Source organism: uncultured Granulicatella sp. (assembly GCF_938030755.1).
Lineage (GTDB): Bacteria > Bacillota > Bacilli > Lactobacillales > Aerococcaceae > Granulicatella.
This window is the reverse complement of sequence record NZ_CALHIF010000017.1, coordinates 1-44014: the sequence shown is the minus strand read 5'-3', so window position 1 is coordinate 44014 and position 44014 is coordinate 1. Positions and strand designations below refer to the sequence as shown.

Annotated in this window: 47 protein-coding genes; 38 read left to right on the top strand and 9 right to left on the bottom strand. The window is 37.0% G+C overall.

Annotation, left to right across the window (positions count from 1 at the left end):
• Window positions 1–260: 260 nt before the first annotated feature.
• Together Q0594_RS01840 and Q0594_RS01835 are read left to right on the top strand one after the other, a co-directional pair.
• A complete protein-coding gene (locus tag Q0594_RS01840) occupies window positions 261–500 on the top strand; it encodes a GlsB/YeaQ/YmgE family stress response membrane protein (RefSeq protein WP_111675221.1) in 240 nt (79 codons plus the stop codon).
• 294 nt (window positions 501–794) lie between these two features.
• Window positions 795–998 carry a CsbD family protein gene (locus Q0594_RS01835; RefSeq protein WP_298729338.1) on the top strand — a complete coding sequence of 68 codons (204 nt, stop codon included), beginning with the start codon at window positions 795–797 and terminating at the stop codon, window positions 996–998.
• A 240-nt stretch (window positions 999–1238) separates the two neighbouring features.
• On the opposite strand, the gene Q0594_RS01830 is transcribed toward Q0594_RS01835, so the two are convergent.
• From Q0594_RS01830 to Q0594_RS01820, 3 genes are read right to left on the bottom strand one after another with little or no spacing between them, the layout of a single operon-like run.
• Window positions 1239–1640 carry a GNAT family N-acetyltransferase gene (locus tag Q0594_RS01830; protein WP_298729337.1) on the bottom strand — a complete coding sequence of 134 codons (402 nt, stop codon included), beginning with the start codon at window positions 1638–1640 and terminating at the stop codon, window positions 1239–1241.
• A gap of 42 nt (window positions 1641–1682) precedes the next feature.
• A complete protein-coding gene (locus tag Q0594_RS01825; RefSeq protein ID WP_298729336.1) occupies window positions 1683–2291 on the bottom strand; it encodes a hypothetical protein in 609 nt (202 codons plus the stop codon).
• Window positions 2292–2312: 21 nt separating this feature from the next.
• Window positions 2313–2459, bottom strand: coding sequence for a hypothetical protein (locus Q0594_RS01820; RefSeq protein WP_298729335.1), 147 nt, complete (start codon window positions 2457–2459; stop codon window positions 2313–2315).
• Between the two features lie 169 nt (window positions 2460–2628).
• Between Q0594_RS01820 and Q0594_RS01815 the strand changes: the two genes are divergently transcribed.
• From Q0594_RS01815 to Q0594_RS01785, 7 genes are all read left to right on the top strand, one after another.
• On the top strand, window positions 2629–3720 hold the full coding sequence (locus Q0594_RS01815; protein ID WP_298729334.1) for an ABC transporter permease: 1092 nt from the start codon (window positions 2629–2631) through the stop codon (window positions 3718–3720).
• A 1-nt stretch (window position 3721) separates the two neighbouring features.
• Window positions 3722–4399: an ABC transporter ATP-binding protein gene (locus Q0594_RS01810; protein WP_298729339.1), complete on the top strand. Its 678-nt coding sequence runs from the start codon at window positions 3722–3724 to the stop codon at window positions 4397–4399.
• A gap of 38 nt (window positions 4400–4437) precedes the next feature.
• Window positions 4438–5121 (top strand): response regulator transcription factor, encoded by a 684-nt coding sequence (locus tag Q0594_RS01805; RefSeq protein WP_298729333.1) that lies wholly within the window; start codon window positions 4438–4440, stop codon window positions 5119–5121.
• Between the two features lie 148 nt (window positions 5122–5269).
• Window positions 5270–6166, top strand: a complete 897-nt coding sequence (locus tag Q0594_RS01800) for a HAMP domain-containing sensor histidine kinase (RefSeq protein WP_366518781.1) — start codon at window positions 5270–5272, stop codon at window positions 6164–6166.
• A 299-nt stretch (window positions 6167–6465) separates the two neighbouring features.
• Complete coding sequence (locus Q0594_RS01795) at window positions 6466–6738, top strand: GNAT family N-acetyltransferase (protein WP_298729331.1); 273 nt, start codon at window positions 6466–6468, stop codon at window positions 6736–6738.
• A 249-nt stretch (window positions 6739–6987) separates the two neighbouring features.
• Window positions 6988–7608, top strand: a complete 621-nt coding sequence (locus tag Q0594_RS01790; RefSeq protein ID WP_298729330.1) for a class I SAM-dependent methyltransferase — start codon at window positions 6988–6990, stop codon at window positions 7606–7608.
• Between the two features lie 3 nt (window positions 7609–7611).
• Window positions 7612–8379, top strand: coding sequence for a class A sortase (locus tag Q0594_RS01785; RefSeq protein ID WP_298729329.1), 768 nt, complete (start codon window positions 7612–7614; stop codon window positions 8377–8379).
• 39 nt (window positions 8380–8418) lie between these two features.
• Here the strand turns inward: Q0594_RS01785 and Q0594_RS01780 are convergent, their stop codons facing one another.
• Entirely contained in the window at window positions 8419–9306 is an 888-nt protein-coding gene (locus Q0594_RS01780) for a cation diffusion facilitator family transporter (protein ID WP_298729328.1), read from the bottom strand.
• Window positions 9307–9801: 495 nt separating this feature from the next.
• On the opposite strand from Q0594_RS01780, the gene Q0594_RS01775 reads away from it, so the two are divergent.
• On the top strand, window positions 9802–10248 hold the full coding sequence (locus tag Q0594_RS01775) for a flavodoxin (protein ID WP_039849122.1): 447 nt from the start codon (window positions 9802–9804) through the stop codon (window positions 10246–10248).
• A gap of 61 nt (window positions 10249–10309) precedes the next feature.
• Entirely contained in the window at window positions 10310–10540 is a 231-nt protein-coding gene (locus tag Q0594_RS01770; RefSeq protein WP_298729327.1) for a hypothetical protein, read from the top strand.
• Between the two features lie 77 nt (window positions 10541–10617).
• Here Q0594_RS01770 and Q0594_RS01765 read toward each other — a convergent pair whose 3' ends face one another.
• Window positions 10618–12129 carry a flavocytochrome c gene (locus Q0594_RS01765; protein WP_298729326.1) on the bottom strand — a complete coding sequence of 504 codons (1512 nt, stop codon included), beginning with the start codon at window positions 12127–12129 and terminating at the stop codon, window positions 10618–10620.
• Between the two features lie 494 nt (window positions 12130–12623).
• On the opposite strand from Q0594_RS01765, the gene trpX reads away from it, so the two are divergent.
• The 5 genes from trpX to Q0594_RS01740 all read left to right on the top strand — a co-directional run bounded on the left by trpX (window position 12624) and on the right by Q0594_RS01740 (window position 17400).
• Window positions 12624–13658 carry a tryptophan ABC transporter substrate-binding protein gene (gene trpX / locus Q0594_RS01760; RefSeq protein ID WP_298729325.1) on the top strand — a complete coding sequence of 345 codons (1035 nt, stop codon included), beginning with the start codon at window positions 12624–12626 and terminating at the stop codon, window positions 13656–13658.
• A gap of 106 nt (window positions 13659–13764) precedes the next feature.
• The gene (locus Q0594_RS01755; RefSeq protein ID WP_298729324.1) at window positions 13765–14661 is read left to right on the top strand and encodes an ABC transporter permease; all 897 of its coding nucleotides are present in this window, start codon (window positions 13765–13767) and stop codon (window positions 14659–14661) included.
• A complete protein-coding gene (locus Q0594_RS01750; protein ID WP_298729323.1) occupies window positions 14662–15444 on the top strand; it encodes an ATP-binding cassette domain-containing protein in 783 nt (260 codons plus the stop codon).
• A 95-nt stretch (window positions 15445–15539) separates the two neighbouring features.
• Complete coding sequence (locus Q0594_RS01745; RefSeq protein ID WP_298729322.1) at window positions 15540–17087, top strand: ClC family H(+)/Cl(-) exchange transporter; 1548 nt, start codon at window positions 15540–15542, stop codon at window positions 17085–17087.
• 52 nt (window positions 17088–17139) lie between these two features.
• A complete protein-coding gene (locus tag Q0594_RS01740) occupies window positions 17140–17400 on the top strand; it encodes a hypothetical protein (protein WP_005606913.1) in 261 nt (86 codons plus the stop codon).
• A 33-nt stretch (window positions 17401–17433) separates the two neighbouring features.
• Here Q0594_RS01740 and Q0594_RS01735 read toward each other — a convergent pair whose 3' ends face one another.
• On the bottom strand, window positions 17434–18159 hold the full coding sequence (locus Q0594_RS01735) for an N-formylglutamate amidohydrolase (protein WP_298729321.1): 726 nt from the start codon (window positions 18157–18159) through the stop codon (window positions 17434–17436).
• A gap of 94 nt (window positions 18160–18253) precedes the next feature.
• On the opposite strand from Q0594_RS01735, the gene pepF reads away from it, so the two are divergent.
• A complete protein-coding gene (gene pepF / locus Q0594_RS01730) occupies window positions 18254–20062 on the top strand; it encodes an oligoendopeptidase F (protein ID WP_298729320.1) in 1809 nt (602 codons plus the stop codon).
• A 137-nt stretch (window positions 20063–20199) separates the two neighbouring features.
• Here pepF and Q0594_RS01725 read toward each other — a convergent pair whose 3' ends face one another.
• Entirely contained in the window at window positions 20200–20952 is a 753-nt protein-coding gene (locus Q0594_RS01725) for a DeoR/GlpR family DNA-binding transcription regulator (RefSeq protein ID WP_298729319.1), read from the bottom strand.
• Window positions 20953–21092: 140 nt separating this feature from the next.
• Here Q0594_RS01725 and Q0594_RS01720 point away from each other — a divergent pair, with 140 nt between their 5' ends.
• The 12 genes from Q0594_RS01720 to Q0594_RS01665 all read left to right on the top strand — a co-directional run bounded on the left by Q0594_RS01720 (window position 21093) and on the right by Q0594_RS01665 (window position 31824).
• Window positions 21093–21815: a class II aldolase/adducin family protein gene (locus Q0594_RS01720; protein WP_298729318.1), complete on the top strand. Its 723-nt coding sequence runs from the start codon at window positions 21093–21095 to the stop codon at window positions 21813–21815.
• Between the two features lie 19 nt (window positions 21816–21834).
• Window positions 21835–23601: an L-fucose isomerase gene (locus Q0594_RS01715; protein WP_298729317.1), complete on the top strand. Its 1767-nt coding sequence runs from the start codon at window positions 21835–21837 to the stop codon at window positions 23599–23601.
• Window positions 23602–23619: 18 nt separating this feature from the next.
• Window positions 23620–23916, top strand: coding sequence for a PTS sugar transporter subunit IIB (locus Q0594_RS01710; protein WP_298729316.1), 297 nt, complete (start codon window positions 23620–23622; stop codon window positions 23914–23916).
• Between the two features lie 4 nt (window positions 23917–23920).
• Complete coding sequence (locus Q0594_RS01705) at window positions 23921–24292, top strand: PTS lactose/cellobiose transporter subunit IIA (RefSeq protein ID WP_298729315.1); 372 nt, start codon at window positions 23921–23923, stop codon at window positions 24290–24292.
• Window positions 24285–25781 (top strand): sugar ABC transporter ATP-binding protein, encoded by a 1497-nt coding sequence (locus tag Q0594_RS01700; protein WP_298729314.1) that lies wholly within the window; start codon window positions 24285–24287, stop codon window positions 25779–25781. The genes Q0594_RS01705 and Q0594_RS01700 overlap by 8 nt, the downstream gene beginning before the upstream one ends.
• Before the next feature lie 18 nt (window positions 25782–25799).
• On the top strand, window positions 25800–26783 hold the full coding sequence (locus tag Q0594_RS01695; RefSeq protein ID WP_298729313.1) for an ABC transporter permease: 984 nt from the start codon (window positions 25800–25802) through the stop codon (window positions 26781–26783).
• A 77-nt stretch (window positions 26784–26860) separates the two neighbouring features.
• Complete coding sequence (locus Q0594_RS01690) at window positions 26861–27943, top strand: ABC transporter substrate-binding protein (protein WP_298729312.1); 1083 nt, start codon at window positions 26861–26863, stop codon at window positions 27941–27943.
• A 30-nt stretch (window positions 27944–27973) separates the two neighbouring features.
• A complete protein-coding gene (locus tag Q0594_RS01685; RefSeq protein WP_298729311.1) occupies window positions 27974–29458 on the top strand; it encodes a rhamnulokinase family protein in 1485 nt (494 codons plus the stop codon).
• Window positions 29458–29880 (top strand): RbsD/FucU domain-containing protein, encoded by a 423-nt coding sequence (locus Q0594_RS01680; protein WP_048712408.1) that lies wholly within the window; start codon window positions 29458–29460, stop codon window positions 29878–29880. Before Q0594_RS01685 ends, Q0594_RS01680 begins: the two co-directional genes overlap by 1 nt.
• Window positions 29881–29905: 25 nt before the next feature.
• Window positions 29906–31057 carry an iron-containing alcohol dehydrogenase gene (locus Q0594_RS01675; protein ID WP_298729308.1) on the top strand — a complete coding sequence of 384 codons (1152 nt, stop codon included), beginning with the start codon at window positions 29906–29908 and terminating at the stop codon, window positions 31055–31057.
• 178 nt (window positions 31058–31235) lie between these two features.
• On the top strand, window positions 31236–31676 hold the full coding sequence (gene agaF, locus Q0594_RS01670) for a PTS galactosamine/N-acetylgalactosamine transporter subunit IIA (RefSeq protein ID WP_298729306.1): 441 nt from the start codon (window positions 31236–31238) through the stop codon (window positions 31674–31676).
• Complete coding sequence (locus tag Q0594_RS01665; protein ID WP_298729304.1) at window positions 31666–31824, top strand: hypothetical protein; 159 nt, start codon at window positions 31666–31668, stop codon at window positions 31822–31824. The genes agaF and Q0594_RS01665 overlap by 11 nt, the downstream gene beginning before the upstream one ends.
• A gap of 77 nt (window positions 31825–31901) precedes the next feature.
• Here Q0594_RS01665 and Q0594_RS01660 read toward each other — a convergent pair whose 3' ends face one another.
• A complete protein-coding gene (locus Q0594_RS01660) occupies window positions 31902–32429 on the bottom strand; it encodes a biotin transporter BioY (RefSeq protein WP_298729299.1) in 528 nt (175 codons plus the stop codon).
• A gap of 20 nt (window positions 32430–32449) precedes the next feature.
• Window positions 32450–33442, bottom strand: a complete 993-nt coding sequence (locus Q0594_RS01655; protein ID WP_298729297.1) for a biotin--[acetyl-CoA-carboxylase] ligase — start codon at window positions 33440–33442, stop codon at window positions 32450–32452.
• A 169-nt stretch (window positions 33443–33611) separates the two neighbouring features.
• Here Q0594_RS01655 and Q0594_RS01650 point away from each other — a divergent pair, with 169 nt between their 5' ends.
• From Q0594_RS01650 to Q0594_RS01610, 9 genes are all read left to right on the top strand, one after another.
• Window positions 33612–34871, top strand: coding sequence for a UDP-N-acetylglucosamine 1-carboxyvinyltransferase (locus Q0594_RS01650; protein ID WP_298729295.1), 1260 nt, complete (start codon window positions 33612–33614; stop codon window positions 34869–34871).
• An 11-nt stretch (window positions 34872–34882) separates the two neighbouring features.
• Window positions 34883–36151: a transcription termination factor Rho gene (rho, locus tag Q0594_RS01645; RefSeq protein ID WP_005606878.1), complete on the top strand. Its 1269-nt coding sequence runs from the start codon at window positions 34883–34885 to the stop codon at window positions 36149–36151.
• A gap of 105 nt (window positions 36152–36256) precedes the next feature.
• On the top strand, window positions 36257–36760 hold the full coding sequence (gene ybaK / locus Q0594_RS01640; protein ID WP_298729290.1) for a Cys-tRNA(Pro) deacylase: 504 nt from the start codon (window positions 36257–36259) through the stop codon (window positions 36758–36760).
• Window positions 36753–38111, top strand: coding sequence for a metallophosphoesterase (locus Q0594_RS01635; protein ID WP_298729288.1), 1359 nt, complete (start codon window positions 36753–36755; stop codon window positions 38109–38111). Before ybaK ends, Q0594_RS01635 begins: the two co-directional genes overlap by 8 nt.
• Complete coding sequence (locus Q0594_RS01630) at window positions 38104–38922, top strand: YutD-like domain-containing protein (protein ID WP_298729285.1); 819 nt, start codon at window positions 38104–38106, stop codon at window positions 38920–38922. Before Q0594_RS01635 ends, Q0594_RS01630 begins: the two co-directional genes overlap by 8 nt.
• Complete coding sequence (locus Q0594_RS01625) at window positions 38923–39705, top strand: TIGR01457 family HAD-type hydrolase (RefSeq protein ID WP_298729283.1); 783 nt, start codon at window positions 38923–38925, stop codon at window positions 39703–39705.
• On the top strand, window positions 39693–40337 hold the full coding sequence (locus Q0594_RS01620; RefSeq protein ID WP_298729281.1) for a TIGR01906 family membrane protein: 645 nt from the start codon (window positions 39693–39695) through the stop codon (window positions 40335–40337). The genes Q0594_RS01625 and Q0594_RS01620 overlap by 13 nt, the downstream gene beginning before the upstream one ends.
• Window positions 40338–40474: 137 nt before the next feature.
• The gene (locus tag Q0594_RS01615; protein ID WP_298729277.1) at window positions 40475–41425 is read left to right on the top strand and encodes a glycosyltransferase family 2 protein; all 951 of its coding nucleotides are present in this window, start codon (window positions 40475–40477) and stop codon (window positions 41423–41425) included.
• Window positions 41415–44014: YfhO family protein (locus Q0594_RS01610; protein WP_298729276.1), on the top strand; the 2600-nt coding region annotated here is incomplete at its 3' end. The genes Q0594_RS01615 and Q0594_RS01610, both read left to right, overlap by 11 nt.

Here is a 44014-nt window from a genome sequence, read left to right as displayed (position 1 = left end):
AGCAATTGATGACTTTTGATTTTTTCTCGATCTTGTCCAACTTTAAACCAAACGTCGGCTCGAAAGCTAGAGCCCTATGAATAAGCGCGTACTTAAACATAGGACGTAAAATTTCTTTTATCGTTTTATTGTATGTAAAGTACATAAAAACGGCGGGAAAATTAAGCTGATTTATTATGTTTCCAAGTTGGCAAATTATATAATCACATTAATCAAAAGATTTGAATTTTGATTTAGTAAATTTAGAAAGGAGAATCGATATGCTTTGGTCTATTATTGTCGGAGGTGTAATTGGTCTTATTGCTGGATCAATCACTAAAAAAGGCGGCTCAATGGGTGTTATTGCAAACGTTGTTGCAGGTTTAGTTGGTTCTGCTGTCGGTCAGTCACTTTTGGGAACTTGGGGTCCTAGTTTGGCTGGTATGGCCTTGCTTCCTTCTATCATTGGTGCAGTTATTGTAGTAGCTGTTGTATCATTTATTTTGGGTAAAAAGGCATAAATTGTCTTTTGACTTTTAAAATACAATTTAAAATTTAATGATGTGAGGATTTAATATTTCAAAATAAAAAAAATACTTTTCTTATACTAAGTATTTTAATCTTGACAATTTTGCTTCCCGTTTTACTAGATTTTCATAACGTTAGCGGTATGTGGCCTCAGATATTTACAAGGAAGCAATGTCTAAAGAAAAAGATCGCATTTATTAATACTTTAATTACGAAAAGAGATTCTTATTGTATTTCTTTTCTATAAATACATGAAACACTTAAAACTTATAATGGAGGTAAAGACTATGTCTATAGAAGAAAAATTCAATCAAGCTAAAGGTTCTGTCAAAGAAGGGCTTGGAAAATTAACTGGTGATAAAAAAACAGAAAAAGAAGGGGTTGCTGAAAAAGTAGTTTCCAAAGTTAAAGAAGTAGCTGAAGACGCAAAAGATGCGGTCGAAGGAGCAATCGAAGGCGTTAAAAATATGATTAATAAAGATGACAAATAAAGCTAAAAGTTAATTTATCTTGCAAAACATCTTTGTAACTTTTAATTTAAAAAAAGAGAACATTTAATGTTCTCTTTTTTATATTTCATAAACAAACAGTGATTTGATTACTTGTTTTTAATCTCTGTTTCATTCTTTTCCTTATCAATCTTTTGAAAAACAAGGTCTTTCTTGTAGGTTGCAATTAAATGGTTCATGGAGTTTAAAGATAGCGATTCTATACCAAAGATGATAAGTCTTTTATTTTTCTCGAATCATTCCCACTCGATTTTCGTCAAGATAGCAAAAATGATGCTTACGATAGAGCTTGTCTGCAGGGACTTTGGCTAGCAAAGTGATAAAACTACTCTCATGTGTATTTTCGTCAAACCACTGATCAATCATTTCCATGATTTTATTGGCAATTCCACGTCTTTGGAACTTTTTGTCTACCATAATATCGGATACGACAAAAGTGACCCCGCCATCTCCAACAATTCTTCCTAAGCCAATGAGTTCATCATCTTCATAAACAGAAACTAAAAAAAGAGTTCCTTCAAGAGCCTTTTTAACTTCAGAATGAGGTTTAGTGCTATTCATTCCAGCGTTCACTCTTAATTGATTATAAGCTTCTACGCTGGGGATTTTGTGTGTAAATTCCATAAAACGATTCCTCCAATAATTTCTTTTATGAATTTGTTGCTATCATAGCTCTTCGTAATCAGGATGCTCTTTGATATAGATTGCAGCGTAAATGGCATCTACTAATACTGCTGGGAAAGCGAAGGTCATTAAAGTTCCAAAGAAAAAGCCGAAAATCATCTGTATGTAGTCTGTAATTATAGCGATGATGAACAGTATAATTCCCAAGACTTTAACAATATTGAATAGGAATTTTTTCTTCTTACTATTAATCTCATAGGTTTCCCATTGGTTAATTTTCCATATTTTCCCTTGATTTTGAGGAAGGTAATACCATGCGTAAATTCCAGTCATCACCACAAATAGAAGAATCAATGGAATAACATAAAATAGCGTCAACTTGGACTCGTAGAGCTTTAACGCGCTGAAGGGTGTTTTATCATCAGTAGCCATCAGTAGGAAGATAAAGGTAAAGGTGAGTATGACGGTCCAAACCACTAAGGCTACTAGAATATAAGTGAAAGACTTAAACCGATTGACAAGAGGTGTAAAAAGCCCAAAGAGAGCACTGACGATATTGATCACCGTCGCACTCAGGAATAAAGCCTTAATAATCCCAACAGGATCATTGTAACCTGCAGCAAAATATAGAAACGCAGTAAATGGAAGCATAAGCCAAGGGAAGAATTTAATCTACCCAAGACTGACTTCATTCGTAATTAACGGACCATGGTAACGGTCGACCGTTTGATTCGTTCTCTGTTTTTCTGATTTCTTTTGTTTTCCTGAACCAGGAGCTGGTTCTGGAGGTTCTTTCTTTTTCAGTGAAAACTTTAGCATTCTTTTTCCTTTCAAATAACTTGAATAGTCGTATTTCTAATATACCACAAACCAGGGGGAACCGTATCCAGTAAGCTCTTCGATTTCATCCATTATATTAAAATGTCATATTCAGGTCATAAAACTCACGTATATTAGAGCTAAGATTATATAAAGAGGAGAAATTACATTGAAAATAGCATGGAATGAAATTAAATACCAACCGAGAAAATTTATATTAATTGAGATACTTATTGTTATCATGATGTTTATGGTTATTTTCCTGTCCGGTTTAACGAACGGCTTAGGGCGAATTATTATGGCACAAATTGATACGTTTGGGGACGTTCATTATATTCTTTCGAAGGATTCAGAAGGAGTCATTCCTTACTCAATGCTTACAAGTTCAGAGTTAACAGAAATTGAAGACCTCCATTTAGAAGAACAAACAGGACTCGTGATTCAACGGTCGACGTTTATGAAAGAGGACGAGGAAGGTTCGCAAGATGTGACATTCTTTGCGATGGATACCTACAAACATTTAACGATTAAGACAGAAGATAGTTATGCAGCGGCGGACTTATCCGAAAACGAAGTGATTTTAGATGAATCCTATAAAGCAAAAGGAATTCACATTGGGGATACCATTAAAGATAAGACTTCTGATATTTTACTGAAAGTCGTTGCTTTTGCAAAAGACGCAAAATATGGGCATAGTACAGTAGCCTTCATTAGTTCTAAGACATTAGAAGAGATGCGTCAGAAGAAGAATCCAAACTATACTTGGCAGCCACAAGCCATCATCACAAGCCAAGAAGTGACTGCCGACGATTTGTCAGAGCAGTTGATGGTATCGAATAAGCAACAAATTATTAATAAAATTCCGGGATACACTGCGACGAATATGATATTAAAAACAATGACGTGGGTATTACTAATCGCCTCAGCCGCAATTCTAGGAGTATTTTTCTACATCTTAGCCTTACAAAAATTAAAACAATTTGGTGTGTTAAAAGCCATCGGAATGTCGATGGGGCAAATCACAAGAATCCAATTATCGCAAGTTGGGATTCTTTCCGTTATTGGGATTAGTATCGGACTAGGTCTTGCTATGGCGTTAATGCCATTCTTACCTGTAAGCATGCCATTTTATATGCGAGCAGAAGATAATGCGGTGATTTCTGTAAGCTTTATCGTCATCTCGATTATTTGTGGCGCGTTATCTCTATTAAAAATTAAGAAAGTAGATCCAATCGAAGTGATTGGTGGAAATGGTGAATAAGATGTCAGTGATTGGATTACAACAGATTAAAAAATCATACGCAGACGGCAATCAAATGAGAGATGTTATTTGCGATTTGAATTTAACCGTTGAGCCACAAGAATTTGTGGCCATCCTAGGTCCTTCTGGATCAGGAAAATCAACGCTTTTATCGATTGCAGGATTACTCTTATCTGCAGATAGCGGTGAGATTATTATCGGTGGACAAAACTTAACGAATGTAAAACAAAGTGAATGGACGAAGAAGAGATTGGAGTTACTTGGGTTTATTTTCCAAGACCATCAATTACTTCCATACATGAAAATCGGGGATCAATTAGAAATGGTCGCTAAATTAAAAGGGGAAAAAGACGCTTCAAAACGGAAAGAAGAAGTCAAAGGATTATTGGCAGAGTTAGGGATAGAAAATTGCTACGGTCAGTATCCAAATCAAATGTCAGGCGGTCAAAAGCAGCGTGCTGCGATTGCGCGTGCATTTATTGGAAACCCTCAACTGATTTTAGCAGATGAACCTACCGCAAGTCTTGATCCTGAGAGAGGACAAGAAATTGCACAATTAATTCAACGGGAAGTGAAATCGAAACACAAGAGTGCCATCATGGTCACACATGATCGTTCTGTGCTTGAGTATGTAGATACGGTTTACGAGATGAAAAAAGGGAAGTTAGTTCGTCTGTAAGCATTTATGCTATAATGTTCCAGAAAGAAGGTGGAGCTATGTTTAGTATATTAGTTGCTGAAGATGATCATGCGATTCGCACATTGATTACGACTAAATTAAAACAAGAAAACTACACGATTTACGTTGCTGAAAACGGAGAGGAAGCTCTCTCGCTGATGGAGAAGCATCAAGTCGATTTATTAATTTCTGACATTATGATGCCCGTGATGGATGGATACGCTCTTGTAAAAGCTTTACGAGAAACGAAGTATACTTTGCCCATTTTAATGATTACGGCAAAATCTCAGTTAGAATCTCTTGAAGAAGCTTTTAAGTTAGGGGTCGATGACTACATGGTGAAACCGATTCGTTTAGCTGAACTTGTTCTACGAGTACAAGCCTTACTTAGAAGGGCTCAATTAGAAACAGAGAAAGTACTGCATTTTGAACATACAAGACTTGATTACAATGCACTAACTTTAACGGATTTAGAGAGTGAAGAAGTTTATCAAATTCCTCGAAAAGAATTCTATTTACTCTATAAATTACTCAGTAATCCTGAAAAAATATTTACTCGTTTAGATTTATTGGATGATATTTGGGGGATGGAAGAGGATTTTGATGAAAGATTAGTAGATGCATGCATTAAAAGGATCCGACAAAAATTTAAAGAGAATAAAGATTTTGAAATTGTAACGATACGAGGATTAGGATATAAAGGGACGATTAAAAATGGATAAGCAAAAGGAAATACAATTCCCTCTCAGAAACTATTTCGTCTTCATGTTTTGTAGTGTTTTAGTGAGCACAAGTGTTATTGGTTTAATAACGGTTTTTGTGCTAAAACACTGGTTTATGGTGGAGGTTAGTTTCCAAACGTGGTTAATTATGTTTAGTTTAGTGATTATTCTCGTAGGGAGTCTTGCCATGTGGTATGGGTCCGTTCATTTAACGAGACCTATTTCAGAATTGAATGAATCTGTTAAGGCCATTTCAAGAGGAGATTTTAGCCGTAAGATTCCTCTTAAGCATTATCCTAAAGACACTGCTAAATATCACAATGAATTGGCTCAGCTTTCTCAGCATGTGAATCAGATGGCCGAAGACTTGAAACGTAGTGACGAGCATCGATCAGCTTTTATTGCTAATCTTTCTCATGAACTGAAAACGCCAATCGCTTCTCTTGTCGGAGTGAGTGACTTATTAGCCGATGAAAAGCTTGATGAATCTACTAGAAAAGATTTGACAGGTATTTTGCGTTCAGAGAGCCTTCGTCTAAGTCGTTTATGTGATGGAATCGTCACATTGACAAAGATGGAACGTGATTTTGAACCAAAGAAAAAACCACTTCAACTGGATGAACAAATTCGGCATGCTGTGATTTTGATTACGGAAAAGTGGAAGCAAAAAGAGATTGACTTGCAGTTTACGAGTCAGCCCGTTCATTGTGTGACGGATCCAGATTTAAGCATGCAAGTGTGGACGAATCTGCTCGATAATGCGGTGAAGTATTCTGCGGATAGCGTGCATTTAACGATTGATATCCAAGAAGAGAATGATACTGCTAGAGTCACGATTGCAGATAATGGAATCGGAATGAGCGAGGAAGATCAACGACATATTTTTGAACAATTTTATCAAGTGGAACATTCTCATGTGCAAGAAGGAAATGGCTTAGGATTAGCGATTGTAAAAACAATTGTAGATCAACTGGGTGGAAGTATATCAGTTGAAAGCGAGATTGGAAAAGGGAGTACGTTTCAAGTAATACTGCCAAAACAATAAATTATTGAAGTTAAAATTAATCCAATATATAAATCCTGAAATTCACTTTGAACTGCACCGTGTCAAATAGGCAGGAAAATAATTAAATTGTATGACGAGTTCTTATAGAATCGTCTGCTTGAGTTGCGACGATTGGCTGAATCCGAAACAGCAGCAACTGCTAAAACTGCAGAAGTTTATGACCTTAGATAATTATAGGGTATATGGTTAACAAATGATACCATTTTTGAATCACATTCTTCGATTTCTATCTCATTGAGTCGTATACTAAAGATAGAACTATTAAGGGGGACTCATTAATGGAATTTGTTCAAGAAAATCAAGCGTTTAGACATTATAATGCTGCAGGGGAAGTGGATGCTGAAATCACGTATACTCCAGAAGAAGAGGGAGTGATTGCTGCGGATCACACTTTTGTAGATCCTAGTCTTCGTGGACAAGGAGTAGCACGTCAATTAGTAGAACGATTAGCGGTGTATGCAAGAGAGGAAAACTTAAAAGTTCGCCCAATTTGTTCGTACGTAGTAGAATTATTCAAAAAATGTACTGACTACGACGATATCAAAATATAAAAAAAGTTTCATTTTAAAAAAATTCAAAGTAAAATTCACAAAAAAATCAAAACTAACCTCTATAATCTATTCATACCCAATAAAACACCTAAGGTTTACTTCTCCCAAATAAAAAAATGAACTCCCAACATTTTTTTATTAGTAAACCCTCCTAACCTTTTCCCGCTGTTCCCAAACAGCGGGTTTTTTGTTTTGGAAAAAAGGTGATTTATGCTAGTATGAAGAAAGATACAAAGAAAGGAGATACTCATGAATCAAAATCACTATTATACACATCAACCAAATAGTAAGAGTCAAGAGAAACAGTTTAGTTATGTTTTAAAAGGATTTTCTTTTCAGTTTGTTAGTGACAATGGAGTGTTTTCAAAAAATACGATTGATTTTGGAAGCCAGTTACTGATTGAGTCTTATGAAGTTCCTTCTTCTTTTCAGGAAGGAAAACTGTTAGATGTTGGTTGTGGTTATGGTCCGATGGGTTTGTCTTTTGCAAAGGCCTATCCGAAGATGCATGTTGAGATGGTAGACGTCAATGAACGTGCGTTAGAATTAGCCTACCGAAATGCTAAGACGAATGGGATTGAAAATGTATCGATTCACGAAAGTTATATTTATGATGAAGTAAATGCGAATGACTATTCTGTCATTATTAGTAACCCGCCGATTCGTGCAGGAAAAGAAGTGGTTCATCGTATTTTAGAAGAGGCTTATGACCATTTAGAGAATGGTGGGCAACTTGTCATCGTAATTCAGAAGAAACAAGGTGCTCCAAGTGCGCAAAAGAAAATGCAAGAAGTCTTTGGCAATGTAGAGCGCATTGCTTTAGATAAGGGATATTGGATTCTTGTGAGCATAAAAGAGAAAGAGGATTGATGTATGGAAAAAATAGAAGGAAGAAGAAATAGTCGAAACCAACAGAAGAATCATAAGCCAAAGAAAAAATTCAGCTGGAGAATTTTTTTGGCGTCAATTTTATTTGTGATTGCTGCCATCTTGTTAGCTGCGGATCCGATTCGTACATTCTTATTATCTAGACTACAAGCAGAACAGTCTCGAATTAATTCTTCGTTAACATTGTCAGCGGTTAAAGCCAATGAATTGCAAGAAGCGGAATTTGACTTTTCTAAAGTAGAACCGATTGATTTAAATCAAGTCTTAAAAGCCAATATGAAAAAGGGGACATTCTTAACACTGGGACAAATCGCAGTTCCAAGTGTGAAGTTGAATTTACCCATTTATAAAGGATTGGCGAATGAAGTCCTTCTCTCAGGTGCGGGAACAATGAAACCAACACAGAAAATGGGGCAAGGGAATTACGCATTGGCCAGCCATAATTATTTCGGAGATATGACTTTATTATTCTCTCCACTTGTCAATTTGAAGGTCGGAGATAAGATTTATACAACAGATTTAGAGTATGTGTATGAATATGAAACAACGTCCGTAGAATTAATCGAACCAACACGAGTGGAAGTCATTAATGATCAACCTGGTGTTACAGAAATTACTTTAATTACGTGTGATGATTACAATGCAACAAAACGTTATTGTTTTAAAGGGAAATACGTTTCCAAAACTCCTGTTAGCGAAGTAAGTGATTCTGTAAAACAGGCGTTCAACTTAAACTTTAATACGATTCAATAGTAAAAAATCCCAATCTCTTCAAAAAGAGATTGGGATTTTTTAGTCATAAGGATAAGGTTCAACGTGAATATCGATAAATGATATAGCAAATTCATCGTAAAGCTCTTTTTCAATAAATTCCGTTATTTGATGACTTTTGAAAACAGTTAAGTCTTCGTCCATACACACCGTTAAGTCGATATAAGTATTTGACCCATAACGACGGGCTTTGATTTCACGAATATCTTTCACTTCGGGATGACGTAGGATAACTGGAATATATTTATCTAGTTCAGTTTGGTCGAAGCCATCTGTTAATTGGAAGGCACTTTCAGTAAATACTTCGTAAGCAGTGCGGACAATGAGAAGACCGACGACGAAAGCCATGATATTATCGAGCCAGTGTAAGCCAAGAGAAGCAAATAACACCGCTAAGGCCGTCAAGAAACTAGTCATCGCATCGCTTAAGTTATCTTTAGCGGTTGCTTTAAGTCCTAGCGACTGAATGCGCGCAGCAAGATTCTTGTTGTAGAAGTATACACCAATCATCACAATGCCTGAGAAGAATCCAACGATGGAAGAAATGAGCGAAGGAGCCTCCGTTACTGGGGTAAGGAATGCTTGAAAGGCATTTCTGACGACTTCAATCCCAATAAAGAACATGATAAATGAAGTCGCAAGGCTGGCAATCGTTTCGAATTTCCAGTGGCCGTATAGATGGTTTTCATCGCTTGGTTTTTGAGATAAGCGTAACCCAACGAATACAAGTACTGATGAGATCACGTCTGTAAAGTTGTTCCAACCATCGGCGAACAGAGCTTCGGAGTTGAAGAGTTTTCCAACGAACAGTTTTGCTGCGGATAAAAAGATATATGTACCGATACTTAAAAGGGCTCCACGTTTGGCTTGTTTGAGGCGATCCGTTGCTGATAATGGCAAAATTGTCATCTCCTAAAAATTAATTTCTTTACTATACTAAAGCTTTTTAAAATGGGGCGCAATTGATAAAGTATACCTAAAAAGCCTCAAAAAATTTTCGGTGAATAATTTTGTAAATCAATTCTTGGGTATCCTTACGGATACTTTTTATCATTACCATAATAGGATACCGGTGCAAGCCTGGGTCTTGCACCTTTCAAGCCTCAAAGTGGGAGTAGGAAGCAAGCTTTCACTCCCACTAATTCCCATTGAATATCATTCCCTATTATGGTGATGATAAAATCCGTAAGGTCCAAGAATTGATTTAAACCAGATTTACCTCAGAAAAATGGAGCTGTGCAGAGAGTTTATGTGTGCTTCCCGCCTTTTTTAATATCTTTTGTTGCTTTGGGAGAATAGTAAGCATAGGTGAGGGAGTTCCTGTAGGAGTTTAGTCAGAAAGAATAGACGAGGGGTAGTGGATTTGTTATAATCGTTGTATTGAATGAGAAAGAGAGTGGTATCATGGCAACAGCATTGATTGTATATGCAAGTTTAACAGGTAATACAGAAGAGATTGCAGATATTTTAGCGGAAGCATTAGAAGAACGTGGAGTAGAAGTAGATGTGAAAGAATGTACTTCAGCACAAGCAAGCGAATTCCATAATTATGATATTAATGTTGTCGCAACATATACTTACGGAACAGATGGCGACTTACCTGATGAAATCGTTGACTTCTATGAAGAATTAGAGGAAGAAGATTTAACAGGGAAAGTATACGGAGCGCTTGGCTCAGGGGATACTTTCTACGATAAGTTCTGCCAATCAGTATTAGATTTTGATGCTCAATTTGCAAAAACAGGTGCCAAAAAGGGTGCTGAAAATGTCTTAGTAGACTTAAACGCAGAAGCAGAAGATATCGAACATATCCAAGCTTTCGCACAAAGCCTCGTTGAAGCTTTAGCATAATTGAAAATGCAGACTACCTTAGATCATTCGTTTAGGGTAGTTTTTTTATTGGAGGAAAAGGATGTATTATACTATGCAACAAACCGCAGAGAATTTGGAAATCGATTTAGGATATCTCATGCATTTAATCCAAACAAAGCAAGTGAAGACGGTAGAAGTGGAAGGAGAGGTACTTTTAAACTCCTCTCAGTTCGATTTCTTCTTAAAACAACGTGAGAGACTTTTGGAAGAATATCAAAAATACTTGGATGAACCTATTCCAGAAGATATTGATATTAAAGATGAGGATTAGTCTTTTATAACTTATTTCATAAAAAAACTCTGAAGCACAGCTTCAGAGTTTTTCGTTTTTGTATATTTGGAAATTAATTAGTTTTCTTTTGCATAAGCAGCAGATTGGGCACCTGCCTGACGACCAAAGATGATGATATCTGCAACAGCGTTACCACCGATACGGTTTTCACCGTGAACGCCACCTGTTACTTCACCAGCCGCATAGAGACCTTGAATCACAGAACCGTCTTCTTTAAGAACTTGAGCTTTTGTATTAATCTTCAATCCTCCCATTGTATGGTGGATACCAGGAGCGATTTGGATTGCGTAGTAAGGACCTTTAGATAAGTCATGATCCATTGCAGTTTTACGGCCAAATTCAGAGTCGTTTTTATCAGCAACAGCTTTATTCCAAGTCTCTAATGTTGCTTTTAAAGCATCAGCAGGAACATTAATTTCTTTTGCTAGGGCTTCAATCGTGTCAGCTTTTTTCACTAGTCCACGTTTTTCGTAGAACTTAACAGCTTTTGCACGTTCAGTTAAAGCTGAGTCGAAGATTAAGTAAGCATATTTTTCTTTTAATCCAATGATTTGTTGTGATACTTTATCACGAGTCTCCATTTCATTGTAGAAACGTTTCCCTTCTTGGTTCACAAGAATAGCACCTTCACCACGAACAGATTCAGAAATCAATGTTGAAGTGGATTGTTCTACTGTTGGGTGAATTTGAATATCTTTCATATCTACAGTAGCAGCGCCTAATTCTTTTGCTAAAACAATTCCGTCACCGGTAGATCCTTTTTGGTTTGTTGTTACAAAACCTTTTAATTCTGGTTTGTATTCAGTAACCATTTCCATGTTTGCACCAAATCCACCAGTCGTTAGAACAACCGCTTTTGCAGAGATTGTTTTTTCTTTACCGTCAATGGTTACATTTACTCCAGTTACTTTACCGTCTTTTTCATTCACTTTTGTCACTACTGCATTGACGAATAATGGAATTTCTCTTTCAGAAACATTACGTAATAATCCATTTACTAAATATTCACCAACAGCTGAACCATCGGCAGGGCGGTGAGTACGTTTTTGACTCATTCCACCAGTAGTTGTTAAATTACTTAGTGTAATTCCCATTGAATCTAACCAATCAATGGCGCTTGCTGAATTATCTACTAAGTAACGAAGTAGTTCAGGATTGTTAGTTCCATGTCCACCTTTTAGTGATTCTTCATAGAATTTATCGTTAGAATCTTGAATTCCTTCTTTTTCTTGGAATTTTGTTTGAGAAGCATTCATACCAGCTGAAGATTTTGTAGTATTTCCTCCCGCAGTTGGCATTTTTTCCAAGATGACTGGATTTAAACCAGCTTCTTTAGCTTGGATGGCAGCTGAAAGACCAGCACCCCCTGAACCAACGATGATAACATCGTAGCTTTCTTTTAATGTTGAAGGGTCTGCATATTTTTGAGCAGAAGCACTTGCAACAGCTTCAGCAGTTGTAGTAGTTGTTTCTTTAGCTGAAGACGAAGATTGTGAACTATTATTTCCGCATGCTGCTAGTAATAGTACGGAAGATAAAGCTAAACTAGCTATAATTCCTTTTCTCATTTTTATTCTCCTTTGTGAAAAAATATTTTATTAATTTCCTTTGATATAATAGCACAGATTTAAGAAAACCTCAATAAAAAATAAAGAATTGTTTAAGAAATAACAATGTGTTTATAGAAATAGATAAAAATAAAAAATCATCTTTTTGAAAAAATAGTTGACACCGAGGACATTTGCGTTCATAATGAACACATCACTAGAAAAGGAGTTAAGAACATGGCAAACATTTGTATCGTATTAAAATTAAATACGCGTTGGCAAAGCCACTAGATACAGGTTGTTCTTAACGTACATTTGTACATGTAGATACAACCTTCATTGACGTGAACTTGTATCTATGTGGAATTTATCTTTTAAAGCAAACTCGACCACGTAGATCTATAGACTAGAGCTGACGTGGTCTTTCTATTTGTATGAGAGACTCGTAGTGAAATACGTAGTCTCTTTTTTTAATAGAGTTTGCAATATCATATTCAATTTTGGAGGAATTCAACATGAAAAAGAACAAAGGCATTTATTTATTTGGAGTATTATTAGTATTAGTAGTGATAGGAGCACTATTCTTCAATCAATCAGGAGACAAAAATAAAGAAACAAATACAACTAACACAGCATCCACACAAACAGAAAATGTTAAAGTTGGGGTATTACAATTACTTAGCCACCCAGCGTTAGATGCCATTTATAAAGGTTTACAAGACGAATTAAAAAATGAAGGATACGAAGTTGGTAAAAACTTAGAAATCGACCTTCAGAACGCACAAGGAGATCAAAGTAACTTAGCAAGCATGTCTGAAAAATTAGTTTCAGGCGGAAACAACATCTTAGTAGGGATTACAACTCCTGCAACATTAGCGTTAGCGAACAATACAAAAGAAACACCAATTATCATGGGTGGGATTACTTATCCAGTTGAAGCAGGCCTAATCGCAAGCGAATCAAAACCAGGAAACAATATCACAGGGGTGAGTGACCGTACACCCATCAAACAACAATTAGAAATCATGAAACAAGTTCTTCCTAACATGAAGAAAGTGGGAATCCTATACACTTCAAGTGAAGATAACTCCGTGAAACAAGCCGAAGAAGCTCAAAAAGCAGCGAAAGAATTAGGACTAGAAGTTAAAGTGTCAACGATTGCGAATACAAATGATATTCAACAAGTAACTGAAAGTTTAGCAAGCCAAGTAGATGCTATCTTTGTTCCAATCGATAACACAATTGCAAGTGCAATGGCAACAGTGGTTCAAGTAACAGATGCAGTTAAAATTCCAGTATTCCCATCAGCGGATACAATGGTTGCTGACGGTGGAGTATTAGGAGTAGGGGTTGACCAATACCAAATCGGTGTAGAAACAGCTAAAGTAGTGGTAAAAGTCTTAAAAGGTGCAAAACCAGCCGATACACCAATCACATTAGCAAACAAAGGTGTTGTCTATGTCAACGAAGAAAAAGCGAAAAAATTAGGCATTACAATTCCAGACAGTATCTTAAAAGATGCACAAAAAGTAACACCAACAAATAAATAAGATAGTTTAGAAACGTTGATATGATAACGACTATATGAGGTGGAGATTCATACACAATATGATGTAAAAGTCATATTGATCGTTTCAGAGGAGGATTTTTTTCGAAATGGATTTAGTAATTTCTTCGATTTCTCAAGGGATATTATGGGGTGTATTATCTCTAGGATTATTCATTAGTTTTCGAATTTTAAATATTGCAGATATGACGACTGAGGGGAGCTTTCCTCTTGGTGCTGCCACTTGTGTGATTTTGATTCAACAAGGGGTGAACCCGTTTTTAGCAACGCTTGTAGCCATGATTGCTGGAGCGCTTGCTGGTGGTGTGACGGCGTTCCTTATGACGGTTTGTAAAATCCCAAGTTTATTAGCAGGGATTTTAACAATGACGTCTCTCCTATCGATTAACTTACGAGTGATGGGAAAAGCGAATATTACACTACTTGGGCAAGATACCATTTTTAGTGCACTTTCAAAACTAGGCTTACCAAAGTATTTTGACATCATCATTATGGGGCTTATCATTATTGGATTTTTAATCTTCTTGATGTACTGCTTCTTCAAAACAGAATTTGGACAAGCGCTCATTGCAACAGGGGACAACGAAAAGATGGCATGTGCACTTGGAATTAACACGCGTAAGATGACAGTATTTGGTTTGATGTTATCAAACGCTCTGATTGCTTTAGCGGGTGCGATTTTAGCACAAAATAATGGATATGCAGACGTGAACTCAGGTCTTGGAACCATTGTTATTGCATTAGCTGCAATTATTATCGGTGAAGTCATTTTCGCCGACGAATCATTCGTTGGACGTCTTGTCTGCATTCTATACGGATCGATTATTTACCGTTTACTATTAATGCTTGTATTATTACTCAATGTCTTCCAAGCAAACGACTTTAAACTCATCTCAGCAGCACTCATTGCATTCTGTTTAACAGTGCCGCAAATGAAAAGTTGGATTCAGGAAAAGAGCACACGTCATAGAAAGGGGGAAAATTAAATGAGTATCGAAATTCAGCATTTATCAAAAACATTTTTCCCTGGAACATCTCGTGAGCATAAGGCATTAAAACTCGTCAGCTTATCGATTCAAGAAGGAGACTTCATCACGATTGTTGGAGGAAATGGTGCCGGGAAATCGACTTTCCTAAACGCGATTGCTGGTAATTTTTCTTTAGACGAAGGAACGATTTCATTTGGAGGTCATCAAATTGAGCGTACTGCGGATTTTGAACGCGCAGCCTACATTAGCCGTGTCTTCCAAGACCCAATGCAAGGAACAGCTCCTCGGATGACAGTGGCTGAAAACTTAGCCTTAGCAAACCGCCGAGGTCAAAAACGTAGCATCTTTAAAATGTCTTCTAAAGAAGAGTTGCAACAATTCGAAGCCTTACTAGCCCCTCTAGGACTTGGATTAGAAGATCGTCTTCATACGGAAATCGGACTCTTATCAGGAGGGCAGCGTCAAGCCATCTCACTCCTCATGGCAACGATGAACGCTCCAAAACTATTACTATTAGACGAACATACAGCGGCGCTTGACCCGAAAACACAGCGCAAGATTATGCAGAAAACACAAGAAACCATCGAAGAAAAAAACTTAACCGCTCTTATGATTACACACAATCTATCTGACGCGATTCATTTTGGAAACAGACTTATTGTCATGCATCGTGGAGAAATCGTACGCGATTTTGTTAAAGAGGAAAAAGCAGCATTAACAGAGGAAGAACTATTCCGTTTAATGAATGCTCTTGATGAAGCGGACTTACAAGGTGAATAAAAAAAGGAAGAAGTGAAAGAATTTTCATTTCTTCCTTTTTTTATGGACGGACTTTGATATAATGAAAGAGAATAAATTGTAAAGGATGAGTGCAAGTGGAGTTTTGGAGTCATTTGAACCCTAGGAGATACCGCAAATCAGGGTATATTACTATTGGCGCATTAATCGGTGTACTAGCAGGTAGTGCGGTTAGTTTATTTAGATATATGATTGGTTTTATTTTAGAACAAGTAGTAAACGTCTATTTATTTTTGAGAGAACAACCGCAATGGATTCCTGTATGGATTCTGTTTAGCCTTGCAATGGGGATTATTTTAGGGCAGATTGTAAAGAGTGATCCTGATATTAAAGGGAGTGGGATTCCACAAGTAGAATTACAACTTCAAGGAAAGATGGATATGAATTGGTGGTCTGTCTGCTGGAAGAAATTTGTAGGTGGAGCGATTTCGATTGGGTCAGGACTCTTGCTTGGACGTGAAGGGCCTTCGATTCAATTAGGAGCATCGGTTGGTCAAGGAGTAGCAGAGACATTTAAGGCAAATCGGGTACAGAAGAATGTGTTTATTTCCAGTGGAGCTGGTGCCGGCCTTGCTGCAGCGTTTAATGCTCCGATTGCTGGACTTATGTTTGTATTAGAAGAAGTTCATCATACCTTCAGTCCACTTGTAGCCGTGACAACTCTAACAGCAGCAATCGTGGCTAACTTTATTTCATTAAATGTCTTTGGGACACATCCATCTCTTAACCTTGGGAATGACCAACGTTTTCCGATGGAATATTATGGGTATGTTGTCCTTCTTGGCATTGTCCTTGCAATTTTTGGATTAGCGTACCATCGTCTCACGTTAGCTTTGCCAAAGATTTACAAGACACTTTTTCCAAAAGTGGTACCATATAATTACTGTCTCATTGCCTTTATGTTGATTATTCCTCTTGGCATGTGGAATCCTCATGTTTTAGGCGGTGGTGGTGAGTTAGTATTAGCACTCGTTAAAGAAAATCATACTGTTCAATTTTTAGTGGGGCTATTTGTGATTCGTTTTGTCTACTCAATGATTTCATACGGAACAGGACTTCCTGGGGGGATTTTTTTACCGATTCTTTCACTCGGAGCTCTTCTTGGATTGGCATATGCTGAATTCCTCATTGAATTTTTAGGGGTAGACCCAAGTGTACGCGTTAGCTTTGTGTTCTTTGCGATGGCAGGGTATTTTGCGGCGATTGGGAAAGCACCTCTAACAGCTTTACTGCTTGTAACAGAAATGGTGGGAGGATTGAACCAATTAATGCCGCTTGGAATTTGTACTTTAGTGGCGTATATTGTGGCTGACTTCTTGAAAATGGATCCAATTTATGAAGTGTTGGCAGAACGTTTAGATAAAGAACATTCTACAACTACCAAAGGAGAACGAACGACTTTTGAAATTCCAATTATGGTGGATAGCCCTCTGGTAGAAAAAGAAATCCGAGAAGTGGAGTGGCCAAAAGAGATTATTATTGCAACCATAAGACGTGGTGCTAAAGAAATAGTGGCAAAAGGAGATACGATTCTTCTGTCTGGTGACATCTTAATTGTTGTGTGTGATGAAGGTATAGTGGGTGCAATGACCGAACAAATGACTAAAATTGCAAGTGCCATCTAGAGATATTTCAAAATAAATGGTATACTGTTGAAAAGTCAAGAGGTGAAGATGAATGAGTAACTCAGGGAAAAATTTTCAAAGAACATTTAACCAATATGTCAGAAGAAACCAAGGTTGGGTATTTATTATTCTAACGCTTGTAATATTATTTTTATCAGTATTTATCTTCCGAAGTTTCTCGAAAACAACATCAACTCCATTAGAGAACTATCAAGATCAAATGACGAAAATGCAAGAACAAATTAATTCTCAAGCGGAGAAGATTCAACTCCTCGAAGAGCAAATAAAAAAATTACAGGAAAACACAAATTAGAATAAACACCTAGATGCGATCGTATGAAAGTATCTAGGTGTTTTCGTTATTGAGTTGATCAAAAATATGATGTAGTTTTTCCTGTAATTGATAAAACTTTATTTTATCTGGTTTGCCTTCCTTTAAATAGAAAGAGTAAGGAATTTCTATTTGTAGAGCTTCAACGCGTTCTTGCTTTCCAAATGTGGCAACAATACTTCCTCCTGAAAAAGGAATATCTAAACGAGTAGGTAGGTCTTGTTCTTGAAATAGATCTTCGATTCTTTTAAGAGAATTCTTACTGATAGAAGTCTGTTTCCGGCTCCCGAGTATCATTTCATGAGAAGGAAAAAAGGAGTCGTCATAACTGTGTAAATCTAAAAGAAAAACCTGTTGGTGAATGCTTAATTTTTGAGTTAATATCTCTTCAATTTTACGATAGTAAGGCTCGTAATAATTTTGAATCCACTGTCTTTGTTTTTGTTTTGAAGGGAAGTTTTTAAATAGAGGTGTCCCTTCTTCATCGGTTCGAGGAATAATCGGTTGAATGGAGTGTTTCTGTGTCGGCTTAAATCGATTCACATCAACAATGTATCTGGACACAGTAGCTTGGATGATTGTATAAGAATTAGCATCGGCTAATTCAGGAAGGAACCAATCTGTATGATTTCGTTTGGCAAGTGGATTACAAAGAATTTCTATTTCATCTGGAATATGGAGCCCACTATGAGGAATAGACAGTAAAAGAGCGCTATTAGAAAGTTCGTTTTGAATATACAAAGACTCACCTACTTTCGATTTTCTAATAGTCCTAGTATAGCAAACGATAGGAAGATTGTGTATAATTGGATTTATCTGAAAAGGAGTGACGATTATGGCTGAAATTAAATTAGTACCAAGAAGTGAAGTAGATCCTTCTATTACATGGGACATGACTTTACTTTATCCAAACGACGAAGCGTTTTACGCAGAGTTGGACAAACTAAAGAAAGAAATGAAAGATTTCAAAGAAAAATATGAAAACAAATTAGGGGATTTAGAAGTATTAGATGAAGCGATTCGCCAATATGAAGCGATTGAATTAGCAGTATACCGTGCTTCTCATTATGCGGAATTACCAATGACCGTAGACCGCTTGAATCCGAAAGTGGTTGAAAATGCGACAGCATTTGAAGCAGTCAGCGTTTCCTATGCGGAAAACATGAGCTTTGTAATGACAGAACTCATTTCATTAGACGAAGACTTCTTAAACAAGTTCGTAACCCAGAAGAGATCAGATTTAGCATACTTTGTAGAGAAAGTGATTCGTCAAAAGAAACATACGCTTTCTAAAGATGCAGAACAAGTGCTATCAAACTTAAGCAGCTTACCAAGTTTCTATCAATTATATGAAGTAACAAAACACGAAGATATGCAATTCGAGTCATTTGAAGCAAATGGAAAGACACTTGAAAATAGCTTCGTATTATACGAAAACTTACATGAAATGGACGCGGACAAAGAAGTTCGTCGTGCTGCGGCGAAGAGCTTCTACAAAACATTGAATGCCTATAAAAATACCGTTGCTAATGAATACATTTCTAAATTGAAGAAAGAAAAAATGATGGCAACCATGCGTGGGTATGACAGTGTCATTGACTACTTATTAGACGAACAAGATGGAGACCGTGAATTATATGACCGTCAAATTCGTATGTTGATGACAGACCTAGCGCCTCATATGCAACGCTATATTAAATTATTAGCAAAAGAGCATGGCATTTCTGATATGCAATTTATGGATGCAAAAATCAACTTGGATCCAGAATTCGAAGTGGATATGACGATTGAAGAATCTCGCGAGTACTTGAAGAAAGCTTTAGGCATTCTTGGCGAAGACTATAAAGCGATGATTGACGAAAGTTATGACAAACGCTGGACAGACTTCCCGCAAAACATCGGTAAGAGCACGGGTGGTTTCTGTGCAACTGTTCCAAACGTTGCTGGATTTATTCTATTATCATGGACTGGTAAAATGAACGAAGTATTCGTGTTAGCGCACGAATTAGGACATGCATACCACTTCATGTCAACAGGAAAACATCAATCTATTTTAAACAATGAATGTTCATTATACTTCGTTGAAGCTCCTTCAACATGTAATGAAGTTATTGTTTCAAATTACTTACTTAAAACAAGTACAGACGCTAGATTTAAACGTTGGGTCATCAGCAATATGATTAGCCGCACGTACTTCCACAACATGGTAACGCACTATATGGAAGCTGTGTACCAAGATCGTATTTATAAGATGATTGATAATAACGAAATGTTGAATGCGGATGTATTGTCAAACGTGAAAAAAGAAGTGATGCAAGAATTCTTTGGAGATAGCCTTGTTGTAAACGATGGGGCAGAGCTAACATGGATGCGTCAACCTCACTACTACATGGGATTATATCCATATACGTATTCAGCAGGTCTCACAATCGGTACTGCAATTGCCAACCAAATCGAAGAGAACCCTGAACATGCTAAAGTATGGTTAGATACATTATCCAAAGGTGGAAGCATGTCTGCCAAAAACTTAGCGATTCATGCTGGTTGCGATGTTTCAACAGATGAACCATTGAAACAGGCAATTGCTTACGTTGGACATTTAGTAGACCAATTAGAAAGCTTAACAGAAGAATTAAAAGCATAATCATAGTAAAAAAACGCGCTACAATCGTAGCGCGTTTTTCTATTTTAAGTGATAAATATATATATTAACTTGAGATAAAGATAATTCTCTTTCAAAATGTTCAAATAAATTCATGTATTTTTCTTTGTTGTCTAATTTTACCAAAGAATTTCACATTGAGCACCTACCGTATCTTGAAAGGATTCGACAGGAGCTTGATTGGTTACAATATAGTCAATGGCATTGTAATTAGATAACTTGAAGTAATGACTCGTATTGAATTTTGAGTGGTCAGCAAGTAGTACAGCAACGTCAGAATTTGCAATCATCTGTTGTTTAAAAAGTGCTTGACTATGATTAGCCTCATAAGCAGCGAAACGATCAAGCCCTCGACAGCTCATAAAGCAAATATCTGCATGGAAATTATTGATAAAACCCGTCGCAAAATCTCCCAAAGCCGAGTTTGTTCCATAGCCGATATGTCCCCCGCAAAAGAACAAGGTTATATTTTCATAATTGTTCAACTTACGCGCAATTTCAATCCCGTTTGTAATGACACGTAAATTTTGAAGAGTTCCTAAGTGAGGAGCGAGTGTGGCGCACGTGGATGAACTATCGATAAAAATCGATTGGTTATCTGTTAAAAAAGTGGAGGCCGTTTCGGCAATTTGTTGTTTTTCCTGAGTTTCTTCATGAGTTCTGCTATCGTAAGCGTATTCAATATTGTTTGTAGTAACAAGTCGAACTTCGCCATGAGAACGTATGATTTTACCTTCTTTTTCCAATTTAATCAGGTCACGCCTCAATGTAGAGGTGGAGCAATACATCAACGCTTCCAATTGGAAGGTTGAGATGATTTTCCTTTTCGTGAGAATATCCATAATACGGGACATTCGCTCGAAAGATACCATAATAAAACCCCCTAGTTGAACGTTTTTGAACATTTATGAACAAATTATAGCACAATACTTGAAGGATGTTCAATAGTTCATCCACGTATTGTATCCGCTTTCTTATGTTGCTAATATATTAATCAGAAAGGGATGATACTATGAATTTTGATGAACAAGTAGTACGCGAACAAATTTGTGATGTGTGTCATAAAATGTGGCAACTAGGATGGGTAGCTGCAAATGACGGAAATGTCTCAGTTCGTATTGATGAGGATACCATCATCGCAACACCAACAGGTATCAGTAAGAGTTTTATCACTCCTGAAAAACTCGTTAAATTAAATATGAAAGGGGAAGTAATTGAAGCCAACGAAGGCTATCGTCCTTCAAGCGAAATTAAAATGCATATTCGTTGCTATGAAGAACGCGACGATGTGAAATCTGTTGTTCACGCACATCCGCCAATTGCAACCGGATTTACATTAGCGCATATTCCATTAGATACTTATTCACTAATTGAAAGTGCAATTGTTATCGGTTCAATTCCAATTACACCATTCGGGGTTCCTTCAACAATGGAAGTTCCAGATGCGATTACACCATACTTACAAGAACACGACGTGATGTTACTTGAAAACCATGGTGCTTTAACAGTGGGTAGTGATGTAATTACAGCATACTACAGAATGGAAACATTAGAACTTGTGGCTAAATCAACTTTCCACGCAAGAATGTTATTACTAACAAAAGGCATTGAAGAAAAAGAAATCTCAAGAGAAAAATTAGAGCAAATGTTCAAGATGCGCGAAAACTACAAAGTAACAGGACGTCACCCAGGATATAAGAAATATAATCCTGACGGAACTGTTCGTGAAGTGTAGAAGAATAGGAGGAACAAAAATGATTCAACATCCACGTATTGGGATTCGCCCAACTATTGACGGTCGTCGCCAAGGAGTTCGCGAATCGTTAGAAGTTCAAACAATGAATATGGCGAAGAGTGTCGCTGCTTTAATCGAGTCTACATTGAAATACCCTGATGGACAACCAGTTGAGTGTGTAATCTCACCTTCAACAATTGGTCGTGTACCAGAAGCAGCAGCATCTCACGAACTATTCAAAAAATCAAACGTGTGTGCAACCATCACAGTAACACCTTGCTGGTGCTACGGTAGTGAAACAATGGATATGTCTCCTGATATTCCTCATGCTATTTGGGGGTTCAATGGAACAGAAAGACCAGGGGCTGTATATTTAGCAGCGGTTCTTGCTTCTCACGCTCAAAAAGGAATTCCAGCTTTCGGGATTTACGGTAAAGATGTTAAAGAAGCATCTGATACAGAAATTCCTGAAGACGTTAAAGAAAAAATCTTACGTTATGCTAGAGCAGCTCTAGCTACAGGATTAATGAGAGATACAGCTTACTTATCAATGGGTAGTGTATCAATGGGTATCGGTGGTTCCATCGTAGATCCAAACTTCTTCCAAGAATACTTAGGAATGCGTAACGAATCAGTAGATATGACTGAATTCACTCGTCGTATTGACCGCGGCATTTACGATCATGAAGAATTCGAACGTGCACTTAAATGGGTGAAAGAAAACGTTAAAGAAGGATTCGATCGCAACCGTGAAGACCTAGTGTTAAGCCGTGAAGAAAAAGATAAACAATGGGAATTCGTGATTAAGATGTTCATGATTGGACGTGACTTAATGATTGGTAACCCAAGACTTGCTGAACTAGGCTTCGAAGAAGAAGCAGTTGGTCATTATGCTCTTGTTGGTGGATTCCAAGGTCAACGTCAATGGACAGACCACTTCCCTAACGGAGACTTCATGGAAACATTCCTAAACACTCAATTTGACTGGAACGGAATTCGCAGACCATACATCTTCGCAACTGAAAATGATGCGTTAAACGGTGTATCAATGCTATTCAACTACTTATTAACAAACACTCCACAAATCTTTGCGGATGTTCGTACTTACTGGAGTCCAGAAGCTGTTGAACGTGTAACAGGTCATAAACTTGAAGGCCATGCTGAAAATGGATTCTTACACTTAATCAACTCTGGTTCTTGTACATTAGATGGTACTGGTCAAGCTACAAGAAACGGTGAACCAGTGATGAAACCATTCTGGGAATTAAATCAAAGTGAAGTAGATGCAATGCTTGCAAATACTGACTTCCCAGCAGCAAACCGCGAATACTTCCGCGGGGGCGGTTACTCAACTCGCTTCTTATCTAAGGGAAATATGCCTGTAACAATGGTTCGCTTGAACTTATTGAAAGGTGTTGGACCTGTATTACAAATCGCAGAAGGATACACACTTGAATTACCTGAAGATGTACACCATACATTGGATAACCGTACAGATCCAGGTTGGCCAACAACTTGGTTTGCTCCTCGCTTAACAGGTAAAGGTGCATTCAAGTCAGTATATGATGTAATGAATAACTGGGGTGCAAACCACGGTGCAATCTCTTATGGACATATTGGAGCTGACCTTATCACTCTTGCTTCAATGTTACGTATTCCTGTAAATATGCATAACGTTTCAGAAGAAGATATCTTCAGACCTAAGAACTGGTCATTATTCGGAACAGAAGATTTAGAATCAGCTGACTACCGTGCATGCCAATTATTAGGACCTATTCATAAGTAATAGAAAGGAGAGACTAAAATGACAAAAACAATTATTTTAGCCTGTGTCGGTGGATTGACAACAAGTATGCTCGTTGAACGCATTCAAGAAGTAATTTACCGTGATAAATTAGATTACTCATTCTACTCAGTAGGGATTACTGGGATTGATACTCTAAAAAATATTGATGTCTTATTATTAGGACCTCAATTAGCTTATTTAGAAGAAAAAGCAAAAGCTTCATTAAACGTTCCAGTTGCTGTAATTTCAGACGATGACTTTGAAAACATGCGCGGAGAAGAAGTTCTAAAACAAGCGATTGAATTATTAGGTTAAGCCAATGAGCGAAACAAAAAAAGCAGATACGCAACGATTGATGCAACTGATTGTCAAAAGTAGCAAAGTAACGACTTTAGCAATGCAATCCGTTAAGAGTGCTCTTGCAGGTGATATTTCATCTGCAAGAAGCCTCCTTGATGAAGCAAGAGTTAAAGGAGTTGAAGCGCATAATGTTCAAACAGAAATGATTCAGCAAGAAATTAGAGGCGAGGGCGGTAGCCCAACACTTCTTTCTGTTCATGCACAAGATCATTTTATGAACAGCCATTTGTTGCTAGAAGTTGTGAACATCATCGTTGGGCAACAAGAACAAATAGAAGCGCTGAAAGAGCGTATTACAAAACTGGAACAGGTAGGTGAAATGCATGAGTAATCCAGTTATTCTTGAAATGAAGGGGATTGTAAAGTCGTTTGGGCCTGTTAAAGCCCTAAAAGGTGTAGATTTCGACTTAAGAACAGGTGAAGTACACGCACTAATGGGTGAAAACGGTGCTGGTAAATCAACTTTAATGAAAGTGTTGACCGGTATTTATGGAGCAAACGAAGGAACAATTCACTATAACGGAAAACAAGTAGAATATTCGAAACCAAAAGAGGCTATGGACGATGGGATTGTAATCGTGCACCAAGAGTTGAATATGATGAACCACTTATCAGTGGCTCAAAATATCTTCATCGGTCGTGAAGAAATCAATAAAGGATTCTTCATTGATGATAATGCCGGAAACAAAAAGGCAAAAGAATTATTCAAATTGTTGAAACTGGATATTAATCCACAAGAAAAAGTGGGAAACTTAACAGTTGGTAAACAACAAATGGTTGAAATTGCGAAAGCGTTGTCAATGGACGCGAAGATTATTGTTTTCGACGAACCAACAGCAGCGTTAACAGAATCAGAAATTAATGAGTTGTTCGCAATTATTGATGACTTACGTGCTAAAGGTGTAGGTATCATTTATATTTCTCACCGTATGGATGAAATTGCCCGTATTACGGACCGTGTAACGGTTATGAGGGACGGGGAATATGTTGGAACTGTAAATACAAAAGAAACGACGAAGGATGAAATCATCGCAATGATGGTTGGTCGTACTATTTATGAAGATCCGAAAGCGGTTTCTGCAGTGCCAGAAGGTGCACCAGTTGTATTAGAAGTGGAACATTTAAACTCAGGAAGCCACGTAAAAGATGTAAGCTTTGTGCTTCATAAAGGTGAAATCTTAGGGTTCTCTGGATTAATGGGAGCGGGTCGTACAGAAGTAGCTCGTTTACTATTTGGAGCGGATAAGAAAGATAGTGGAACTATTAAAATTAATGGTAAAGAGGTTGATATTAAAAATCCTCAAGATGCTATTAAAGAAGGTATCGGATATCTTTCAGAAGACCGTAAACGTTATGGATGTATCGTGGATATGACTATTGCCAATAACACAGTAATGACGAATTTAGATAAGTACATCAAAGGTGGTTTAATTGATGACGGTGAAATTGTGAAAGTCAGCGATGAATTCGTTAAACAATTAAGAACGAAAACACCATCATCAAAACAACTAGTTCGTAACTTATCAGGTGGTAACCAACAAAAAGTTGTTATTGCGAAATGGCTAGAACAAAATAGCGATATTCTAATTTTTGACGAACCAACTCGAGGAATTGACGTTGGTGCGAAAAGTGAAATTTACTCATTAATGAATGAACTGGTTGCTCAAGGAAAATCAATCATTATGATTTCATCTGAGCTGACAGAAATTTTACGTATGAGCGATCGGATTGTTGTCATGTGTGAAGGTCGTAAGACAGGGGAACTTGATATCAGTCAAGCAACTCAAGAACGCATCTTAGCATTAGCAACAGATCGATAAACGAGGAGAGGTATAGATATGGAAGAGAAAAAGTCTCTATGGACGAAACTGGTAAAATCAGTTGGTTTACAAAAGTTAATTGCATTAATCGCGTTGATCGTGATTTTCACATTCTTTGCAGTCTCAAGTGAATCGTTCCGTTCGTTTGATACAGCGGTCAGCATTTTAGACGCATCTTATTATATTGGGTTCTTAGCAATTGGGGTAACATTCGTTATTATCACCGGTGGTATTGACTTATCAATCGGTACAGTAATGATGTGTTCTGCCATCATCGGTGGAGTGCTCCATACAAAAATGGGTTGGCCTTTATGGCTAGCATTGTTGGCAATATTAGTGATTGGAGGTGTATTTGGATTATTCAACGGAATTTTAATTGCAAAATTTGGATTACCACCATTCATCGCAACGCTTGGTACAATGATGATTTCACGTGGTTTAAGTTCAATCATGTCTAACGTACAAAGTGTGACATTCCCATTACGTGGAACAGGAGAAGGTTGGTATAAAGACTTATTCCGAACGCAAGATAATTTTCCGACCGGATTGATCGTTTTGATTGTCGTAGCAATTATTGCAGCCATTGTTTTAAATAAAACAAAAATTGGTCGTTACATTTTCGCCATTGGTTCAAATAAAGAAGCTACTAGACTTTCAGGTGTAAACGTTATCAAATGGGAAGGTATGGCTTATGTTATCAGTGGACTTCTTGCTGGGCTTGCTGGTATTGCATATGCTGCAACGTATTCAACAATCCTTCCTGGTACAGGGAACGGTATGGAACTTGATGCCATTGCCGGAGTTGTAGTTGGTGGTACTTCACTTGCTGGTGGGGTTGGTTCTGTTGTTGGTACTATCATCGGGGTATTCATTATGTCTGTCTTGAAGATTGGTTTACCATACATCGACTTACAACCACACTATCAATTATTCATCACAGGTTTCGTTGTAATCGTTGCCGTTTACTCAGATATCTTAATCCGCATGAATAAGAAAAAATAAGTTTGATATTGTACACAATGAGTTGGAAAGACTCCTTCTTAGAAGGATCAAAAAGGACATATAAAGGAGAAAACATTATGAAAAAGTCATTCAAATATGCTATTGCAACTCTAGCTTGTGCTTCTGCATTATTAGCAGGATGTACATCAAATAAATCAAATGCTGATGGTGGAAAAACTCAATCAAGCGGCGACTTCAAAGTAGAAGTGATCGCAAAAGGTTTCCAACATGACTTCTGGAAAGCTGTTAACAAAGGTGCTGAAAAAGCAGCTCAAGAATTTGGGGCTAAACTTACATTCGTAGGACCTCAAAATGAAACAGCTATTGCAGAACAATTGGAACAATTAAATAACGCGATTAACAAAAATCCAAAAGCAATCGCTTTAGCTGCATTAGATACAGAGGCAGAATTAGATGCGATTAAACAAGCACAATCTAAAAATATTCCTATTATTGGATTTGACTCAGGGGTTCCAGGGGCACCAGAAGGAGCAATTAAAGCGACTGCTTCTACAGATAACCATGCTGCTGGAGGAAATGCAGCAGAACATATGTTCCCTCTAATCGAAAAGAAAATTGGTGATACTCCTGTTCGTATCGGTGTTGTTTCTCAAGAAGTGAACTCACTTTCAATCACTCAAAGAACAAAAGGTTTCATTGATAAAATGGTTGAATTATTAAATAAAAAAGGTATTAAAACCGCTGTAACTGGACATGACAAATTCAAAAACGATGTAAATGAAGCAGATGCTAAAGTCGTTATCGAAGTTCGTGTTCCAGCACAAGTTGATGATGCTGCAGGTAAAACTGAAGCTTCTACAGTTCTTGAAAAAGAAGACACTATCGCAATCTATGGTTCTAACGAATTCGCTGCAAAAGCAATCATCAATGCTAACGGCGGTTTCAAAGAATCTAAACTTGGCGCAGACAAGATCTTAGCTGTTGGGTTCGACTCAGGTGCATTACAACAAGATGCTATCCGTAAAGGAATCTTCGTTGGTTCTGTAACTCAAGACCCAGTTCAAATTGGGTACCAAGCTGTTAAATTAGCAATTGCAGCAGCTAAAGGTGAAACAGTTAAAGATGTGGATACTGGTTCTAAATGGTATGACGCTAAGAACATCGATAGCGATGAAATCAAAGCTTTACTATACGAATAAAAAATAGGGATTAGTAATGGAGGAGAAAACATGAGCTTGATTAAATTATTAGCCATTGATTTAGGTGCAAGTTCAGGACGTGTTATGCAGGCGATTTATGACGGACACTCCCTCCAATTATCAGAGGTTCACCGGTTCAAAAACGAACCGGTGAATCTTAATGATGGTTTGTATTGGAATTTGTTGCACTTGTTTGGAGAAATTAAGCAAGGAATCAAGAAGGCTTCCAAAGATTCGATTCCGATTCGTTCCATCTCTGTTGATACATGGGGAGTAGACTATGCCTATCTAGATCAAAATGGAGATTTGCTCTATCAACCACATTGTTACAGAGATAACCGAATGGGTCGATATGAGGAGTCATTTTATAACACTATCTCGAAGAAAAAATTATTCCAAAAGACAGGTGTGCAGCCTGCAACCATTAATACGGTCTTACAAATCTATTCAGATTTGCAAGAGAAACCACAACTTAAAAATATCGTTCAACGTGTGTTGTTTATTCCAGATATGATTAACTACTTACTTTCAGGTGTGCTTTCAAATGAATACACGATTGCAAGTACGAGTGGATTGTTGGATATCTTCACACAAGATTTTTCTGAAGAAGTGTTTGAACGATTAGATATTCCACGTAAATGGTTCACAAATCCAGTGAAAAATGGTGCGGTGTTAAGACAATTATCACCACGCATTACACAACAGCTGAAAGTAGATTCATTTGACGTCATTGCAGGGGCTGGACACGATACAGCTGCTGCGGTGCTAGCGATTCCATATGAGAAGGAAAAAGGCACAGTCTTTATTTCATGCGGAACTTGGTCATTAGTAGGAACTGAATCTGAAGAACCAGTTGTTACAGAGGAAGCATTTGCATCAGGATTAACAAATGAAGGATGTTTTGATGGTAAATATAGACTCTTACAAAACACAACTGGAATGTGGATTATTCAAGAATTACAACGAGACTGGCGTTTACAAGGGGAAGAAGTTGGCTTTGGAGAAATGGTCACATTAGCCGAAGCAGTAACAGACAACCAAACATGGATTCATCCAAACGATCCAATTTTTGCTTCACCTGGAGACATGGAATCGAAAATTAAAGAATGGTGTAAAGTAAGTGGACAAGTTGTTCCACAAACGAAAGGGCATCTTGTTCGTGTCGTTTTAGAAAGTTTAGCTTTAACTTATCTTGAAACGATTAATCAATTAGAAGAATTGACGAAACAAGAAATGACAACTGTTCAAATGGTCGGCGGAGGAATTCAAAACAAACTTCTATGCCAGTTAACAGCTGACTTTACAGGTCGAACAGTGATTACTGGTCCGATTGAAGCAAGTGCGCTTGGAAATATCCTTTCACAAATGCTTACTCTTGGAATTATTAGTAGTCGCAAAGAAGCTCAAGAGATTATTAAAGCTTCTGAACCAGTGACTCGTTACGAAAGTCGTACAGTTGCAGATTTGGAAGAAATTCGCTTGAAATTCAATAAAGTGAAGAGAGGAATTCAGTAATGTTAAAACAAATTCCTAAAATTTTAAGCCCAGAACTTGTGAAATATTTAATGGAAATGGGACATGGAGATGAATTGGTGCTTGCGGATGCAAACTTCCCAGCTCATCGTATCGGGCAACGAGTGATTCGTATGGATGGCCATGGTGTTCCTGTAGCTTTAGAAGCAATTCTACAAGTATTACCATTAGATACTTACAGCTCATATCAAGCAGGACTAATGCAAGTCGTTCCGGGAGATCCGACAGTTCCAGTGATTTGGGACGAATATAAACGTCTCTTAGAAGAAAATCACCCAGGAGCAGCCATTAAAGAGTTCGAACGATTTGAGTTTTACGAACAAGCAAAAGACGCTTATCTTGTGATTCAAACAGGAGAAAGTGCCTTGTACGGAAATATCATCTTGAAAAAAGGTGTTTTATAAATTTACTAGTTAGGAGAGAAAAATTATGTCAACATTTTATGTACCAGCAATTAACTTGATTGGAAGAGGAGTCGTTAAAGAAATTGGACCTTACGTAAAAGATCTAGGATATCATAAAGCTCTTTTAGTAACGGATAAATTTATCGAATCAAGTGATATTCTTCCCAAAGTAACAGGACCTTTAAAAGAAGCAGGTGTGGACTTTGTAGTTTACTCTGACGTAGAGCCAAACCCAACTTGTAAAAACGTTAATGATGGGGTTGCTGCAGTTAAAGAACACAACTGTGACTTCATTATCAGTTTAGGTGGGGGATCACCTCAAGACTGTGCAAGCTGTATTTCAATCATTGCAACAAACGGTGGTAAACCACAAGACTACGAAGGATTACACAAATCTGCTAAAAAAGGCTTACCAGTTGTAGCAATCAATACAACTGCAGGTACTTCTGCTGAAATTACAATCAACTATGTAATTACAGACGAAGAAAGAAAAGTTAAAATGGTAATGGTTGATAAAAACAGCCTAGCTTTAATCTCTGTAAATGACCCTGAATTAATGGTATCTAAACCAGCAGCATTAACTGCTGCAACAGGTATGGATGCTTTAACTCACGCGGTTGAAGCTTTAGTAACTCCAGGTGCTTACGGCGTTACTAAGAAATTATCAATTGGAGCAATTGAATTAATTAAAGAATACTTACCACGTGCTGTTAAAGATGGTCATGACATCGAAGCTCGTGAAGGTATGGTGAACGCAATCTTCTTAGGCGGTATGTCATTCAACAACGCTGGACTTGGTTATGTTCACTCAATGGCTCACCAATTAGGTGCTGTTTACAAACTTCCACACGGTGTATGCTGTGCGATGTTATTACCAGTTATCGAACGCGAAAATGCAAAACGTGTTCCAGCTGCATTCCGTGATGTTGCAAAAGCTTTAGGTTTACAAACTGAAGGTAAATCAGACGAAGAATGTGCAGCATATGCGATCAAAGAAATCGAAACTCTTTCTGAAACAGTTGGTATTCCTAAGAAATTAACTGAATTAGGAATTGAAGAAAAAGACTTCGACTTCGAATATCTATCTAAGAATGCGTTAATCGATGCTTGTGCACCAGGTAACCCATTCATGCCAACATTAGAAGAAACAATTGCTTTCTACAAAGAATTGTTCTAATCGATAAAATAAAAATTCGTATAGCTTTTAGACCGTGGAGTATTGTCCCCCCCAATATTTGGACAATACTCCTTATTTATTTCTGGATAAGAATTTATGAAAACGCATAAATTGCGCTTGAAATTTCAGTTTAGCTGGTCTAGTATTAAGATGTAGAACAAAAATAGGAGGAAATAGAATGATAGGGTTAATTCTTACAGGACATGGGGAGTTTGCAATTGGAGTAGGACATGCTTTAGAAATGATTGCAGGAAAACAAACTGCATATAAAGTAGTGCCTTTTTTAGAAAGCGATTCAATAGAAACTCTTGAAAATAATCTAAGAGATGCTATGAAAGAGTTGCAAGAGAAAACAGAAGGAATTGTTGTATTTGCTGACCTTTTAGGAGGAAGTCCTTTCAAATCAGCAGTGGTAGCTTCAATGGATTTCGAAAATGTTGAGGTTGTCGTAGGTACAAACTTACCAATGTTAATTGAAATAGCGATGTTACGCGAGTTCGCTTCAAGCGCTCAAGAAGTATTGACTCAAAGTTTAGCAGCAGGTCGAGAAGCTATTCAACGGGTGAGTCTCCCAACACCTCATAATGAAGTGCTTGAAGAAGGAATAGATGGAATTTAATTTCAGAGAAATAGAAATTACTGTGCGACTATACTACTTATTAGCGTGTAAAAAATGGACGCCTTTACGTTGTATCGTTCTACTATTAGTTGTCGGAATCGGTTTTGCATTCTTAGGTAATGTACTAGGAGTTAATTTCTGGGAGTAATTAGAATTCTAAAAAAATAAGCTAGGCATTAAGCCTAGCTTATTTTTTGTGGAATAGACTTTTGAAAGAGTATTCGCTTAGATAAATCCTTTAAACTGTTTTTTAAGGCGGTCGGCAATAAACACCGCAATGACTAATTTCCCTAAGTCAGGAAGAATAAATGGATATAATCCGAATCCTAAAATTTGTTGAAGATCAAAGTTCTTTCCTTGTAATCCTGTTAATACATAGGTCATAAACGGAATTCCAAAGGCATAAAAGATAACTTCTCCAACAAGAGCTGCGATAATAAAGCCTACAAAATTGTTAAAGCGACGTGCTAAAAATGAAACGATTGGAGCCGCTACGATAAATCCAATAATAAAACCAAATGATGGTGCAATGAATAATGCTGTACCACTTCCTAATAAGAAGATGAGTAAGAAATGAATAAATTGAGAAGCAAAGGCTGCAAATGGTGGCAGGATTAATGCCGATAAAAGAACTGCTGCAGTTTGAGCAGTAAAAGGGACTGACCCAATTGGAATTTTTAAGAAGCTAGATACATAGCAAAGGGCGCCAAAAAGGGCAGCTAATACAATATATTTGATTGAAATTTTTTTCATAATAAAACTCTCCTAACATTTTATGATTGAGGGCGAATACTTACTTCACCATATGATAATGAATGAATCGATCCATCGTCTGTTTGGACGATGAGATGACCGTTATTGTCCACGCTTTTTGCGGTGGCAGGATATGTTTTCATACCGCTAAGGACATTGATTTTTTTCCCGACAATAATCGAATGAGTTTTATACTCTCCCATGAAGTCGCGTTTACCAGAATTGATGTCCTCGTAGCATTGATTCCATTCTTTAAGGAAACGAGCTACAAATTCGTTGCGGCTGAAATTTTTTGGAATCTCTTGCGGAGAAAAGAGGGAGCCGATAATCGGTTTTAAGTCCTCTGGAATAATGGCGTCGTCGATATGCAAATTAATTCCCATGCCAACAATCAACGCATCCACCCTTTGAGCTTCGATATTCGTTACAGCCTCTGTTAAAATACCAGCGATTTTTTTATCATGATAGTAGAGGTCGTTCACCCATTTAATTCCAACTGTTTCATGAATGAAATATTCTACTGCACGCGTTGCAGCAACTGCTGTAGCGCAAGTGATTAATGAAATGCTATCCAAGTCACCTTCTGGAAAAATACAGATACTCATGTATAAACCAGATTTGGGAGGTGAGAGGAAGGTTCTTCCTAGACGGCCACGTCCAGCTGTTTGCTCTTCTGCAATAAAGAAGGTGGGAACTCTTGCCCCTGAAGCGCCATAGTTTTTAGCTAAATCATTGGTTGAAGTAGTTGTCTCAAAGACTTGAATATCCCAATCTTGTAAATGTTCACCTAGATGAGTTCGAATGCCTTCAAGGGTTAACAAATCCGTCTGTCTGGATAATTGATAACCTACTTTTGTGCTTGAGGTAATTTCGTAACCGTCTTTCTTTAATTGCTGAATGGCTTTCCACACTGCGGTTCGAGAAAGATTCAAATGGTCAGCGATATCTTGTCCAGAAAGGGGTTTGTCTACGGTGCTATATAATAGTCGTAAAACTTCCTGTTTAGTACTCATAATGGCCTCCTTTCGTCAATATTCATGTTTTTAAGTGTAACAGATTTAATCCGATTGTCAACTAACAAATTTTCGAAGGTTAACAATAGCGACGGACGTTTAAAATATAGCAGATTCTTATAGGAACATGGTATAATAACTGAGAAGATTTAGTGAAAGGAATTTTAGTATGAGAAAATTAGTCATTAACGGTGGTAAACCGCTAAAAGGTGAAGTGACCATTAGTGGAGCAAAAAATAGTACAGTAGCTTTAATTCCGGCTGCTATTATCGCCGAAGAACCAGTAGTATTAGAAGGGGTGCCTGACATCCAAGATGTTGCTGCATTAATTGAAATTTTAAATGATTTTAACGTGAAAACAGAATTTGTAGATGGAACATTAACCATTGATCCAACAGAAATGAAATCCATCCCAATGCCAAAAGGAAAAATCCAAAGTATGAGAGCTTCTTATTATTTTATGGGAGCAACTCTTGCGAAGTTTGGAGAAGGTGTGGTAGGACTTCCTGGCGGGTGTTTCTTAGGACCACGACCAATCGATCAACATTTAAAAGGATTCAAAGCTTTAGGTGCCAATGTAGTAGATCATGATGGGGCTATCTATTTATCAACCGATGAAGAAGGTCTAGTAGGAACAAAAATTTATATGGACGTTGTTTCTGTAGGGGCAACCATTAACGTTTTATTAGCCGCTGTTCGTGCTAAAGGAAAAACGATTATTGAGAACGCTGCTCGTGAACCTGAGATTATCGATGTAGTGACACTGTTAAATAAAATGGGTGCTAATATTAAAGGGGCAGGAACAAGTATGATTCGTGTGGAAGGAGTAGAAAAACTCCACGGATGTAGTCATACAATTATCCCTGACCGCATTGAAGCAGGAACTTATTTATCAGTTGCCGCAGCAGTTGGAGAAGGAGTTCGCGTTAAAAACGTAATTTTTGAACACTTAGAAAGTCTCATTGCAAAGATGGATGAGATGGGCGTCAAGATGGAAGTTGGAGAGGATGATATCTATGTTTATCCTTCTACAAATCTTAAGGCAGTGAATATTAAAACCATGCCGTATCCAGGATTTGCTACAGACTTGCAACAAACGATTACTCCATTATTTATGAAAGCACATGGGACTGCAATGATTGTAGATACCATTTATCCAAAACGTGTTGGGCATGTTCCAGAATTAAATCGTATGGGAGCCCATGGAAAAGTGATTGAAGATATTATTACATTTGAAGGACCAACGCCTCTAGTAGGTGCAGAAGTTGCTGCAAGTGATCTTCGTGCTGGAGCTGGACTTGTAGTCGCGGGATTAATGGCTGAAGGAACGACTAAGATTTCTAATATTGAACATATTCTTAGAGGTTATTCAAATATTGTTGAGAAACTTCAAGCTCTAGGTGCTGATATTACGATGATTGAAGAATAAGAAGGGACAATATGCCAGAACAAGTAGAAACTGTAACCTTGCAAAGTTTGCAAGAAAAGACTTTAAAAGAGATGTACGGCTTTGCTAAACATTATAAAATTCCTTATTACGGTCAGATGAATAAAAAGGAATTGGCACTTGCGATTATTCGCGCCCAAGAAGAAGCTACAGGATTTTTTCAAGTAGAAGGGGTCTTGGATATTAATCGTGCAGAGGGTTTTGGATTCCTTAGACCCATCAACTACTCAAGTAGCCAAGAAGATATTTACATTTCTTCTTCTCAAATCAGACGCTTTGATCTTCGAAATGGAGATTTAGTGAGTGGAACTGCACGTCCTCCTCGCCAAGGTGAAAAGTTTAATGGATTAATGCAAGTGGGATTTGTTAATGGAAAAGATCCTGAAGAGGCAAAAGAAAGAGATCATTTCCCAGGACTTACACCACTTTATCCAGAAAAGCAAATGATTTTGGAAACAACAAGAGGGCGAATCGCCTCTAGAATGCTTGATTTAATTTGTCCGATTGGCTTTGGACAAAGGGGCTTGATTGTTGCTCCGCCAAAAGCAGGAAAGACCAGTCTATTAAAGGAAATTGCTAATGGAATTACGACAAATCATCCAGATGCTGAGTTGATTATTTTATTAATCGATGAACGACCAGAAGAAGTAACGGATATTGAACGCACAGTAAACGCTGAGGTGGTTTATTCAACGTTCGATCAGCTGCCGGAAAACCATATTAAGATTAGTGAATTAGTATTAGAACGTGCTTTGCGACTAGTGGAGGACGGGAGAGATGTCATTATTTTAATGGACAGCTTGACGCGATTAGCTAGAGCATATAATTTAACGATTCCCCCTTCAGGAAGAACTTTAAGCGGTGGGATTGATCCTGCTGCATTCTATCGCCCTAAAAAATTCTTTGGTTCTGCTAGAAATATTGAAGAAGGCGGAAGTTTGACGATTTTAGCGACTGCTTTAGTTGAAACGGGAAGTCGAATGGATGATGTCATTTATGAAGAGTTTAAAGGAACTGGAAATTCAGAAATCCATCTTTCAAGAGAACTTGCAGAAAGAAGAGTGTTTCCTGCGATTGACGTTAAGCGCTCAGGAACGCGTAAAGAAGAAATGTTACTTTCAAAAGAAATCATTGACGTGATATGGAAAGTGCGCCATTCGATTAAAGGTGATGGGCTTGAGACGAGTGAGCAACTAGTGAAACAGTTGAAAGAAACAAAGTCCAATGACGATTTTATTCGTCGATTAAACTTACTAGGTTAATCTAACATCCCCTAAGTTTTTTCTTAGGGGATGTTGTTTTTTATGTCAAACGGAATTTTATTTAGAAAGCTCCTTATGGTAGAATATAAGAAGGAGTGATATCACGTGAAAAAGAAAAAAGTAATCAAAACAAATGCTGTAAGAATGGTAGAACAAGCCAAGATTCCCTATGTTATTCATGAGTATGATGTAGATACCGCTCATTTAGATGCGCTTCATGCTGCAGACGGAATGGGGATTCCTGTTGAAGAAGTGTATAAAACGATTGTGTTAACAGGGGATAGAACAGGGCATCTAGTTGCTTGTATTGCAGCTCATAAGGAATTAGATTTAAAACAGGTGGCAAAAATTTCAGGGAATAAGAAAGTTGAATTACTATCTCTAGATCAGCTCGAACCTCTTACAGGGTATGTGCGCGGAGGTTGCTCTCCCATCGGTATGAAAAAGAAATTTCCAACTTTTATTGAGGAGAGTGCGATGCACCATAAGACTATTCGCATCTCAGCGGGAAAGCGTGGTTTGCAAATGGAGTTGGCACCGAAAGACTTACAAAAAATGACTGAAGCAACCTTGTTTAATAATGCTAGTCATGAGGAAATTGATGAGTGATTTAACAATTCTTCACGTGAATGATATGCACTCAAATTTTCATTCGTTAAAAACGCAAACGAATTTTATGAGGGCTAGAAGGAAAGAACTTGAAGAATTAGGTCATACTGTTTGGGCAGTTGATTTAGGAGACTTGATTGATCGAGTTCATCCTCTAGTGGAAGCAAAAAATGGGCAAATTGCGTCGACCATTTTGAACCAGCAAAGAATAGATTTTGTAACACTAGGAAATAATGAAGGGACTGCTTATACTCCAAAAGAACTAGAGGGAGCTTATAAGGAAAGGGATTTTAAAGTCATTATCTCTAATGTGAAGTGGCAATCTACAGGGGAAACACCGACTTATGCAACTGAAATCCAATTCGAGATAATTGAACAGTGTAGCATTGCGATACTAGGGCTTACAGCCGCATATCCAGAAAGTTACGAACCAAATGGATATTGGATTGAAGACCCTTTAAAAACGCTCGATAGGTTAGTTCCAAGACTCGCTAGTGAGGGAAATCAAATTGTCCTTTTATCCCATTTGGGTATTGAGTTGGATACCTTGATAGCCGAATCGTATCCAGAAATTCAAGTCATTCTTGGAGCACACACACATCATTTGTTTAAAGAAGGAAAAAGGGTGAACCAAACACTCTTAACAGGTGGATTTAAATATGGTGCTTACATTGGAGAGCTCCATTTAAAAACCGAGAAAGAAAAACTCATTCCCTTAGAGGAAAGAATGATTGAAGTTGAAACGCTAAAAGAGGATCCTGCGACTGATGAAGGAAAAATCTACCTAGAAGAAGGAATCAAATTACTCAAAGAAAATATTGTTCTTACTCAGATTCCAGATTATTCAGTAAGAGACTTGGCACAACTTTCCCTTGAAGCGATGATTAGGCAAACAGGGATTCCAATTGCATTTATATATACCGGACTATTTGTACATGAGTTTAAGAAGGGGGCATTAACGAAGTTTGATTTACATAACTGTATGCCTCATCCGATTCACTTAAATAAAAGTCAATTTTCTGTAAAAAATTTTAAACAATTACTCCAAGTTTTTGAAGAGCAACAACCAGAATTATTAGAAAAAGCTATTCGCGGATATGGTTTTCGTGGTAAACTATTTGGGGAGATCTTATATACTGGTTTTTCTAAAAAGGGTGAAGAAATTATCGTCGATGGAAAAGTTTTAGGAGACGATGAAATCATTACATTTGTATGCCCAGACCATATGCGTTTTGTCCCTTTTTTCCCGATGATTGAAGAAAAAGGGATCAATCAAATTTTATATCCAGATTTATTAAGAACGATTATTGAAAAAGAATTAATTTTTAAAGAAAGGAACTATCATGACTGAGAAAACCGTAGAGACGCTTTCAGATGAATTGAGTCAAGTTTTGCAAGAAATTGTGACGAATCCTGATGAGGAACCAAAAAGAGCGGTGGTAGTGGACGAAAAAACGATTTTGGTCGATGAGGTACATTACCAAATCATTGAAGATTATAGAAACGGATTTAATATTGAAGCTTTCAATGAACGCTATAACGATATTTTTGAGCGTTATGACTATATTGTAGGGGATTGGGGCCATGAAAAATTACGATTAAAGGGCTTCTTTAAACATTCTCATAAATTAGCAACTCCAGATAGAGATATTGATTATTTACAAGAGTATATTTTGGAATATTGCAATTTTGGCTGTCAGTATTTTGTATTAGAAAGAGATCCTGAGGCAAAACACAAACCTGTTCTTGAGGAAGAAAAACCTCAACGTCCAAGACGAGAAAGAAATTCTCAAAGAAAACGCCAAAATAATCCAAGACGAGAGCATGTATTTAGTCCAGTAGATTTAGATGCTCCTGCGAGAAATCAACAAAACCGTAAGTTCAAAGAGAAATCTCAAAATCGTCAAAAGCGTCGTAATAATGAAACAAATCCACGCAATAAAAAAGAACAAGATTTTAATTTAAAAGAATTTATTCCAAAAGAGACAATGAAGGAATATGGAGAAAAAACGTTTAAACCTAAAACGAAGAAATCAAATTCGCAACATTTCTCAATGAAAGAAGTTGAAAAATCTTCAAGTAGCAAGGTGAAGAAAAGTGTCGTTAAAAATCCTCAGAAAAAAGGATTCCATATTAGAGAAAACCAACAAAGAGGGAAATAAATGTATAAAGCATATTTTATTGATTTAGACGGAACCATGTATAAGGGAAAGGAACGTATTCCTACTGCAGAAGCTTTTATTAAACGACTACAAGAAGCTAATATCCCGTTTTTATTCGTAACAAATAATGCGACGAAAACTCCTGAACAAGTGGCCCAAAACTTGCGTGATAATTATGGGACAAATGTTGAAGCAGCTGAAGTGTATACAAGTGGAGTTGCTGCAGTAGATTACATAAAAGCACACTATCCTGTAGAACGTGTGATGGTGATTGGAGAAGATGCGATTAAGAATCAAGTAAAAGCAGCTGGCTTTATACTGGATTCAGATAATCCGGAACTAGTCTTACAATCCTTAGACCGAAGCGTTACTTATAAAGATTTAGAGAAAGCAACTTTAGCCATTCGAGCTGGAGCTACTTATATTGTTACAAATATTGATTCCAATTTACCGAGTGAAAAAGGTCCTGTTCCTGGTTCAGGAGCAATAACAGGATTCCTAAAAGTGGCTACTCAAGTCGAACCGATTGTCATCGGTAAACCAAGTAGTATCATTATGGAATCTGCATTAGACTATCTCAATGCGAAGTTTCCTAGTTCACATTTCACAAAAGAAGATATTGCCATGGTTGGAGATAATTACCAAACAGATATTCAAGCAGGCATTCAATATGGAATGGATACAATTATGGTATTAACAGGATTTTCTACAAGAGAAACATTGTTGAACGTAGAGGAACAACCAACCCATTTAGTAGAGGATTTGAGTAAATGGAACATTTAATGAGACCTTATCGAGTTCAAAAATGGGGGATAGCTATTGCTCTATTTTTATTCTGGTTAAGTTTAGGAATTACCTTTGTGATCTTTTTCGAACCGCTATACCATTGGTCCATTCAGTGGTTTGGAGTAGAAAAAATGACTGGATACAGTGCAGATGTTCTTAAAACAAATTATCATGAACTGATAGGATATTTGACGAATCCGTTAAATGATTCACTGGTGATGAGTAATTTTACGAGTTCTCAGCAAGGATTATTTCATTTTTTTGAAGTCAAAAGGTTGTTCTTTATTAATTTTGCCATATTCCTTTCATCCGGGTTAGTCAGCTTTTTTGGAATTCGGTCCTTAAAACAAAGGCGTTTAACATGGCTTTTGAGAAGGCCAATTCGATGGCTGGTTCTCGTTCCGATTTTTGTTTGTGTTGGAATTGCAAGCTTTTTTAATACATTATTTATTAAGTTTCATGAGCTCTTTTTTAACAATGATGCTTGGATTTTTGATCCCAAGAAGGATCCTATTATTTTAGCTTTGCCAGAAGAATTTTTTATGGTTTGCTTTATTGTGGTCTTTAGCATATTGCTACTCGGGTTATTGGGAACCAATTTATTGATTAAAAATTTAAAAGAAATCTAGTCTTTTTATACGAGAAGTGACCTTTTATCGAAGGTTGCTTCTCTTTTTTTATAAAAATATTCATTTTTGGAAGCACTAAACATGAAAAAATGATATGATAAAGATAGCGAATTTTTTAAGGATTGGTGAATGAATCAATGAAATTATCGATTGTAATTCCATTTTATAACGAAGAGAATATGATTCAAAAAATGTATAATGCTTTAGTAAAAGAAATTAATCAAATCACACAAGCTGAATTTGAGTTAATTTTTATTAACGATGGGAGTAAAGATCGTACCTTTGAGAAGATGCTGGCTATTGCAGACGCAGATTCTCGCGTAAAATATATTAGTTTTAGTAGAAATTTTGGTAAAGAAGCTGGGACGATAGCAGGTCTTGAATATGCAACCGGGGAAGCCGTGATTTTAATGGATGGAGACTTACAACATCCACCCGCATTATTACCTGAGATGATAGCCGCTTATCAAGAGGGATATGATGTTGTTAGCGCGAGACGTACGCGTACAGGAGAGAAACCGCATCGTACGTTTTTAGCAAAACATTTTTACAAATTAGCAAATAAAATGATGGACATTGAATTAATGGATGGAGTATCAGAATTCCGTTTATTCAGTCGTAAAGCCGTTCGTGCCATTTTATCTTTACAAGAATATAATCGTTTTTCTAAAGGGATTTTTTCTTGGATTGGTTTCAAAGAAAAAGTAATTGAATATGAAAATCAAGTTCGTACAGTGGGAGAAACGAAGTACTCATTGAGCTTTTCGTTAAATTATGCCATTCAAGGAATTTTATCTTTCAATGACAAACCGTTGCGAATGTGTATTAACTTAGGTCTTTTCTGTTTAATGATTTCAGTCGCTTATGTATTATGGTCATTTGTACAATATTTTGTAGCTCCTGACACGATGGTTAGTGGATATTTCACAACTATTTTTTCAGTAGTTCTTTTTGGAGGGATTCAACTGATTTCTATTGGCGTGTTAGGCGAATACATTGGAAAAATTTATTACGAAGTTAAAAAACGCCCTCATTATCTTGTGGATCAAACCAACATGACACAGAAAGGAGAGCAAAATGACAACTAAGAAAAAAGTCTATTTAGCTAGTTTCCTAGCTCCGATGCTGATTATGCTCGTAGCTTGGATCATAGATGGATTTTTCCCTTTTGGTGCTAAATCATTAATGGCGGTTGATTTTAATGCACAATATATTGGTCTTTATGCCTATTTCAAACATTTATTTTTAAATGGAGATTGGAGCAGTTTTTTCTATTCTTTCTCTAAGTCGATTGGAGGAGGAATGCTTGGAATTTGGGGATTTAATTTATTGAGTCCTTTTAACTTTCTGTTTCTACTGTTTTCTGAAGAGAATTTTCAATGGGTTGTTCCTGTGACTATTGCCTTACGTTATGGAACGATGGGTCTAACAATGACGCATTTCTTAGTAAAGCGATATGATGGCTTAAAGAAAAAAGCATATTTATTACCAATTGTAGCAACAATCTATGCATTAAATGGGTTTAATGTTAGTTATCAAATGAACCCTATTTTTTACGATGGCATGATTGTCTTGCCGCTTGTATTAATTGGAGTAGAACAAGTTTTAGATAATGAATCTCCTAAGGGCTATATCGGAATGCTTGCTCTTGCATTGTTTGTTCATTTCTATATGGGATATATGACCTGTATTTTTGTAGTGATTTATGCATTCTTTTATATTATCCGCTCTAAAGAGTTTACGAACTTCAAAATTACGTTTGAACGATTGTTAAAATTAGCGACTGCTTCCATTATTGCAGTAGGGATGGTTGCCGTTATTCTATTGCCAATTATTATTAGTTTAGTCTCTACAAAAGGTGGATTACAAAGCTCTTTGAAATTTGAATGGACTTTGCAAATCAATCCTTTAGAAATTTTGGCTAAATTATTTTTAGGAGCTTTCGACAATGAATCTTGGCCAGCAGGACCAAACTTACCAAATATTTATGTTGCAAGTTTAGGAATTTTGGGAACTCTTTACTATTTTATCTCTAATAAAATTACAAAATGGGGCAAGATTGCAGCAGGATTTGTATTAACTATTTTCCTCATTTCATGTGCCCATGAGTTTACAAGTAAATTATGGCATATGGGTCAAAACCCTGCCGGATTCTTCTATCGTTTTTCATGGATTATTGCTTTCTTCTTGATTTATCTTTCTTATTTAAGTTTAAGAGAAATGGAACGCTTTACTCCAAAAGAAGCGAGTATTTTATTTGTTGGTATGGCCATTATTTTTGTGATTGTTCAGTATCAAACTCATTCATTCTTGACGGTTTGGCAACGCATAGCCACAATCGGAATTTATATGATTATCCTTATTGCTTTGTTCTGGACAAAGGTAAAGAAACCATGGGTCGTTATTGCAGCTCTCACAGTAGTTGAACTGACGGCAAATGCGGCTATCGTCCAGTCTAGAGTCGGATATACTGATGCTTATAAGTATCATGATGCTGTACTTCAATTAAAAGAAGCGATTAATCCGATTAGACCGGATCATTCTGACTTTTATCGTATAAATAAATCATTTAATTTAAGTAAAAATGATCCGTTTATGGTGGACTATCCAGGTTTATCTGTATTTAGTTCTAACTTAGAAAATAGTACAAGAGATTTATTTGATCGATTAGGAAATAACGGGATTAATGCTACTACTTATTATCAAGGAACGCCTTTCCAAGATGCTTTATTCTCTGTGAAATATTTAGTGGCTCCAAAACCTGTATATACGAAGGAATATCCGGATACCTCTAAAATGTATGTATTTGGAAACATGGTAACCAGAAAGGATATAACGACTAAAGAACCTGTGTTTGAAGCAACTAGAACAATCACTTATCAAGGCGGGTCAATTTTACCAATTGCTTTTGGAGTGAATGATGATACGACGAAGGTTAAACTTGCAAATCATCAACCTATTCAAAATCACAATAAAATAGTACAGGCAATGGGACAAACGAGTGAGTCTTACTTAACGATTCTAGCTGCGAATGATGTGAAATTAGAAAATATGGAAGTGTTTGATTCTTCAAAACCTGAAACGTATCGACGAATTGATTCCTCAAAACCAGGAAAAATTACGTATCATTTAGTTCCTCAGTCTTCTGAAGATTATTGGGTATCAATTCCTCAGATTCTTTCTCATTCAAATAAAAATAACGTTAGAATTTTACTGAATGAAAATAGTTATGATTTCCAAAATAAATTCCAACAAGCACAATTAATTCAAATTGCTCACAACTCACATGGAAAAGCAGTAGATTTGACGATTGAAATTGATTCGAATGAAGAATTTAATCTTTCAGGCTTACGTCTAGCAAGAACGAATGGCGCTTTAGCAAATCGCATTATTGAGGAACGACAACGCCAAGGCTTGCAAGTAGAACACTGGAATCAAAGTAATTTTAAAGGAACTGTAACGATTACGGATGATAGTACTTGGATGATGACAAGTATTCCATATGATAGAGGATGGACAGTGAAGGTAGATGGAAAAGTAGTTGGAACTAAGAAAATTTGGGATAGTTTATTAGCCTTCCCAATTACTTCTGGAGAACATACTATTGAGATGACCTATTTACCAGATGGCTTTATGGCAGGCTTAATCATTTCTATTTTCTCTATCGTAATTTACGG

What these genes read in the sequence shown, in the direction of transcription:
- Q0594_RS01840 (WP_111675221.1), top strand. Translation starts at nt 261, where the DNA reads ATGCTTTGGTCTATTATTGTCGGAGGTGTAATTGGTCTTATTGCTGGA.
- Q0594_RS01835 (WP_298729338.1), top strand. Translation starts at nt 795, where the DNA reads ATGTCTATAGAAGAAAAATTCAATCAAGCTAAAGGTTCTGTCAAAGAA.
- Q0594_RS01830 (WP_298729337.1), bottom strand. Translation starts at nt 1,640, where the DNA reads ATGGAATTTACACACAAAATCCCCAGCGTAGAAGCTTATAATCAATTA.
- Q0594_RS01825 (WP_298729336.1), bottom strand. Translation starts at nt 2,291, where the DNA reads ATGCTTCCATTTACTGCGTTTCTATATTTTGCTGCAGGTTACAATGAT.
- Q0594_RS01820 (WP_298729335.1), bottom strand. Translation starts at nt 2,459, where the DNA reads ATGCTAAAGTTTTCACTGAAAAAGAAAGAACCTCCAGAACCAGCTCCT.
- Q0594_RS01810 (WP_298729339.1), top strand. Translation starts at nt 3,722, where the DNA reads ATGTCAGTGATTGGATTACAACAGATTAAAAAATCATACGCAGACGGC.
- Q0594_RS01805 (WP_298729333.1), top strand. Translation starts at nt 4,438, where the DNA reads ATGTTTAGTATATTAGTTGCTGAAGATGATCATGCGATTCGCACATTG.
- Q0594_RS01800 (WP_366518781.1), top strand. Translation starts at nt 5,270, where the DNA reads ATGTTTAGTTTAGTGATTATTCTCGTAGGGAGTCTTGCCATGTGGTAT.
- Q0594_RS01795 (WP_298729331.1), top strand. Translation starts at nt 6,466, where the DNA reads ATGGAATTTGTTCAAGAAAATCAAGCGTTTAGACATTATAATGCTGCA.
- Q0594_RS01790 (WP_298729330.1), top strand. Translation starts at nt 6,988, where the DNA reads ATGAATCAAAATCACTATTATACACATCAACCAAATAGTAAGAGTCAA.
- Q0594_RS01785 (WP_298729329.1), top strand. Translation starts at nt 7,612, where the DNA reads ATGGAAAAAATAGAAGGAAGAAGAAATAGTCGAAACCAACAGAAGAAT.
- Q0594_RS01780 (WP_298729328.1), bottom strand. Translation starts at nt 9,306, where the DNA reads ATGACAATTTTGCCATTATCAGCAACGGATCGCCTCAAACAAGCCAAA.
- Q0594_RS01775 (WP_039849122.1), top strand. Translation starts at nt 9,802, where the DNA reads ATGGCAACAGCATTGATTGTATATGCAAGTTTAACAGGTAATACAGAA.
- Q0594_RS01770 (WP_298729327.1), top strand. Translation starts at nt 10,310, where the DNA reads ATGTATTATACTATGCAACAAACCGCAGAGAATTTGGAAATCGATTTA.
- Q0594_RS01765 (WP_298729326.1), bottom strand. Translation starts at nt 12,129, where the DNA reads ATGAGAAAAGGAATTATAGCTAGTTTAGCTTTATCTTCCGTACTATTA.
- trpX (WP_298729325.1), top strand. Translation starts at nt 12,624, where the DNA reads ATGAAAAAGAACAAAGGCATTTATTTATTTGGAGTATTATTAGTATTA.
- Q0594_RS01755 (WP_298729324.1), top strand. Translation starts at nt 13,765, where the DNA reads ATGGATTTAGTAATTTCTTCGATTTCTCAAGGGATATTATGGGGTGTA.
- Q0594_RS01750 (WP_298729323.1), top strand. Translation starts at nt 14,662, where the DNA reads ATGAGTATCGAAATTCAGCATTTATCAAAAACATTTTTCCCTGGAACA.
- Q0594_RS01740 (WP_005606913.1), top strand. Translation starts at nt 17,140, where the DNA reads ATGAGTAACTCAGGGAAAAATTTTCAAAGAACATTTAACCAATATGTC.
- pepF (WP_298729320.1), top strand. Translation starts at nt 18,254, where the DNA reads ATGGCTGAAATTAAATTAGTACCAAGAAGTGAAGTAGATCCTTCTATT.
- Q0594_RS01725 (WP_298729319.1), bottom strand. Translation starts at nt 20,952, where the DNA reads ATGGTATCTTTCGAGCGAATGTCCCGTATTATGGATATTCTCACGAAA.
- Q0594_RS01720 (WP_298729318.1), top strand. Translation starts at nt 21,093, where the DNA reads ATGAATTTTGATGAACAAGTAGTACGCGAACAAATTTGTGATGTGTGT.
- Q0594_RS01715 (WP_298729317.1), top strand. Translation starts at nt 21,835, where the DNA reads ATGATTCAACATCCACGTATTGGGATTCGCCCAACTATTGACGGTCGT.
- Q0594_RS01710 (WP_298729316.1), top strand. Translation starts at nt 23,620, where the DNA reads ATGACAAAAACAATTATTTTAGCCTGTGTCGGTGGATTGACAACAAGT.
- Q0594_RS01705 (WP_298729315.1), top strand. Translation starts at nt 23,921, where the DNA reads ATGAGCGAAACAAAAAAAGCAGATACGCAACGATTGATGCAACTGATT.
- Q0594_RS01700 (WP_298729314.1), top strand. Translation starts at nt 24,285, where the DNA reads ATGAGTAATCCAGTTATTCTTGAAATGAAGGGGATTGTAAAGTCGTTT.
- Q0594_RS01695 (WP_298729313.1), top strand. Translation starts at nt 25,800, where the DNA reads ATGGAAGAGAAAAAGTCTCTATGGACGAAACTGGTAAAATCAGTTGGT.
- Q0594_RS01690 (WP_298729312.1), top strand. Translation starts at nt 26,861, where the DNA reads ATGAAAAAGTCATTCAAATATGCTATTGCAACTCTAGCTTGTGCTTCT.
- Q0594_RS01685 (WP_298729311.1), top strand. Translation starts at nt 27,974, where the DNA reads ATGAGCTTGATTAAATTATTAGCCATTGATTTAGGTGCAAGTTCAGGA.
- Q0594_RS01680 (WP_048712408.1), top strand. Translation starts at nt 29,458, where the DNA reads ATGTTAAAACAAATTCCTAAAATTTTAAGCCCAGAACTTGTGAAATAT.
- Q0594_RS01675 (WP_298729308.1), top strand. Translation starts at nt 29,906, where the DNA reads ATGTCAACATTTTATGTACCAGCAATTAACTTGATTGGAAGAGGAGTC.
- agaF (WP_298729306.1), top strand. Translation starts at nt 31,236, where the DNA reads ATGATAGGGTTAATTCTTACAGGACATGGGGAGTTTGCAATTGGAGTA.
- Q0594_RS01665 (WP_298729304.1), top strand. Translation starts at nt 31,666, where the DNA reads ATGGAATTTAATTTCAGAGAAATAGAAATTACTGTGCGACTATACTAC.
- Q0594_RS01660 (WP_298729299.1), bottom strand. Translation starts at nt 32,429, where the DNA reads ATGAAAAAAATTTCAATCAAATATATTGTATTAGCTGCCCTTTTTGGC.
- Q0594_RS01655 (WP_298729297.1), bottom strand. Translation starts at nt 33,442, where the DNA reads ATGAGTACTAAACAGGAAGTTTTACGACTATTATATAGCACCGTAGAC.
- Q0594_RS01650 (WP_298729295.1), top strand. Translation starts at nt 33,612, where the DNA reads ATGAGAAAATTAGTCATTAACGGTGGTAAACCGCTAAAAGGTGAAGTG.
- rho (WP_005606878.1), top strand. Translation starts at nt 34,883, where the DNA reads ATGCCAGAACAAGTAGAAACTGTAACCTTGCAAAGTTTGCAAGAAAAG.
- Q0594_RS01635 (WP_298729288.1), top strand. Translation starts at nt 36,753, where the DNA reads ATGAGTGATTTAACAATTCTTCACGTGAATGATATGCACTCAAATTTT.
- Q0594_RS01630 (WP_298729285.1), top strand. Translation starts at nt 38,104, where the DNA reads ATGACTGAGAAAACCGTAGAGACGCTTTCAGATGAATTGAGTCAAGTT.
- Q0594_RS01625 (WP_298729283.1), top strand. Translation starts at nt 38,923, where the DNA reads ATGTATAAAGCATATTTTATTGATTTAGACGGAACCATGTATAAGGGA.
- Q0594_RS01620 (WP_298729281.1), top strand. Translation starts at nt 39,693, where the DNA reads ATGGAACATTTAATGAGACCTTATCGAGTTCAAAAATGGGGGATAGCT.
- Q0594_RS01615 (WP_298729277.1), top strand. Translation starts at nt 40,475, where the DNA reads ATGAAATTATCGATTGTAATTCCATTTTATAACGAAGAGAATATGATT.